Origin of the sequence: Sphingomonas sp. GM_Shp_2, from assembly GCF_026540875.1 — a bacterium.
GTDB lineage: Bacteria > Pseudomonadota > Alphaproteobacteria > Sphingomonadales > Sphingomonadaceae > Sphingomonas > Sphingomonas carotinifaciens.
In genome coordinates this window covers 1-41,343 of sequence record NZ_JALNUQ010000037.1, presented here as the reverse complement: position 1 = coordinate 41,343, position 41,343 = coordinate 1, and the positions used below count along the sequence as shown (strand labels likewise).

34 protein-coding genes and 4 pseudogenes are annotated in these 41,343 nt (G+C 65.1%); 26 read left to right on the top strand and 12 right to left on the bottom strand.

Features of this window, described 5'->3' with window-relative positions; all coding sequences use genetic code 11:
- The 3 genes from OXR08_RS12955 to OXR08_RS12945 all read right to left on the bottom strand — a co-directional run.
- Positions 1 to 827: replication initiator protein A (locus OXR08_RS12955; protein ID WP_267350410.1), on the bottom strand; the 827-nt coding region annotated here is incomplete at its 3' end.
- Between the two features lie 22 nt (positions 828 to 849).
- Positions 850 to 1,896, bottom strand: a complete 1,047-nt coding sequence (locus OXR08_RS12950; RefSeq protein WP_112382949.1) for a ParB/RepB/Spo0J family partition protein — start codon at positions 1,894 to 1,896, stop codon at positions 850 to 852.
- 50 nt (positions 1,897 to 1,946) lie between these two features.
- Complete coding sequence (locus OXR08_RS12945) at positions 1,947 to 3,146, bottom strand: AAA family ATPase (RefSeq protein WP_112382948.1); 1,200 nt, start codon at positions 3,144 to 3,146, stop codon at positions 1,947 to 1,949.
- Positions 3,147 to 3,295: 149 nt separating this feature from the next.
- On the opposite strand from OXR08_RS12945, the gene OXR08_RS12940 reads away from it, so the two are divergent.
- Together OXR08_RS12940 and OXR08_RS12935 are read left to right on the top strand one after the other, a co-directional pair.
- Positions 3,296 to 3,766, top strand: coding sequence for a cupin domain-containing protein (locus OXR08_RS12940; RefSeq protein ID WP_205411628.1), 471 nt, complete (start codon positions 3,296 to 3,298; stop codon positions 3,764 to 3,766).
- Between the two features lie 292 nt (positions 3,767 to 4,058).
- A pseudogene (locus tag OXR08_RS12935) lies at positions 4,059 to 4,431 on the top strand (transposase); the annotation flags it as partial.
- 492 nt (positions 4,432 to 4,923) lie between these two features.
- Here the strand turns inward: OXR08_RS12935 and OXR08_RS12930 are convergent.
- Positions 4,924 to 5,025, bottom strand: a pseudogene (locus OXR08_RS12930) (IS5/IS1182 family transposase); the annotation flags it as partial.
- 59 nt (positions 5,026 to 5,084) lie between these two features.
- Between OXR08_RS12930 and OXR08_RS12925 the strand changes: the two are divergent.
- Positions 5,085 to 5,801 (top strand): annotated as a pseudogene (locus OXR08_RS12925) (IS6 family transposase).
- Between the two features lie 529 nt (positions 5,802 to 6,330).
- Here OXR08_RS12925 and OXR08_RS12920 read toward each other — a convergent pair.
- The gene (locus OXR08_RS12920; RefSeq protein WP_267350407.1) at positions 6,331 to 7,026 is read right to left on the bottom strand and encodes an OmpW family outer membrane protein; all 696 of its coding nucleotides are present in this window, start codon (positions 7,024 to 7,026) and stop codon (positions 6,331 to 6,333) included.
- A 128-nt stretch (positions 7,027 to 7,154) separates the two neighbouring features.
- On the opposite strand from OXR08_RS12920, the gene OXR08_RS12915 reads away from it, so the two are divergent.
- The gene (locus tag OXR08_RS12915) at positions 7,155 to 8,477 is read left to right on the top strand and encodes a radical SAM protein (RefSeq protein WP_267350404.1); all 1,323 of its coding nucleotides are present in this window, start codon (positions 7,155 to 7,157) and stop codon (positions 8,475 to 8,477) included.
- A complete protein-coding gene (locus tag OXR08_RS12910) occupies positions 8,467 to 9,156 on the top strand; it encodes a Crp/Fnr family transcriptional regulator (RefSeq protein ID WP_267350402.1) in 690 nt (229 codons plus the stop codon). The genes OXR08_RS12915 and OXR08_RS12910 overlap by 11 nt, the downstream gene beginning before the upstream one ends.
- A 5-nt stretch (positions 9,157 to 9,161) precedes the next feature.
- On the opposite strand, the gene OXR08_RS12905 is transcribed toward OXR08_RS12910, so the two are convergent.
- From OXR08_RS12905 to cydD, 3 genes are read right to left on the bottom strand one after another with little or no spacing between them, the layout of a single operon-like run.
- Positions 9,162 to 10,112, bottom strand: a complete 951-nt coding sequence (locus tag OXR08_RS12905; protein ID WP_267350400.1) for a L,D-transpeptidase — start codon at positions 10,110 to 10,112, stop codon at positions 9,162 to 9,164.
- 16 nt (positions 10,113 to 10,128) lie between these two features.
- Positions 10,129 to 11,730 (bottom strand): ATP-binding cassette domain-containing protein, encoded by a 1,602-nt coding sequence (locus OXR08_RS12900; RefSeq protein WP_267350398.1) that lies wholly within the window; start codon positions 11,728 to 11,730, stop codon positions 10,129 to 10,131.
- Entirely contained in the window at positions 11,727 to 13,358 is a 1,632-nt protein-coding gene (gene cydD / locus OXR08_RS12895) for a thiol reductant ABC exporter subunit CydD (protein ID WP_267350396.1), read from the bottom strand. The genes OXR08_RS12900 and cydD overlap by 4 nt, the downstream gene beginning before the upstream one ends.
- A 119-nt stretch (positions 13,359 to 13,477) precedes the next feature.
- Between cydD and OXR08_RS12890 the strand changes: the two genes are divergently transcribed.
- Genes OXR08_RS12890 through OXR08_RS12875 form a run of 4 tightly spaced genes read left to right on the top strand, consistent with a single transcriptional unit; the run spans position 13,478 to position 17,083 of the window.
- The gene (locus tag OXR08_RS12890) at positions 13,478 to 15,046 is read left to right on the top strand and encodes a cytochrome ubiquinol oxidase subunit I (protein WP_267350394.1); all 1,569 of its coding nucleotides are present in this window, start codon (positions 13,478 to 13,480) and stop codon (positions 15,044 to 15,046) included.
- A gap of 15 nt (positions 15,047 to 15,061) precedes the next feature.
- Positions 15,062 to 16,201, top strand: a complete 1,140-nt coding sequence (gene cydB, locus OXR08_RS12885) for a cytochrome d ubiquinol oxidase subunit II (protein ID WP_267350392.1) — start codon at positions 15,062 to 15,064, stop codon at positions 16,199 to 16,201.
- 14 nt (positions 16,202 to 16,215) lie between these two features.
- The gene (gene cydX / locus OXR08_RS12880) at positions 16,216 to 16,320 is read left to right on the top strand and encodes a cytochrome bd-I oxidase subunit CydX (RefSeq protein ID WP_267350390.1); all 105 of its coding nucleotides are present in this window, start codon (positions 16,216 to 16,218) and stop codon (positions 16,318 to 16,320) included.
- Positions 16,313 to 17,083, top strand: coding sequence for a Crp/Fnr family transcriptional regulator (locus OXR08_RS12875; RefSeq protein ID WP_346731907.1), 771 nt, complete (start codon positions 16,313 to 16,315; stop codon positions 17,081 to 17,083). Before cydX ends, OXR08_RS12875 begins: the two co-directional genes overlap by 8 nt.
- Positions 17,084 to 17,097: 14 nt before the next feature.
- On the opposite strand, the gene OXR08_RS12870 is transcribed toward OXR08_RS12875, so the two are convergent.
- Positions 17,098 to 17,736, bottom strand: a complete 639-nt coding sequence (locus OXR08_RS12870; RefSeq protein WP_267350388.1) for a hypothetical protein — start codon at positions 17,734 to 17,736, stop codon at positions 17,098 to 17,100.
- Here OXR08_RS12870 and ubiM point away from each other — a divergent pair.
- The 5 genes from ubiM to OXR08_RS12845 all read left to right on the top strand — a co-directional run bounded on the left by ubiM (position 17,735) and on the right by OXR08_RS12845 (position 23,057).
- Positions 17,735 to 18,904, top strand: coding sequence for a 5-demethoxyubiquinol-8 5-hydroxylase UbiM (ubiM, locus tag OXR08_RS12865; RefSeq protein WP_267350386.1), 1,170 nt, complete (start codon positions 17,735 to 17,737; stop codon positions 18,902 to 18,904). The two genes, OXR08_RS12870 and ubiM, sit on opposite strands and share 2 nt — an antisense overlap.
- A gap of 143 nt (positions 18,905 to 19,047) precedes the next feature.
- A complete protein-coding gene (locus tag OXR08_RS12860) occupies positions 19,048 to 19,866 on the top strand; it encodes a sterol desaturase family protein (protein ID WP_267350384.1) in 819 nt (272 codons plus the stop codon).
- Between the two features lie 12 nt (positions 19,867 to 19,878).
- Positions 19,879 to 20,910, top strand: coding sequence for an alcohol dehydrogenase AdhP (gene adhP, locus OXR08_RS12855; RefSeq protein WP_267350382.1), 1,032 nt, complete (start codon positions 19,879 to 19,881; stop codon positions 20,908 to 20,910).
- A 47-nt stretch (positions 20,911 to 20,957) separates the two neighbouring features.
- Complete coding sequence (locus OXR08_RS12850) at positions 20,958 to 22,469, top strand: acetyl-CoA hydrolase/transferase family protein (RefSeq protein WP_267350380.1); 1,512 nt, start codon at positions 20,958 to 20,960, stop codon at positions 22,467 to 22,469.
- Positions 22,470 to 22,526: 57 nt separating this feature from the next.
- Positions 22,527 to 23,057 (top strand): GNAT family N-acetyltransferase, encoded by a 531-nt coding sequence (locus OXR08_RS12845; RefSeq protein WP_267350378.1) that lies wholly within the window; start codon positions 22,527 to 22,529, stop codon positions 23,055 to 23,057.
- Positions 23,058 to 23,651: 594 nt separating this feature from the next.
- Here OXR08_RS12845 and OXR08_RS12840 read toward each other — a convergent pair.
- Positions 23,652 to 23,933, bottom strand: coding sequence for a DUF427 domain-containing protein (locus OXR08_RS12840; protein ID WP_267350414.1), 282 nt, complete (start codon positions 23,931 to 23,933; stop codon positions 23,652 to 23,654).
- Between the two features lie 202 nt (positions 23,934 to 24,135).
- On the opposite strand from OXR08_RS12840, the gene OXR08_RS12835 reads away from it, so the two are divergent.
- The 9 genes from OXR08_RS12835 to OXR08_RS12795 all read left to right on the top strand — a co-directional run bounded on the left by OXR08_RS12835 (position 24,136) and on the right by OXR08_RS12795 (position 35,422).
- Positions 24,136 to 24,741 carry a sigma-70 family RNA polymerase sigma factor gene (locus tag OXR08_RS12835; RefSeq protein WP_267350376.1) on the top strand — a complete coding sequence of 202 codons (606 nt, stop codon included), beginning with the start codon at positions 24,136 to 24,138 and terminating at the stop codon, positions 24,739 to 24,741.
- Positions 24,710 to 25,693 (top strand): FecR domain-containing protein, encoded by a 984-nt coding sequence (locus OXR08_RS12830; RefSeq protein ID WP_267350374.1) that lies wholly within the window; start codon positions 24,710 to 24,712, stop codon positions 25,691 to 25,693. Before OXR08_RS12835 ends, OXR08_RS12830 begins: the two co-directional genes overlap by 32 nt.
- Positions 25,694 to 25,794: 101 nt before the next feature.
- Positions 25,795 to 28,725 (top strand): TonB-dependent receptor, encoded by a 2,931-nt coding sequence (locus OXR08_RS12825; RefSeq protein WP_267350371.1) that lies wholly within the window; start codon positions 25,795 to 25,797, stop codon positions 28,723 to 28,725.
- 8 nt (positions 28,726 to 28,733) lie between these two features.
- The gene (locus tag OXR08_RS12820) at positions 28,734 to 29,933 is read left to right on the top strand and encodes an SGNH/GDSL hydrolase family protein (RefSeq protein WP_267350369.1); all 1,200 of its coding nucleotides are present in this window, start codon (positions 28,734 to 28,736) and stop codon (positions 29,931 to 29,933) included.
- A gap of 46 nt (positions 29,934 to 29,979) precedes the next feature.
- Positions 29,980 to 30,786, top strand: coding sequence for a S1/P1 nuclease (locus tag OXR08_RS12815; protein WP_267350368.1), 807 nt, complete (start codon positions 29,980 to 29,982; stop codon positions 30,784 to 30,786).
- A gap of 248 nt (positions 30,787 to 31,034) precedes the next feature.
- Entirely contained in the window at positions 31,035 to 31,370 is a 336-nt protein-coding gene (locus tag OXR08_RS12810; protein WP_267350366.1) for a hypothetical protein, read from the top strand.
- 65 nt (positions 31,371 to 31,435) lie between these two features.
- Positions 31,436 to 33,379, top strand: a complete 1,944-nt coding sequence (locus OXR08_RS12805) for a glycoside hydrolase domain-containing protein (RefSeq protein ID WP_267350364.1) — start codon at positions 31,436 to 31,438, stop codon at positions 33,377 to 33,379.
- Between the two features lie 240 nt (positions 33,380 to 33,619).
- The gene (locus OXR08_RS12800; RefSeq protein ID WP_112382946.1) at positions 33,620 to 34,336 is read left to right on the top strand and encodes an IS6 family transposase; all 717 of its coding nucleotides are present in this window, start codon (positions 33,620 to 33,622) and stop codon (positions 34,334 to 34,336) included.
- 186 nt (positions 34,337 to 34,522) lie between these two features.
- Positions 34,523 to 35,422 carry an AraC family transcriptional regulator gene (locus tag OXR08_RS12795; protein ID WP_267350362.1) on the top strand — a complete coding sequence of 300 codons (900 nt, stop codon included), beginning with the start codon at positions 34,523 to 34,525 and terminating at the stop codon, positions 35,420 to 35,422.
- Between the two features lie 217 nt (positions 35,423 to 35,639).
- Here OXR08_RS12795 and OXR08_RS12790 read toward each other — a convergent pair whose 3' ends face one another.
- Positions 35,640 to 36,824: an ATP-binding protein gene (locus OXR08_RS12790; protein ID WP_267350360.1), complete on the bottom strand. Its 1,185-nt coding sequence runs from the start codon at positions 36,822 to 36,824 to the stop codon at positions 35,640 to 35,642.
- 414 nt (positions 36,825 to 37,238) lie between these two features.
- On the opposite strand from OXR08_RS12790, the gene OXR08_RS12785 reads away from it, so the two are divergent.
- Positions 37,239 to 37,505 (top strand): hypothetical protein, encoded by a 267-nt coding sequence (locus OXR08_RS12785; RefSeq protein WP_267350358.1) that lies wholly within the window; start codon positions 37,239 to 37,241, stop codon positions 37,503 to 37,505.
- An 844-nt stretch (positions 37,506 to 38,349) separates the two neighbouring features.
- Here OXR08_RS12785 and OXR08_RS12780 read toward each other — a convergent pair.
- A protein-coding gene (locus OXR08_RS12780; RefSeq protein WP_267350356.1) for an IS5 family transposase occupies positions 38,350 to 39,107 on the bottom strand; the annotation gives its coding sequence in 2 pieces (ribosomal slippage) (positions 38,350 to 38,774 and positions 38,774 to 39,107; 759 coding nt in all).
- Between the two features lie 59 nt (positions 39,108 to 39,166).
- Between OXR08_RS12780 and OXR08_RS12775 the strand changes: the two are divergent.
- Positions 39,167 to 39,922: pseudogene (locus OXR08_RS12775) on the top strand (chromate transporter); the annotation flags it as partial.
- A 146-nt stretch (positions 39,923 to 40,068) separates the two neighbouring features.
- Positions 40,069 to 41,247 (top strand): alginate export family protein, encoded by a 1,179-nt coding sequence (locus OXR08_RS12770; RefSeq protein ID WP_346731908.1) that lies wholly within the window; start codon positions 40,069 to 40,071, stop codon positions 41,245 to 41,247.
- The last annotated feature ends 96 nt before the right edge of the window (positions 41,248 to 41,343 follow it).

Genomic DNA, 41,343 nt, shown 5'->3' with positions numbered 1-41,343 from the left:
CGCATGCGCAGATTCGGTTCGCGCTTGCCCTCCACCTGTTCGATCGTCAGCGCGTAGCCGGGCAGCTCGTTGCGGTCGGCAATTCGCGCGATCTCGAACTTGAAGCGACGATATTGCCCCTCTGCGCCCGATTTCTCGAACAAGGTCGGCATGGAGATGGCGAATCCCGCCTCGCCTGCTCCTCCGGCATGCTTGCGGGCAACCTTGTAGAGCCATCGCTCACGACCGCCGGAAATGTCGAAATAAGCGCGGTCGATAGACAGGACGCCGCCCGTCATCATCACGCCCTCCCAGAACCAGTTGGAGAGCTCGATGGTCATGCCGCGCGACCGCTCGGTTTTTTCATCGACCAACTGCGTCCAGCCATCGAGCCAACTGAACGTGGCCTCACGGCGATTTTCGGCGCGGATATTGGTCTTGACCGTCGTGGCGACCAGCCGGTCCAGGGCCTGTCCAAGCAGTTCATAGGCGCGTCCGGTCGGCTGCCGGCCAATGGCGCGCAACAGGTCATAGGGCATCAGATGCAGCTTGCGCGGGACGTCGTTGATGCCGCGCCTCGCCATGTCTGCGAGCATACTGGCGCAATAGATCAGGATGTCGGCATCCCAGATCGTCGCCATGCCATAATCGGGATTGGCGGAGACATGAACCCACAATTTGCCGTCCGGCGAGCGGTAATCGATCGGCTTCACGCGTTTGGACTTGGCGAGGCTGAAGAACGGCCGCTCCATCATCTCGCGCTGATCGCGCAGCGGCATGTCGGCCAGATAGGGGAGGAACATGTCGAATTGCTCCGACGATCCTTCCCTGCGTTGCCCCCGCGTCATGGCGTGTTTCCCCGGGGAAACATCATTGATGTATCCCGCGACCGCTGCGCTCGAGATGGTCGAGAAGATTGCGCACCGCGTCGACGACCGTCTCAGTATCGGCACCGGAGCCGGCATGCAGGCGGATCGTGACCCCCTGACGGTTCTCAGACTGGAGCGACAAGATCGTCCTGCCATATGCATTGGTGTAGCGATATCGCTCGACCGGTTCCGTCACGGTGCCGAATGACGGCGCTTCCATCAGGCGCCGCATCACCTCTGCCGCGGCATATGGGATCAGCCCGCGCCGGTGACGATCGGCCTGCTCCTCGACCAGCCGCTTCGCGACACCAGTTACCTGCAAGCGGTGCGTATCGAGCAACTGGGCCAAAGCATAGGCGGGCTTCAATTGAATATCGGCGGGAGAGGCAAAGGCGGCAACGACACCATCGGGGATCGTGGCGACTTTCAACATCTTGGAAAGCCAGCCCTTCGACAGTTTCAGCCGTTCCGCCATGCGGGTCTGATGATTGCCATAATGCGTTCGCAGCGCCTCCGCATAGTTGCGCGCGCGTTCGAGATCCGACACGTCCTTGCGCGCACGGTTCTCGATATCGGCAAGCCGAAATGCGGCCTCGTCGTCCAGGTTAGCGACCTGAGCGACAAACTGCATATCCGGGTAGCTGTTCGCGCGTAGCCAACGAACCGACCAGTGGCGACGGGTGCCGGCGATCACCTCATAGTCATGCTCCGGGTCTCCGTCGATCCGGCGCACCACCGCGGGTACTTTCTGACCACCCTCCGCGATCAATGAGTCGATCAGTTCGCGGCAGTTTTCTTCTGACAGATGCGCGTAACTGCGGGCATTACCTGGCCAAATGCGTACGCGGGCGGGGTCTAGTAGCAACTGCGTTACCTGGCGAACCTCACCACTTGCCACTCGGGCGAGCGCCGACTCCCGGCCAAGCAACGTAGTACCGCGCGCGCGTTCAACAGTACGTTCCGGAGGGGCAGGGGGCGGTTCGACATTGGCGACCGCCTCATCCTCGGCCAGCAACGCTGCGAGGTAATCGGATTGCTTACGCGCCATGGAACACCCTCAAATCAGAACATATCACGAACATGTGCAACATAGACCGGTCAGGCCGCGGCATGGATGACGGCCTCCTCGCTCGCCGCCTCGACGCGGCCCCAGCTTTGGCGGACGAGTTGCTCGACCTGCCGCATCGCCTCATCCAGATTGGCGCGGCACCGCTTGTGGGTTTTGGGCGTGCCGATCGGCTTGTCGAGTTCATAGACCGTCATCATGCGCATCGCCGCATGACTGATCTCTGCGGATTCAAGGATCGGAACCGGGAGCAGCGCCGGCCCGAAGCTCTGTTCCATGATCGCGCGTACCATCGCATGGCTGGGGTCATTCGCGTCATATTTGGAGCAGATCAGCCGGACGAACTGGTAATCCACCTCAATCCCGGCATCGGTGAGCTGATGGAGGACCTGATCCATCATCGACAGGAATTGCACCGTCGAACAGAAATCGGGAGTGGTCGCTGCCAAGGGGACGAGCAAGGCATTGGCCGCCTGCATGACAGCCAGGCTGATGGTGCCGAGCGCGGGCGGTGGGTCGAGCAGGACCACATCGTAATTGCGGGCCAGTTCCGACAAGCCGCGCTTCAACTTACGGAAGCGCGCCGCCAACACCGAGCCGCCATCGCTGCCCGCCGCCGCAAGTTCATACTCGACGTCGAAAAGTTCGAGATTGGAGGGGATCAGGTCTACATTGGGCCAGGGTGTCGGCCGGATCGCATAGGCGAGGTCAGTTTGCGTCGGATCGATCGACAGATAAGGATAAAGCGTTTCGTCCCGCTTGATATTGAAGTGCGGATTGAAGCCGAACAGGGTCGTGGTCGTCGCCTGGCTGTCGCAATCGACCACCAGCACGCGGTATCCTTGCACCGCGAAATAATGCGCAAGATGCGTGGTGACCGTCGACTTGCCCACGCCACCCTTGAAATTCTGTACCGCGATGATGGCGGGAATATCGAGCGGAGCGCGTACCGGGGAAGCGCCCAGCACGTCACGCATGTGGAGGAGCTCCTGCACGCTATAGCCGATCCGCCGCCCGTTTTCAGAGGCAGGTGCCGGGGGCAGGCGGCCATCTTCCTCCGCCATGCGAATGCGGTTGGTCGAACAACCGAGCAGATGCGCGGCCTCCGCTATGCCGAAGCGGACGTTGAGTCCTTTGCGGCTCTCGGGCAGGAACGCCTTACGCCGCAGGCGCTCGATCATTCGCTCGCCGGCACCGGCCAGATCGCCGATCTGGTTCACCACTGATTGCATGATAGCTGCCCAAGCCTGTTTTGAATATTATCTGGCAAACTGATGACGGAAAACATTCAAACGCACAAGCGCCGCATGGCAGGCCTTGTCGTGAAACGCGGTGAGAGGCACAGGTTGCTGCGATAACAAGAAGATGGTGGACATTGCCGATGCTCTCCCTGTTGCTGATCGCCGCTGCCGCGCAAGGCGCCAGCCCTCCCGCCGCCATGGCGGACAGTGCGGAGATCCGCACGGCGATAGCCCAGATGGCCGCCGAAATGCGGGAAGGGCAGGGGTTTCACTATCGACCACTGCTGCGTGACGGCCGGACGGTGGCTGCGCTCGAATATTGGAAGGCGCCCGGGCGGCCGGCGGTGCATCCAACCGAGGCCGAATATGCCGTGGTGATCGAAGGCGCCGGTACGCTGGTCTCGGGAGGGACGATGGTCGACGCCCGCGAGACAAGACCGGGGTTGGTGGAAGGCGGGCGGATCGAAGGGGGTGCGACGCGTGACCTGCGCCCTGGTGATGTTATCCTGATGCCGGCGGGTGTTCCGCATTGGTTTGGCGTCACCGGCGGCAAGCTGGTGTTGCTGGGTATGAAGCTGCCCCCTTCTGAAAATGGCGTCGACGGTCGGTAGATATCGGAATGTCGCAGGGGATGCGGCGTTTGGCTAGGGAAGCGCAATCAGGGTATTGTCGTAAAAACGCCGGTTTCGGATTTATACTATGGCCGGTCCGGCGTCCGGATTTGTCGAACTCCGATGGCGTGGATGGAGCGCTCGTGGATCAGTCACGCAGGCTCTCTGCCGGCCTCTCTTTGCAGCGCCACTTTCGATCAGATCGCACCAGGCCGGATAACGCTTGATCCCCAGGCGACCTGAAGGCTGGATTCAGACGCATCCGTGTTGAGGTACGAAGTGCGTGAGGGGGATGAAGTCCGTGAGGGGGCCGAAGCGGTACGCGTTGAACGGGGCGCAATGGTCGCGGATTGCGTCGCTGGTACCGGGTAAGGTGGCTGATCCCGGCCGGACGGGTGCGGGTAACCGCCTGCCATAATTGGATGGCTGTCGGTGTTGCGCTCCGACGTATCCTAGCGCGATCTGCCGGAGGGATACGGCGAACGGAAGACGGTGCACCGGCGCTTCAGCCGCTGGTGGCATGCCGGCATGTGGGAACGGATGTTCGAGGCGCTGACAAAGGACCGCGACAACCAGTATGTGATGATCGACAGCCGCATTGTTCGCGATCGTGGGCAGGCGGCGACCGGAAAGGCGGGGGCGAGGATCAGGTGCTGAGGCGTTCCTGAGGTGGACTGAAGACCAAGATCCACATGCCCGCTGACACATCCGGTAGACCACTATGGGTCTTATCACGCGGAGGCATGTCAGTCCGCCAGAACCGGTCTCTCCGATAAAGCGCTACGCCAGCACCGAGTTGCGCGGCCGGATCGCTGAGGGGAGCCATTCAAACACAATTGAAAGGTTATGATCCCACCCACCATCGACAAGCATCGCGACCGGATCGAACGACGCTGCGGCCGCGCACAGCGTCACCGCCCCTTGGCACGTCGCAGGGATAGATGTTCCACTTCAATGGTCTCGTCCATCTTGTCGTGCCTCGTTCTACCAGAGTAGCGCGGGTCCGAGCAAAAGGTCACGGCCTTAGTCTCCTACCAGAGTCACGATTATCGGGAGCGACAGGGCGATCAGTTGCCTATCACCATTAGCTGCGATACGCAGTATGAATAATTATATCTTATGGTAATTATATGGGTGTTAGGGTCAGGACCCGTTGATTATAGCCAGAAGATGACGGTGGCTGCGAGGGTGATGGCCGAGAAGAAGGCGGTTGGGCAGCGATCGTAGCGGGTAGCGATGCGCTGCCAGTCCTTGAGGCGGCTCCGTCAAACCAAATGCACCGGCTGTTCGGGAGAGCCGGGTAGGGTAGGGCAGAGGTATGCCTCGCCCGCGCAAACCAGCCTCGCCGTTCCGCTACTTCAACTCTTCGCCTGAGGTGATCCGGCTGGTGGTGCTGATGTATGTGCGCTTTCCGCTCAGCCTGCGGAACGTGGAAGACCTGCTGTTCGAGCGCGGCATCGACATCTGCCACGAGACGGTGCGGCTGTGGTGGAACAGGTTTGGCCCGCTATTTGCCAGCGACATCCGCCGCCAGCGGGTGAACCGGATGCGCGGTTATCGACACTGGCGCTGGCACCTGGATGAGATGTACGTGAAGCTGAATGGCGAGATGGTCTACCTGTGGCGGGCTGTCGATCACGAGGGTGAGGTGCTGGAGAGCTACGTCACCAGGACCCGTGACAAGACAGCAGCGCTCGCCTTCATGAAGAAGGCGCTCAGGCGCCACGGCTCGCCTCATGCGATTACCACCGATGGCCTGCGTAGCTACGGCGCTGCAATGGACGAACTGGGCTGCCGCGACCGGCAGGAGGTGGGCCGCTGGGCAAACAACCGGGTGGAGAACAGCCACCTGCCGTTCCGACGACGAGAGCGGGCGATGCTGCGGTTCCGGTAGATGAAGACGCTCCAGAAGTTCGCCACTGTCCATGCCAACGTCCACAACCACTTCAACCTGGAACGCCACCTCACCGACCGGCAAACCTACCGGGAGCGACGCTCCGCCGCGCTGGCGGAGTGGCAGGTGCTTGTCAGCTAGGCTGCAGCCTTCAAAGACTGACGTGCATCATGTGGAGAGCAGTTCGCTTTAGACTGACAGCACCCGCCGATCTCATACCGGTCGGGCGGCCTGGACGAGGAGGATATTCGCAAGACCGGCTCGCCATTTCGAAGCCAGCCGTCCGGGGCAACTTGAATAAGGCCCGGTTCGTCATGCCCAATGATTCGTTCAGGGCGACGGAATCGGGAACAGGTTTCGGGAATGCGGATCAGCTGGCGCATTGGGAAGACTGGCCGGCAGCGGCAGGCCATGTGTTGCTGACCGGTTCACCAGCGATATCGGTGGCTTGTTGCCGATGGCGCTATCCGGCCGCACCTCCGTTGTAGTCTCTACGTCGCCCTGCTGCGGCCGGTACGCACTCACCTTCTTATCCGGCATCGCCTCACAGCCATCATCATCTTCTGTGCCCCATGAGCCCTAACCCGAGATCCAGGCGGATGGAGAAGCCGGGGATCCTCACGGCGGCACAAGTTCGCACCCCTTGGATCATGTGGCTCTTGCAAAGAACCTACAGGCGCACCCCCAACCCGATTCCGAACACCAGGGGGTCCAGGCTCACCTTCACCCGCTGCGTGCCGGCCGCCGTGGTGGAGAGACGGGCGGTGGTGTCGATGTCGATGTACTTGACGTCGAGGTTCAGGAACACGCGGCTGGTCAGGTCCACGTCGATGCCGGCCTGCGCGGCCCAGCCGACGCTGTCCTTCATGTGGACGCGCGTCCGTCCGACGGCGTTCTCCAGACCGTTCGAGGCCTTCTCGTTCCAGAAGACCGTGTAGTTGATCCCGGCACCCACGTAGGGCCGCACCTTCGCGGTCGGCGCGAAATGGTACTGCGCGGTCAGCGTCGGCGGCAGCACCCAGGTGGAGGCGAGCTTGCCGATGCCGCCGGTGGTGCCGGACCTGCCGCTGGCGCTGTGCTTGGTGGTGGAGGCGATCAGCTCGAAGCCGATCGTGTCGGTCGCCATGTAGGTCACGTCCACTTCGGGCATGACGCTGTTGTTCACCTTGACCTTCTCGCCGGGGAAGGCGGGCAGGATGCTGCCGGACCGCTCGTTCGGCGCGACCAGGATCGCGCGGGCGCGCAGCAGGACGTCGCCGGCACGAATGCCGGTGCGCCCCTCCGCCGAGTCCGCCGTCTGGGCCAGCGCGGGGACGGCGGTTACCAGCGCGAGCGTCGCGAGGGCGGCTTTGACGGGGACGTTCATGCAGGTGCTCCTTGTTCGAGGTCTATCCCCGCTTAGGAGCCGGCCAGCGCCACGGCCTTGACCGCGAACAAACCGTAATTTGACCGGAGTCAAAGGCACGCCGTCAGGCCTCGCGCATCACCGTTCGCATGTGGACCTTTCACCCGCACCTGCTCGCGCGCGCCGTGCCGCGCTACACCAGCTATCCCACCGCGGCGGAGTTCACCGACGCGGTCGATTCTGTCGACATGGCGAGGGCGCTCGACCCGGTGGCGCCCGGCACCGCCGTGTCGCTCTACGTGCACATCCCGTTCTGTCGCTCGATCTGCTGGTATTGCGGGTGCAACACCGCCGCAGCCGGTCGTGCCTCGCGGCTCGACGCCTATCTCGCGCGGCTGCAAGACGAGCTGGACCTGATCGCGGCGCGGCTGGGTGGGCGCGGCCGGATCGAGCGGGTCGCGTTCGGCGGCGGCAGTCCCAACGCGATCCCGCCGCAGGCGTTCACGGCATTGATGCGCCACATCGACGACGCCTTCGCCGCCGGCACCGCCGTCCGCTCGGTGGAGCTAGACCCGCGCGGGCTGGCGGAGGATTGGGCCGAGGCGCTTGCTGCCGCGCGCGTGACGCATGCCAGCTTGGGCGTGCAGACCTTCGATCCGGTGCTGCAGGCCGCGATCGGGCGGGTGCAGCCGGGGGAGGGCATCGCGCGCGCCACCGCTCTGCTGCGGCAGGCGGGGGTGTCATCGCTCAACTTCGACCTGATGTATGGCTTGCCCGGACAGAACGAGGCGATGCTTTCGGCAACGCTCGACTCCGCCCTTGCGCTGGCGCCCGAGCGGATGTCGATCTTCGGCTATGCTCATGTGCCGGGCCTGATCCCACGCCAGCGGCAAATCGATGCCCACGCGCTGCCGGATGTGTGCGCCCGCTTCGACCAGGCGCGACGCGCGCACCGGCGGCTGACCGACGCGGGATACCGCCCGATCGGCTTCGATCACTTCGCGCTGCCGGGCGACCCGCTGGCACAGGCGGCCGAGACGGAACGGCTGCGCCGCAACTTCCAGGGCTTCACCGAGGATCAGGCGCAGGTGCTGATCGGAGTTGGCGCCAGTGCGATCAGCCAGTTCCCGAACCGCCTGCTGCAGAACGAGAAGAACGCCGGCCGCTGGCATGCCGCGATCGCCGGCGGACGGTTCGCCACCGCGCGGGGTGTCCGGCGGACCGTTCAGGACCAGGTGCGCGGGCGCGCGATCGAGGCGATCCTGTGCGCGGGCGCCGCCGACCTCGCCGACGTGCCGGAGCGCGGCCGGATCGCCGAGCGGCTGGCGCCGTTCGAGGCGCTGGACCTGGTCACCTGGCACGGCAGTCGCATCGTGCTGTCAGGCGACGCCTTGCCCTATGCGCGCTCGATCGCCGCCGCGCTCGACAGCTATCGCGGCGAGGACATGGCGCGGTTCAGCAATGCCGTCTGAGGCGCCAGCGCGCTGTGCCGCCTGCGCGGCGCGCAACCGTGCGCTTTGCGCTGGGCTTGCCGACCGCGAGCTCGCCGCGCTGCACGCGATCGGTCGGCGGCGGGTGTTGTCGGCGGGGCAGGTGCTGACCTGGGCGGGCGATCCTGCGATCGTCTGCGGCAATCTTGTGTCGGGCCTGCTGAAGGTCGCTCGGCAAGAAGCCGACGGGCGCACGCAGATCGTCGGCCTGCTGTTCCCCGGCGATTTCGCGGGCGACCCGTTCGACACACGCGCGACGGACACCATCGCCGCGCTGACCGAGGCGGACCTGTGCATCTATCCGCGTGAGGCACTGGCGCGGACGCTGGAACAACATCCCGCCGCCGAGCGCCTCCTGCTGCGCCGCACGCTGGCGACGCTGACCGCGGCGCGGCGTGCCTTGCCGATGCTGGCCCATGCGCGGGCCGAGGCGCGCGTCGCCGCCTTTCTGCTCGACATGGCATATCGCGCGGAAGTCTCCGGCGACCGGCCGTTCGTCCTGCCGCTGTCGCGCGGCGCGATGGCGGAGGCACTCGGCCTGGCGATCGAGACGGTCAGCCGCCACATCACCGGCTTCCGGGACGACGGCCTGATCGCGCTGTCGGGGTTGCGCGGCATCCGCCTGCTCGATCGGGTCGCGCTGGCGCGCCGCTCGGGCTGAGCGGGTCAGCGCGGCGGCTGCACCTCGATCAGCCGCAGCCGGGTGCCGGTGCCGCTGCTCGCCAGCGACTGCCGCGTGACCAGCAGCGTGGCGCCGGGGCGCAAGACGCCGCGCACCGCCCGTTCGAACGCCTCGGGAACCCGCCCGCGCGTCCGCTCGCTGTCGCCGATTTCCTCGCCGACGGCCGTGTCGAGGCCCGGCAGCGGCAGCCGCGTCCAGTGCAGCCCCTCCGCGTCGATCGCGCGCAGCGTATAGGCCGCGGTGGTCGTCACCGGCGCGTCCAGCGCGACGGGCGTGGCGCCGATCTCGACGCCGTTTCGCAGCACCACAAGCCGCTGCTCCTGCCCGCTGACCACGATCGACACCGGCCCCGAAGGCGCTCGTTCCGGACGCCAGCTATAGGCCTGAGCCTGCGCATCTCCGGCCAGCTCGGGGGCGGACCGCGTTGCGCCCGGCGCGACTTCCGGCGCCAGCGCGTCGTCGGTGATAACCACCGTCAGGCCGGGTCGGGTCACCCCGTACAGCAGCTTCGCGAAGGCGAGCGGCAGGCGGACGCAGCCGTGGCTCGCCGGATAGCCGGGCAGCTTGCCGGCGTGCAGCGCGATCCCGTCCCAGGTCAGCCGCTGCATGAACGGCATGGGCGCGTTGGCGTAGAGGTTGGAGTGGTGGTCCACCTCCTTCTGCAGGATCGTGAAGACGCCGGTGGGCGTTTCATGGCCCTTGCTGCCGGTCGACACCGTCGACACGCCGATCGGCACGCCGTTGCGATAGACGTAGGTGCGCTGGGTCGCGAGGCTGACGATCATCGTCACCGGGCCGTCCGGCGCGATCTGCGGCGCCCAAAGATATTTGCCGGGCTTCAGCCGCTCGATCGGCCCCGCTTCGAGTGGGATGCGCTGGGCAAGCGCCGCGGCCGGGGCGGCAAGGAGCAGGGTCAGGACGAGGCGGCGATCCACGGTGAGAAATTCCCCTTCAGGCGGCGATCGGAAGATACGCCGCCGTGCCATCGAGCGCGAGCCGCCGATCGCATATCGCAAGCAGGGCGGGGCGGTGGCTGACCAGGACGACGCCCTGCCCGGTGCGGGCGAGCCGCGCCGACAGCCGCGCCGCGACCAGCGCCTCGCTGGCCGCGTCCAGCCCTTCGCCGGGCTCGTCGAGCAGCAGCCACGGCGCATCGGCCAGATAGGCGCGGGCGAGCGCGAGCCGCCGCCGCTCGCCGCCCGACAGGCGCACGCCATCTTCCCCCAGCCAGGTGTCCAGGCCCTGCGACAGCGCCCGCACGACATCGTCGAGCGCCGCATCGGACAGCGCGCGCCACAACGCCGCCTCGTCCGCCTGTGGGGCGGCCAGGTGCAAGTTGTCCCGCACCGTGCCCGCAAGCAGGGCGGCGTCCTGCGGCGCCCAGGCAAAGGCGACGCGGAACGCCGGCCCGGACGCGGCAAGATCCCGTCCTCCCAGGATCGCCCGTCCGGCCGCGATCGGGCGCAGGCCGAGCATGCCCTCGAGCAGCGTCGTCTTGCCGGCGCCCGAGGCGCCGGTCAGCGCCACCCGCGCGCCGGGCCGGAAGCGCCGCCCTTCAAGGACCAGCGTCGCGTCGGCGGCGCTGCCCTGCCCGGTCCTGGGCGCGGCGAGCCCGAACAGCCCCTCCAGCCGCCGCTCCGCCTCGCCCAGCCGCCCGCGCTCGGCGAGCGCGCGCAGCACCGGGCCGATCGCATCGACGGTCATCGCAGCGGCGAGCGCCGCCAGCGCCGCGACGGGGGCGCCCGCGGGCGTCGAGAGCAGCAGTGCCATCGCCGCCGCGGTGGCGACGCTGGCGGCATGCAGTAGATCGAACCGCGCGGTCGCCGCGGCGTGCGCGCGCTGTGCTGCGGCGAGGTCGTCACCCGCCGCCGTCACGCGCGCCGCCGCCCAGTCCTCCAGCGCGAAGCACCGCAGTTCCGCGGCCGCCGAGCCGATCGCGGTGACGTGCTCGCGCAGCGCGCCCGCCGCCCGCTGCACCGCCACGCCCGGCGCCACCAACCGGCGCGCCAGCCATGCGCCCGCGAGCAGCGCGGCGATGGCGCAAGCGACGGTCGCGAGCATCGGCGCCCAGCCGCCCAATGCAGTCAGCGCACCGCCCGCCGCCAGCGCCGCAACGACGCCCCAGCGCCCGGAGCGGCGCACGAACCGCAGTTCGACCGCGTCGATGTCGCCGATCAGCCGCGCGGTCGCCTCGCCGCGGCCCAGCGCGAGGGCGTCGGTCGGTGGCGAGGCGGCGATCGCGCGGAACAGCGCCGGCCGCAGCCGCGCCAGCGCGCCCAGCGCCGCGGCGTGGCCGGCCAGCCGCTCGCCGTAGCGCGCCCCAGTGCGGACGATCGCCAACAGCCGGATTCCGGCCGAGGGCAGCATGTAGTTGAACGCCTGCGCCGCGGCGAGCCCGGTGGCACCGGCGATCCCGGCGGCGGTGATGAACCAGCCTGACAGGCCGAGCAGCAGCACCGAGGCCACCGCGACCAGCCCCGCGCACAGCGCCGCCTGGCGAAGCCGGCGCCGCTCGGCATGACGTTCGGTGGCGAGCAGATCGGCAAGCGTCATGCCGCGTCTCCCAGATGGATGATCTGAGTCGCGATTGCGGCCAGCGCCGCGCTGTGCGTCGAGATCAGCGTCGTGCGCCCGCGCGCGGCCCGCGCGATGGTGGCGATCAGCCCGGCCTCCGCGTCCGCATCGAGATGCGCGGTCGGCTCGTCGAGCAGCAGGAAAGGTGCCGACCGGAGTAGCGCGCGGGCGAGCGAAAGGCGCCGCCGCTCGCCGCCCGAAAGGCCACTGCCGCGTGCGTCGATCACGGTGTCCAGCCCACGACCCCGCCGCGCGAGCAGCGGGCCGAGGCCGGCCGCGGTCACCGCCGCGCGCACCGCCGCGCCATCGGCGGCCGGGTTGGCGAGCAGGAGGTTCTCGCGCAGCGTGCCCGCGATCAGCAGCGGGTGCTGCCCGGCCCAGCCTGAGTGCCCCGCCAGCGATACCAGCGGCGCGCCGCCCACCTCGACCGACCCGCCCGACAGCGGCGCCAGGCCCAGCAGCAGGTGCAGCACGCTGGTCTTGCCGCTGCCCGACGGGCCGAGCAGTGCCACCGTCTCGCCGGGCGCGACCGCGAAGCTCAGCCCCGACACGGCTGCGCGGTCGCAATCGGGGTAGCGGATGGTGACGTCGTGGAAAGCCAGCGACGGCGTGACCACGGGGGCCGGCGTGACGACCGCCGGTGCCGGGATCGCCATCAGCACGTCGGCGGCGGTTCCCGCCGCCTGCTTGTCGTGATAGGCCGCCGCGAGCCGGCGCATCGGCACGTAAAATTCGGGCGCCAGCGCCAGCACGAAGAACGCCTCGCCCAGCGTCAGGGTCCCGGGCACGCGCACCGGCAGCAGCCCCAGCAGCGAAAAGCCGCAATAGACCGCCACTAATGCCACCGACAGCGCGGCGAAGAACTCCAGCGCGGCGGACGAGAGGAACGCAACGCGCAGGACACGCATGGTTCGCGCGGCCAGTTCCTCCGCCGCCGCGCCGATCGCCGCCGCCTCGCGCTCCTCGGCGCGGAAGGCGAGCACCGCCGGCAGCGTCCGAACCCGGTCCGCGAACCGCCCGGACAGCTGCGCGAGCGCGAGGAACTGGCGGCGCGATTCGTCGGCCGCGGCACCGCCCGCCAGGATCATCGCGAATACGAACGGCAGCAGCGTGCCCAGCAGGATCAGCGCCGCGAACCAGCTGGCGCACGCGGTGGCGGCGAGCACGATCAGCGGCGCCACCGTTGCCGCCTGCCGCGCGGGCAGGAAGCGCGCGACCCAGCCGTCCAGCGCTTCCACGGCATCCACCGCCTGGCTGGCCAGCCCGCCGCTGTCGAGCGGCCGCCCCGCCTCGCGCCCGAGCGCCGACCGCACCACGCCGTCACGGCGGTGGCTTTTCACGGCTGCGGCGGCGTTCGCCCCCAGCCGCGTCGCCGCCATCACCAGCACGCCGCGCGCCGCGCCCGCGCCGGCCGCCAGCAGCGCCCAGGGAAGCACCGCCGCAGCGCCCTCCGGCACCGCCGTCACCCCGCCGGCGAGCGCCGCCGCGAAGGCGATCGCCGCTCCCGTGTCCAGCAGCAGCAGCAGCCCCGGCGCACGCCGCCGCCCGCCCGCCTTTTGCAGCCAGGATGTTCGCGCCCTCGCGGCGTCGAGCGTCATCGTCGTCATGGGACGGTTCGTCGTCCGGCGTGGCCTGCGCGTCTTTGACCGCCGTCAATGTTGTGCCCCCCGCCCGAGCCTAGCCGGCTGTGGAGGGACCGGGTGGCCCCTGTTCAAGGAGACTCGCAATGGATCCGGGGGTCGTCGACCTGTCGCGGCTGCAATTCGCGCTGACCGCACTCTACCATTTCCTGTTCGTGCCGCTGACGCTCGGCCTGTCGTTCATGCTCGTCATCATGGAATCGGTGTACGTCATGACGAACCGCCCGGCGTGGCGGGTGACGACGCGCTTCTGGGGCAAGATCTTCGGAATCAACTTCGTGCTCGGTGTCGCTACCGGGCTGACGATGGAATTTCAGTTTGGCACCAACTGGTCCTACTTCTCGCACTATGTCGGCGACATCTTCGGCGCGCCGCTCGCGATCGAGGGGCTGATGGCCTTCTTCCTGGAGGCGACGTTCGTGGGGCTGATGTTCTTCGGCTGGGATCGCCTGTCGAAGCTGGGGCACCTGATCGTCACCTTTATGGTGGCGCTGGGCACCAACCTGTCGGCGCTGTGGATCCTGATCGCCAACGGCTGGATGCAGAACCCGGTGGGCGCGACCTTCAATCCGGACACGATGCGGATGGAGGTGAGCGACTTCGGTGCCGTGCTGTTCAATCCGATCGCGCAGGCGAAATTCGTCCACACCGTCAGCGCGGGCTATGTCTGCGCCAGCGTGCTGGTGCTGGGCGTGTCCGCCTTCTGGCTGCTGAAAGGGCGCTTCGTGCCGATCGCCCGCCGCTCGATGACGGTCGCCGCCGCATTCGGCCTGGCATCCTCGCTGTCGGTGGTCGTGCTCGGCGACGAAAGCGGCTATGCGCTCACCGACAACCAGAAGATGAAGCTCGCCGCGATCGAGGCGGCCTGGCATACCGAGGCCGCGCCCGCCGGCCTTACCCTGTTCGGCATGCCGGACACGGTGGCGCGCACGACCCGATACGAGGTGCAGATCCCCTGGGCACTCGGCCTGATCGCCACCCGCAGCCTGGACGGCACGGTGACGGGCATGTCCGAACTGGTGCTGAAGGCGCAGGAGCGCATCGCCTCGGGCGTCGTCGCCTATGACGCGGTCGAGAAGCTGAAGGTCAATCCAGCCGACACCGGTGCCCGTGCGCAGTTCGAGGCGCACAAGCGCGACCTCGGCTATGCGCTGCTACTCAAGCGGCGGATGGCGGACCCGCGCACGGCCACGCCGCAGCAGATCAGTGCCGCCGCATGGGACACGGTGCCCAGCGTGCCGCTGATGTTCTGGGGCTTCCGGGTGATGGCGGCGATCGGCTTTGCCATGATCGCACTGTTCGCGGTCGCGTTCGCACTGTGCTCACTGCGGATGCACATGGACGCGCGCTGGTTCCTGAAGCTGGCGGTGGCGGCGATCCCGCTGCCGTGGATCGCGATCGAACTCGGCTGGATCGTCGCCGAGCTGGGGCGCCAGCCCTGGGCGATCGAAGGCGTGCTGCCGACGTTCCTTGCCGCCAGCTCGCTCAGCCGCGAGGCGATCTGGATAACCATCGCGGGCTTCACCGCGCTGTACGGCGCGCTGGCGGTGATCGAGGTGCGCCTGATCCTCGCCGCCATCGCCCACGGCCCGGAGGAACGGAACGACCAGCCCGCGCCGGGCCCGATCCCCGCCGCCATTCCCGTCACCGCCTGACAGAAGGGACAGGACATGTTCGATTATGAGATGTTGCGCCTGATCTGGTGGGCGCTGATGGGCGTGCTGTTGATCGGCTTCGCGCTCACCGACGGGTTCGATCTGGGTGTGGCGGCGCTGCTGCCGTTCGTCGCGCGCGACGACGCCGAGCGCCGCATGGTCATCAACTCGATCGGGCCGACGTGGGAGGGGAACCAAGTGTGGTTCATCCTCGGCGGAGGCGCGATCTTCGCGGCCTGGCCGTTCGTCTACGCGGTCAGCTTCTCGGGCTTTTACCTGGCGATGTTCCTGGTGCTCAGCGCACTGATCCTGCGCCCGGTGGGGTTCAAATACCGCTCCAAGCGGCCCGACGCGGCGTGGCGGACGCGGTGGGACTGGGCGCTGTTCGTCGGCGGGTTCGTGCCGGCGCTGGTGTTCGGCGTGGCGGTCGGCAACGTGCTGGCGGGCGCGCCCTTCCGGCTCGATGGCGACCTGCGCGCCTTCTACGAGGGCGGGCTGCTGGGGCTGTTCACGCCCTTCACGCTGCTGTGCGGGCTGCTGTCAGTCGCGATGCTGGTGCTGCACGGTGCGGCCTGGCTGGCGATCAAGGTGGAGCGCGGCGCGGTGCACGACCGGGCACGGGCGTTCGGCACCGTCGCCGGGATCGCCTCCATCGTGCTGTTCGCCGCCGGCTTCGCCTTCGTGGCATGGGGCGACATCGGCTATCGCATCGTCGGCACGGTGGACGCCGCGGGGCCGTCCAATCCGCTGCGCACCACCACCGAGCAAGTGGCGGGCGCATGGCTGGCGAACTTCGCGGCATCTCCATGGATGATGCTGGCGCCGGCGCTGGGCTTCGCCGGGGCGGCGCTGGCGCTGATCGGCATCCGCCGCGGCACCGAATGGGCGGCCTTCGCCGGGTCGTCGCTTTCGGCGACCGGGATCATCGCCACGGTCGGCTGCTCGATGTTCCCCTTCATCCTGCCCAGCAGCATCGACGCGCATTCCAGCCTCACGGTGTGGAACGCCTCGTCGACGCACAAGACACTGGGAGTCATGCTGTTCGTCACGGTCGTCTTCCTGCCGATCGTGCTCGCCTATACCGCCTGGGCGTACAAGGTGATGTTCGGCAGGGTGACCAGCGACGCCGTGCGCACCAACCCTGACTTCTACTGACGGGAGCACCAATCATGTGGTATTTCGCCTGGGTTCTCGGGCTCGGCCTGGCGGTCGGCTTCGGCATCCTCAACGGCATCTGGCACGAGTTCCATCTGCCGATCGAGGAGGATGGCTGATCCATCTTACGACGGGGGCGACATTCGCCCCCGTTTCGATTATTGGCGCGGCATGGCCCTGACCGACATCTGCGCCGATTGCGCAGTGCGCGACCGCGCGCTGTGCGGCAGCCTCGACGATCGCGAACTGAAGGCGCTGAACGCGATCGGCCAGCGCCGGCTCGTCCAGCGCGGCCAGACGGTGGCATGGGCCGGCGACGAGGCGGTGATCTGCGGCAACCTGCTCTCGGGCGTGCTGAAGCTCGTCGCGGCCACCGTGGACGGGCGCGAACAGATCGTCGGGCTGCTCTATCCGGCCGACTTCTTCGGCACGCCGTACGCCGGCCAGACCGACTTCACCATCGTCGCGCTGACCGACGCCGAGCTGTGCGTTTTCCCCCGCGCCGCGTTCGAGCGGGTGCTGGAGGACCATCAGCGAATGGAGCGGCTGCTGCTCCAGCGCACCTTCGAGTCGCTCAACGAGGCGCGCGGGCGCATGCTTGTGCTGGCGCGCAAGTCGGCAGGCGAGAAGATCGCCGGCTTCCTGCTCGACATGGCGGCGCGTGCGGGCGATGCCGGCTGCCGCGCCGCGCCCGGCGGACCGATCACCTTCGACCTGCCGCTCACCCGCGGTCAGATCGCCGACGTGCTGGGCATGACGATCGAGACAGTCAGCCGCCAACTCACCAGGATGAAGACCACCGGCGTCATCCGCCTGCCCGGCGGGAGGGCGGTGACGATCAGCGACCGCGATGCGCTTGCGGCGCAGGCGGAGGCGGCCTGAGTGCCGCCCGTGGCTCAGGCGACGGCGCGGCTCGCGATGGCCTTCACCAACAGCATCCGGGCTGAGGCGGTCAATCTGTCACCGGCGAGCGCCATGATCGCCAGCTGCTCGTAATCGATCGCGCGGCGACATCCGCTGAACAGACCCCGCAGCAGATAAGCGAGCGCGTCGGCTGCCGGCCGGTGTTCCTCCGCCTCCGGACGCAGTGCGGCGATCAGCTCCTGCGCCATCGCCGCATCAGACGACTGGCGCAGACGGAGGTGGTCGAGCAGCGCATCGGCCAATGCGTCGGGTCCCCGAAGCAACATCTTCTCTAGATACGGCAACTCGTCGCACTCGTCGCGCATGACCGTATCGACCAGTTCCTCGCACAGCGCCGCCGCCTCCTCGGGCGTGGGAAGCGTGGGCAGCGCATCGGCCACAGCCTCCAGCCGGTCGCACAGCGCCGCGCGTCGATGGTGAGCGCCGATCAGGCGAACAAGGTCGATCTCCTGGATCACATGCCAGCGGCGCGAGAACGGCACCACGCTGCCTTCGAACCGATCGTGCTCCATCGCGGTCTCCTTCGACCGCTTCCGTGAAACGTTGTGCCCGGTACTGCATTGACCGCCGTCAAAGCGGGGAGCGCCCGCCTGCTTCAGGATGGCCGCCATGACCTATGACGTGATTGTGGCGGGCGGCGGCCCGGCCGGACTGGCCTTCGTGAGGGGGCTGGCTGGCAGCGGGCTTCGCGTCGCCGTGGTCGAGCGCCAGACCCGCGCGAGCCTGGCCGATCCGACGGACGACGGACGCGAGATCGCGCTGACGCATCGCTCGGCGGAGACGCTGCGCATGCTGGGCGCCTGGCAGCGCATCGATCCGTCGGCGGTCGCCCCGCTTCGCGCGGCGCGCGTGGTGGATGGCGGATCGTCGTTCGCGCTCAGCTTCGATGCGCAGGGCGCCGCGGTGGACCGGCTGGGCCATCTCGTATCGAACCACCGTCTGCGGCGCGCCCTGCATGCCGCGATCGGGCACGACGATGATCTCACCATGCTTACCGGGCAGGGTGTCTCCGGCGTCGCCACCGACGAGGGCGGTGTCCGCGTGCGGCTTTCGGGCGGAGATACGATCCGGGGAGCCTTGCTGGTCGCCGCAGATTCGCGCTTTTCGGCGGTGCGCGAACGGCTCGGCATCGCGGCGCGGATCCGCCGGCTCGGCCGGTCGATGCTGGTCGCCCGCGTATCACACCCGCTCGATCACGAGGGAGTCGCACTGGAATGGTTCGGTCATGGCCAAACGGTCGCGCTGCTGCCGCTGAACGGGCGCCGAACCTCGGCCGTGCTGACCCTGCCGGAGGACGCGATCGCGCGCATTGCGGCGCTGGACGCCGACGCGCTGGCACGCGAGTTGACCCGCCGGACGGCGCACCGGCTCGGCCCGCTGCGCCTGCTCGACACGCCGCACGTCTATCCGCTCGCGACCGTGTGGAGCACGCATTTCGCCGCCACGCGCGCGGCGCTGATCGGTGACGCGGCCGTCGGCATGCACCCGGTGACGGCGCACGGCTTCAACCTGGGCCTGCGCAGCGCCGCATCGCTGGCGATCCTAGTCCGCCAGGCGGCAGCGCGGCGCCGGAACATCGCCGCGCCGCTGCTCTTGCGCCGCTACGAGGCCGGGCACCGGCTCGCCGCGGGCCCGCTGTTCGCCGCAACCGACGCGATCGTTCGGCTCTACACCGACGACCGCGTCGCCGCCCAAATGGCGCGCCCGGCGCTGCTGCACGCCGCAGCGCGACTGGCCCCGGTACGTGCCACCGTCTCCCACTTCCTCATGCAGCACTGAGGCGCCGGCGCGCAGTTTGACGGCGGTCAAATTGAGCCGTGCCGCATCGTGCCAGAGGAGCGGCACCGGCGACATTGGGGTAGCTTTGCATGAACACACCTGCCGCAAACCGCTACTGGCAGCGGACGCACCATCTCGGCCGGATGGGCCTGCGCGATCTCGTGCGCGCCTATTTCACCCATTACGCGGTGATCGCCTATCTGGCGCTCGCCATGCTCTGCGCGGCCGGCTTCGTCAGCAATCCAGCGCCGCCCGTGCCGACGCTCGCGATCGTGCTGATCGTCGCGCTCGCCTGTCCGCTGGTGTGGTACGTGTTGCATCGCTGGGTGCTGCACAGCCGCTGGATGTTCAAGGTGCCGATGCTGGCTGCGCTGTGGAAGCGCATCCATTACGATCATCACATGGACCCGGACCGGCTGGAGTTGCTGTTCGGCGCGCTGCACACAACCTTGCCGATGCTGCTGGTCGTGGCGGCGCTGCCCGGCTGGCTGATCGGTGGCACCGGCGGCGCACTTGCGGGGTTCGCGACAGGGCTGCTCTGCACCTGCTTCTACGAATTCGCCCACTGCGTCCAGCACCTCGGCTGGAAGCCGCGCCAGCCGTGGCTCGCAGCGATGAAGAAGCGCCACATGGAGCACCATTTCCACGACGAGCGCGGCAACTTCGGCATCACCAATTCCTTGTGGGATCACCTGTTCGGCACGTTCTACACCCGCGCGGAGCGGCCGGCGAAGAGCGCCACCGTGTTCAACCTGGGCTATGACAAGGCGACCGCGCGCGCCTATCCGTGGGTGGCGGCGCGATCGCTTGCGCCCGCGCGTCCGCCGAGCAGAGGACGTTCCTTCCCTGCCGCGCGAGGACTCTCGCATGATGCCGGATCACCATCAGCAGACCGAGAATTCTCCGACAGCCACTCGCCCAGAAGCTCGCCTTCTGACGTCCCGCCTTCCCAGACCCGCTGAAAGGAACATCCCATGGCCAAGACCATGAAAGCCGCCGTCGTGCGCGAGTTCGGCAAGCCGCTGACCATCGACGAGGTGCCGGTGCCGGAGGTGACCGACGGCATGATCCAGGTGGCGATCCAGGCATCGGGCGTGTGTCACACCGATCTTCACGCCGCAGAGGGCGACTGGCCGGTGAAACCCAATCCGCCGTTCATTCCGGGGCACGAGGGCGTCGGCTTCGTCTCTGCAGTCGGCAGGGGCGTAAAGCACGTCAGGGAGGGCGACCGCGTCGGCGTGCCCTGGCTCTACACCGCCTGCGGCCACTGCACTCACTGCATGGGCGGGTGGGAAACGCTGTGCGAGGGCCAACTCAACACCGGCTATTCGGTCAACGGCGGTTTCGCCGAATACGTGCTCGCCGACCCGAACTATGTCGGCCACCTGCCCGACAGCGTGTCGTTCATCGACATCGCGCCGGTGCTGTGCGCGGGGGTCACGGTTTACAAGGGCCTGAAGGTGACCGACACCAAGCCCGGCGACACCGTGGCCATTTCCGGCATCGGCGGGCTCGGGCACATGGCGGTGCAATATGCCGTCGCAATGGGGCTGAACGTGGCAGCGGTCGACGTCGACGATGCCAAGCTCGATCTCGCCCGCCGGCTCGGCGCCACCATCACCGTCAATGCGAGCCATGACGATCCGGCCGAGGTCATCAAGCGCGAGACAGGCGGCGGCGTGCAGGGCGCGCTGGTCACCGCGGTCAGCGAGAAGGCGTTCGAGCAGGCGGTCGGCATGATGGCGCGCGGCGGCACGCTGGCGCTCAACGGGCTGCCGCCGGGCGATTTCCCGCTCAACATCTTCGGGCTGGTGCTGAACGGCATCACCGTGCGCGGATCGATCGTCGGCACCCGACTCGATCTGCAGGAATCTCTTGACTTCGCCGCTCACGGCAAGGTGAAGGCGACCGTCTCCACGGCACGCCTGGAGGAGGTGAACGACGTGTTCGAACGGATGCGCATGGGGCAGATCGAGGGTCGGGTCGTCATGGATCTGGTTGCGTGACGTCTCAAGGACGGGGGCCGGTGGCTCCGGCCGTCCCCAGACCGCGAATGAGCCGCATCGCCAATGCGGCCCTGCGCGCCCGCATCACCGATGCCGATACCGCCGCGGCACTGATCCGTCCCGGCGAGACGCTGGCCACCAGCGGTTTCACCGGGGCGGGCTATCCCAAGGCGGTACCCCAGGCGCTGGCGCGGCGCATGACGGCCGAGCGCGCCGCCGGGCGCCCGTTCCGCGTCAACCTGTGGACCGGCGCTTCGACCGGGCCGGAACTCGACGGCGCGCTCGCGGCGGTGAACGGCATCGCGCAGCGGCTTCCCTATTCGTCCGACCCGGTCGCGCGGGAGAAGATCAATCGCGGCGAGATCGACTATCTGGACATGCACCTGAGCCAGGTTGCGCCGATGGCGTGGGAAGGGGTGATCGGCACGCTCGGCACCGCTCTGGTCGAGGTCACCGGCATCCGCGCGGACGGATCGCTGATCCCGTCCTCGTCCGTCGGCAACAACAAGACATGGCTCGACCGGGCCGAACGCGTGATCCTGGAGGTCAATCGCTGGCAGAACCCGGCGCTGGAGGGCATGCACGACATCTACTACGGCACCCGCCTGCCGCCCGATCGCGTGCCGATTCCGCTGGTGAGGCCCGACGACCGGATCGGCAGCCCCTATCTCGCCTGCGATCCGGACAAGATCGTCGCGATCATCGAAACGGACGCGCCCGATCGCAACCTGCCGTTCGCCGCACCCGACGCGACCGCGCTGGCAATCGCCGGCCACATCATCGAATTCCTCAGCCACGAGGTGCAGCGCGGCCGGCTGCCCGCCTCGCTGCTGCCGATCCAGTCGGGGGTGGGCAACATCGCCAATGCGGTGCTGTCCGGGCTGGTCGATGCACCGTTCGAGCCGATGACCGCGTACACCGAGGTGATCCAGGACGGGATGCTCGATCTGCTCGATGCCGGCAAGCTCCGCATGGCGTCGGCCACCGCCTTCTCGCTCAGCCCTGCGGCGGCGGAGCGACTGAACGCCGACATGACGCGCTACGCCAACCGCATGATCCTGCGCCCGCAGGAGATCAGCAATCATCCCGAGCTGGTGCGCCGGCTCGGCTGCATCGCGATGAACGGCCTGATCGAGGCCGACATCTACGGCAACGTCAACTCCACGCTGGTAATGGGCTCGCGCATCCAGAACGGCATCGGCGGGTCGGGCGATTTCGCGCGCAACGCCTATGTGTCGATCTTCATGACGCCCTCGACCGCCAAGGGCGGCAGGATTTCCGCGATCGTGCCGCAGGCGAGCCACGTCGATCACATCATGCAGGACGTGCAGGTGATCGTCACCGAGCAGGGGCTCGCCGACCTTCGCGGCCTCAGTCCGCGGCAGCGCGCCGCGCTGGTGATCGAACGCTGCGCGCATCCGGACTATCGTCCGCTGCTCGCCGACTATGCCGCCCGCGCCGGCGGCGGCGCGTACGGCCTGCACTCGCCTTCGCTGCCGGGCGAGGCCCTGTCGTGGCACCGGCGCTTCATGGAGACGGGGACGATGCTGCCGGCTTGATCGCGGTCAATGCCGAGGCACGTCGGCGGGCCGAGGGTTCCGGCAAGGGAGACCGCCATGACCATCACCGACCCCGCCGACCTTCTCGTGACCCGCTCCGGTGTGCGCCTTCATGTGCGCGCCGCGACTGGCGCGGACGAGCCCGCACTCGCCCAGTTTTTCGCCAACGTCACGCCCGAGGATCTGCGCTTCCGGTTCCTGTCGACCGTGCCCGCCGTCAGCCACGACCGGCTGGTCGAGATGACGCGGGGCGACGATCCGCGCGCGGAGAACCTCGTCGTCGCGGATGATGCCGGGGTGCTGCTCGCCACTGCGATGCTGGCGGGCGATGCTGCCGGGGAGCGCGCGGAAGCGGCGATAGCGATCCGCCGCGATCGCAAGGGCCTCGGTATCGGTTGGACGCTGCTCGACTATCTGGTCGGCCGGGCCCGCGGCCAGGGTTACCGCACCATCGAGGCGCTGGAGGACCGCGCCAACAGCGGTGCGCTCGCGGTCGAGCGCGATCTCGCTTTCGAGCGGGTCGCCGTGGAAGGAGACAGCACGGTGGTGCTGGTTCGCAAAACGCTGCACGACGTTGCGTCCGAATGACGATGCGAACCGGGGCATGATGCCTCCTTTGTGTTCAGCGGAGCCAAGGCATTAGAATTGCGCTCGCCCTTCAACTTCGGAGGTGGTGCAGACCGATCGCACCGCCTTGGTCGAGCAGAGGCTAACGTTTGACACCGCCGTTGCGCAATGCTGCGATGCTACGGACTGGCAGAAGTCACGTATCCGAAATCTGGCGTGAAACGTCCCAATTGATACTGAGAATGTGAAAAATTGAAACGGGATGGTTCTCGCGGGACCAAGTCCGTAACGAACGGCAGCCATCCGCGTTCAGGCGCCCGATAGCTGCCGGACGGCTAAGTCCCCAAACCTCGCCCTTGCGCCGGACCCATGGGCAACGCAACGTGATGACGTAACGCGGATTAGGGCACCGCCGATGCGTTTGGTTCGCCGCTTCGCATTATGCGCGAGGTCGGATTGGACAGCCTCACCGCTTTTCAAGACCTTCTGCGTCAAACTTGGGTGCCGTGACCATCAGACCAATGTGAACAAATGGCGGAACTTGGGGAGGCGCCAAAGCGCTGCGAATGACCGGAACTGGGTCTCAGCAGGCGCAGTCGCCGGTAGTCGTTGCAGCTAGCTTACCACCACGCCCTTCCAAAACGCGATGCGACCGCGGATCTCTTCGGCTGCTGCTTTGGGGTCGGGATAGTACCACGCAGCGTCGGGGTTCTCGGCACCGCCCACGTGCAAGCTGTAGTAGTGGGCCGTCCCCTTCCAAGGGCAGATGGTTGTCGTGCTACTTGGATGGAGGACTGCAGCGTCAACGCTGTCGGCAGGAAAGTAGTGGTTGCCTTCCACGATCACGGTATCGTCGCTCTGTGCGATCACTGAGTCGTTCCATCGGGCTTCGACCACGTCCATTCTCCTAGCGTTGGCCCAATAGCTCGGCCTGCGCCCATCTTCCGTCAAGCGGCAACAACCCGGTGGACGGACATCTAGTTCTGGGAAGCGCTACCGATGCCGCGAACGGCCGGTTGTGGGTCGCTATCGACGCTCACCATTTCCCCACAGCACCATGTATCCAAAATGTCATTTTATCCGCATAACAGGCGTTGCGATGACCATGTCCCGCGAACGAGCGGCCTGGCTAGGCTCTTATATCTTCCCGCACGAAGCCTCGTTGCGGCAATGGCTGGCGCGCCGGCCAAGCGCGGCCAGCATGGAGGTCGAGGATGTCGTGCAGGAGAGCTATGCTATCTTGGCAGGCCTCGAACGCGTCGATCACATCCAACGCCCGCGCAACTATTTTTTCGAGGTCGCCAAGTCAGTTGTGCTGCAGTCGCTGCGGCGGTCCCGTGTTGTCACGATCGACGCGCATTCGGGCGCTGACATGCTTGAAGTACCAGAGGATGCGCCTTCTCCCGAGCGGGTGGCTGCCGATCGTCAGGAACTGGCACACGTCGCCTCACTGATTGCGGCCCTGCCAGAGCGCTGTCGCGAGGTCTTCAGCCTTCGCAAGCTGGATGGCCTGTCACAGCGCGAGACGGCGGCCAAGCTCGGAATTGCCGAAAGTACGGTGGAAAAACATATGGTGAAAGCGCTCGCCTTGCTCACCAATGCAATCGGGCGTGGCGGAAACAAGCGGCTCACGTCATCTATGGGACGTGATCCTTCGAAGCAGACGACACCAGATGAAGCAGAGCAACGAACCGACTGCGCTTGACGAGCAGGCGGCATCGTGGGCGCTCCGCCTCGATGCGGGCACGTTGACAGCGGCGGAAGAAAAGGAACTCGATGATTGGACGCAGGCGGACGCGCGTCATGCCGGAGCCCTTGCACGGGCAATGGCCGCGAACGCCTATCTCGACCGGATCGCGGCACTGCGCCCGCAGAGTATAGGCGAAGAGGACACAGCTTCGATCATTGCGCCTTCGATGGGCTTTCGCCCGTCACTAATCAATCGCCGCGCGTGGATAGGCGGTGGCATAGGTGCCGTGGCTGCCACGGTGATGGCGGCGATCGGCATTTCGCGCTGGTCTGCAGGTGAGCGCATCTCCACCCCCAAGGGGAGCTTACGCCGCGAGGCGCTGGCGGATGGCTCGGCTGTTACCCTGAACTCGAATGCCGAGATCAGCGTTGTGCTGGAGCAATCCGTTCGCCGAGTTCACCTGATCGCAGGAGAGGTGAATTTCGATGTTGCGAAAGATCGAGCCCGTCCCTTTCTGATCGATGCAGGAGACGTGCGGGTCCGCGTAGTCGGCACCAGCTTCCTTGTACGACGCGATGAGAACGACGTCGCAGTCACGGTGCGGGAGGGAGTAGTGGAAGTGCGTCGCAGCGGCGGTGCGCCTGTGCGCCTTGGTGCGGGCGACCGCCTCTTGATCGGCGCGGGCGCGGGCTCGCGTCGTGAAGCTTTGTCGATGGCGGATGTTGACCGGCTGGGACTATGGCAGCGCGGAGAGGTTGATCTGACCGGCATGACGCTGCGCGATGCGGCGACAGAATTCTCGCGCTATTCCGATCAGCGCATCATAATCAACGATGACGAAGTCGCTCGATTGAAGGTTGCCGGCATCTTTTCCACGAGTGATCCGGTAGGGTTCGCACGGTCAGCGGCGCTCGCCCAGGGATTGAAGGCGCAAGCGACACCCGGAGGCATCCTGCTTACACGATAAAATCTTCGTGAAAAAAGTAGCGGGGATGGTGGAGGAAACGCAGCCCACAAGCATCTAGCTTTTGGAACCGGCAAAAGCCGGTTGTTGGGGAATATGACGACATGCAGTTCCGGTATATGACCGGCTGCGGCCTGGCCGCGGTCGCGATGGTGCTCGCCTTACCCGCAGCCGCACAATTGCGTGCGCTTGATGTTCCTGGACAATCGCTGCCGGCTGCAATCGCCGCGCTTGGCAAGCAAGCCCGTTTGCAGATCGTCGCCCCCGCAGACGGCATGGATGCAATACGCAGTAACCCCGTCAAAGGGACCATGGACCCGCGGATGGCGCTGCGACAGCTGGTTGCCGGTTCCGGTCTGGAAATCGCCTCCGATGACGGCGCACACATCGTGCTGCGCAGATCGGTAAGACAGGGGGGAAACGACGCTCAGTCGGTCCCGGCCGCTGGTGAGCCAGCCTCTGGCGCCGAGATTGTGGTTACTGGCTATCGTGCCAGCCTGCAGACGGCGCGTGAGATCAAGCGCAAGTCGGACGCGATCGTGGACACCGTTGCTGCTGAGGACATCGGCCAGTTGCCCGACAACAGCGCCACTGAGGCACTCGCCCGTCTTCCTGGCGTACAGGTGTTCCGCAACCGTGGTGAAGGTCAGTCGATCACTATCCGCGGCATCTCGAACGTCGTGACGATGGTCAACGGCCAGGAAGCCTATACCGGCTCGTCGCGCCGTACTTTACTTAATAGCTACCCGGCGGGCCTCATCCGCTCGCTATCGGTCTACAAGGCACTCACCCCTGACCTGATCGAGGGCGGGATCGGGGGCGCAGTGGACGTACAGCTTCGTCAGCCTCTCGATTTCAAGAAGGGCGTCACTGTCGCTGGCACCCTGCGTGGTACCTATGACGATCAGGCAGAAAAGGCATTCGGCAACGCTGACGTGCTGGTCTCTGGTAATTGGGACACGGGCATCGGCCAGGTTGGGGTCATGGTCAACGCCTCCTACCTGAAGCGTGACTATTACGAGATTTATCGCGAAAGCCTGCAACCGCAAACCAATGCCGTCGGCCAGGTTCTACCCACTGGCATTTTGCTGAAGAACCCGAAAGGCAGCTACGAGCGACCTGTGATCACGGGCGAACTGCAGTGGCGCCCTAGCCGCAACCTGGGTTTCTACCTGCGGGCCACCAACGTCACCGACGACAATGAGTACACCGATACCGACCTCCAGACGAACATCGCCGTCACCACACCGTTGAGCAACGTCGTGCTGCTGCCCGGTACAAAAATTGTGAAGAGTGCCACCTTCACGGCACCGGCAACTTCGGGTCCGCGCTCCAACCATACCCGTCAGTTGCTCGACACAACGCAGGTCGAGTTGGGTGCCGATTTTTCCTCAGGGATTGCGACGCTGACGACCAGCGCGGTCTACACGACGTCGCGCATCAACACCGACCAGCAGCTATTCCTCCTCGGCTTCAATCGTGCACCCGTGATCGATGCGGCTTTCCAGAGCGACAGCAAGTTCGGTGGCTTGTCATATACCTACCGCGATGTGGACCTTTCCGATATCAACGAGTTCCACGTTCGCGCCTATTCGGACACGCGGACCCGTCAACGGGGCCGCGGTGTCCAGTGGCGTACCGACCTGACGCTCGATGCAGGAGGCGGTTTCTTCCGTTCGCTCAAGACGGGCTTTCGCTACGCGACGCGAAGCGCCGATTATCAAACAGGCACCGGCCTAGCTGACCTCAACCGTCTCAACCTGCCGATGTCGAGCTTCCCAGGAGGTGCCGCGCCTGTCAATCTGACGCAGAAGGCGTCGAGTGACGATGCCGTGCTGCCGACTGGCTGGGTTGGTTATGACGCACGCCAGCTTGCCGACATGTCAGCCGTCAAAACGTTGAATGCGTTTGTCGACACGCTGTCGGCGACCAAATTGTTTACTGATAACGGTCGCCCTGCCGATACGCCGCAATCTGCCTTCGACGGAAAAGAGACGAGCTACGCGGTCTATGGGCAGTTCAAATACGGGTTGAGCCTGGGCGACGTCATGATCGACGGCGTTGCCGGTGCCCGGATCATCAACACCAAGCTGGACATCGATGGCACGCAATATGCCGCTACACGTCGGCCAGGTTCTACCACGATCGTGTACACGTACACCCCGGTCAACGCCCGGCAGAACTACCTTGATATCGATCCGAGCGTCAGCGCAGTGGTGCATTTCACGCGCGCTCTGCAACTGCGGCTCGCCTGGACCAAGACGTTCAGTCGACCCGATTTCACGCAGCTCAATCCAAGCCAGGCTTTTACACAGGTACTTGCCGGGTCGGGCACCTACACCGGACAAGTGACGACTGGAAATCCGAACCTGCTGCCCATCCGTTCCACCAATTGGGACGCATCGCTGGAAGCATATTTCGGTCGCGCAGGGCTCGCCAGCGCCGCAGTGTTCAGCCGTGAAGTCAGCAACTATATCGTCAATGCGACGGTACAGGACGCGACGATCCCCGGTGCCTTGGGCATTGTCAACGTCACTCAGCCTATCAACGCGGGTGATGGGGTCATCAAGGGCGCCGAGGTCAACTTGAGTACCTTTTTAGATTTTGCGTCAGGGTTTGTTCGCAACTTCGGTGTATCAGGCAATTATACCTATATCGACTCCAGCCAGGACTTGCCAGCGACCAACGCAACGGCAGCGTTCACTGGTCAAACCGCAGGCATCTCCAAGCATAGCTACAACGCCGCACTGTTCTACGATGACGGACGTCTCCGGGCGACTATTGGCTATTCGTGGCGCGGACGATTCACGCTTGCCTATAATCTAGCCGATCCATCGAAAAACCTGAATTGGTATCCTATCGAACGCCTAGCTGCGTCAGCGACCTACAAGGTAGCGCGCAATCTGTCGCTGACGGTTGATGCCACCAATCTGACCAACCAGCCGCAGCGTGCCTATTGGGGATCGAAAGCGTTCCAGGACCGCGTCTATTTCGAAGGTCGCACCTTCTCGACTGCCTTGCGCTTCAAGTTCTGAGGCGCGCAATGGTCATCAGACATTTTGTAGCGCTGCTCGCCGCCTCGGCGATCGGCTCGTCTACAGGCATCCTCGCAGCCAGGCAGGTAAGCTGGGGCGGAGCATGGGGGTATGCCACCTCGCCAGCGGCAAACGCCACCCGCGACGTGCTGCCCGCAGGCACATACCGGTACCGCCTACGCTCGAGTCAGACCGGCAATGGCGTCCGGCTTACTATTACCAACGCCGCGGGCGCCGTACCGCTCGAAATCGACCGGGTGCAGGTAGCACAAGCCAGCGCGCGTGACGGCTTCGGGTTGGTTCCGGCAACGCAGCGCAACGCCGTCTTCGCTGGTGGTCCTGCCATTCGGCTGCTCGGAGGCGAGACGCGAGAGGCTTTGGCCATGAGCATGCGCGTCGCTGATGGTCACGATCTGATCGTGACGATCCGGACCCGTGCGCCATCGACGACGGTTGGCGGTAACGCCGGCTTCCCCGTCGCTTTCAGCGAAGCCGCTATGCCCGATGACGGCACCGGCTTGGAACCTCGCCGGCTGCGTCCCTTCATCACGCAGATGGCGGTTCGAAGCCCGCAAGCATCCTGCACGATTGTGACGCTGGGCGATTCAATCACGGAAGGCGCACGTGGCACGCGCACCGGCTGGCGCGGCTGGCCGGGCGTATTGGCCCGTCGATTGAGCGAGCAGAAGCGTGCGCACTGCGGCGTCGTCAACATGGGGATCAGCGGCAACCGGCTGCTGCGTGAAGATCGCGGCACCGCAGCGGTCGAGCGTTTCGACCGCGACATCGCATCGGTGCCGGGTGTCACACACTTGATCGTGCTGGAAGGTATCAACGACATCTGGCGCGCGGGGCGGCCGGGCGAACCGAAGGTGGCTGCGGCCGACCTGATCGCGGGCTATCGCCGGATCATCGCTGCAGCCCATGAGCGTGGCATCCGGGTGATCGGCGGCACGATGACGCCGGGCTGGGGATCGAAATACCTGACACGCGAGATGGAGCAGGTCCGTAGCGAGACCAACAACTGGATACGCACGAATAATAGCTTCGACGCGGTGATCGACTTCGAGGCGGCGCTTAGCAACGGCGAAATGCCGCCAAAGATCCAGCCACCATTCGACTCAGGGGATCACCTGCATCCCGGCGATGCAGGTTACGAAGCGATGGGGAAGGCCGTGCCCCTCTCGCTGTTCGCTCCCCGCCGATAGGTTGAGAAACCTGAATAATCCCTTGTTTGATCAGAGGATCTGTATCGTGACCAAGCATACGAAAGCCTTGTCGCTGGCCCTCACTTTGATCCTTGCTGCAGCGCCAGAGCCTGTACTCGCTTGGGGACAAACCGGCCATGCTGCGATTGCCAACGTGGCCGAACTGAACCTGAAAGCCAGCGTCTGGAACGAGATCAAAACCCTACTCGCAACCGATGGCGCGACGCACATGTCCAAGGTTGCCTCCTGGGCTGATAGCCAGCGTTCAGCTACCGACCCGACCCACACCACCCGTATGCCAATGGACGGTAGCAATCCGCCTGCGCATGCCTGCACGGGAACGGCAATGTGCGCGGACGAGGCGATTGCATACTATGCGCGCATTCTGGCCGATCGCAGTCAGCCGGCCGCTACGCGCGAGATTGCCCTCAAATACATCATCCATCTGATCGGCGACCTGCACCAGCCGCTCCATGGGTCGGATCCAATTGGCTATAATCTCGTCACGGTGAACGGCAGCACGTCGATGATCCATGCCGTATGGGACGACGCGATCATTGATGGCCATGGTGTCGCCTCTGCGCTGCTTGCCCAAGAGCTCATGAACAACGGCGTGACGGTCACGCTCGGCGGTACGCCGCGCGACTGGGCAATCGAAAGCAGCAATATGGCTCGCGACCAGATCTACGACGTTCTACCTGTGTGCTGGAATTACAAGGCACCAGCCTGCCCGGACGCTCCAGTCGCCCTTCCGGCCAACTACACGGCAGCCAAGTATCCGCTTGCCGCTCAGCGTCTTAAGCAGGCGGGATATCGCCTGGCGGGCTTTCTCAACGCGCTACTCGGATCGTGAGCCGATCCGGGTCTCCGATGCCAGCATCGCGTGGTATGGAAGATGAGGGGAGCCGCCAGATAGCCCCGTCCAAGGCTACAAGCCTGCGTCGTCTCGGTGCCGCTGCTGTCGTGTCTGCATCGCTTCTTGGTTGGTTGTTTTGGGGCGGCTCGGAGCCTCGCATTCCCTCGGCGCAGTCCGTCCCCATCGTGGAGGGGCCAAGAGAGCAAGTCTTACGGCCCGTACTCGTCCACGAGGATGCCACATACGTGCTTCCCACACTTACCTGGTTGCTCGGCACATGGAGCCAGCGCGACAACCACGGCAGCCTGATGGCTCCTTGTGATCTGCAAAGCGCCATATCGTTTCGATCAGGTGGTGAGTACTCCTCTGCGACCAGCATCGGGCGCTATACGCTGACAGCCGGCCGCCTGCTTCTCTGGGGAAGAATCGATATCGACGTGGATGCCGGCGAGGATCGCTCGCACATCGCCGAGCGAGCTACCAACACCCTGCACTGGCTGAGCGACACGGCGATGCTGCGTGAGGGAATGGCACTGTTCCGCTGTGACAAGGCCGCCAATAACTGGAAACGGGTTCGATGATGCACCGTCTGCTGGCTCTCTCAGCCCTCATCGCGTCGCCTGCTGCAGGCGCGCTTCGTGGTGCCGTGGACCTGGTTGATCCCTTCATGGGTACAGCGGGCGACCGCGGGCAACTCTCGCCGTCGGCGGCAGCTCCATTTGGCATGATCCAGCTCGGACCCGATACCGACCCCGCCAACCACCAGGGCTATGAGCGTGGGGCCTCGTCACTGAGAGGATTCTCACAGACGCGGGCGCAAGGCGTGGGGTGCCATGGTGGCGGCGGTGACCTGCTGACCAGCATGACTTATGCCGGAGATCCCGACGTATCGCCCCTCGATCGCAGGAGCGAACGGGCCGGAGCAGGTTGGTATCACGTGCGCTACGGTCGAACCCCGATTTCAGCCGACCTCGCTGCGGGGCAGTCGGTGTCGATCAGCCGTTTCACTGCGTCGCGTGCCGGTGTCATGATGGTTCGTATCGATCCGCGGCACAGCTATGCCAAGCATATCGAGCACGAGTGGGAGTCTTCTGATCCGGCAGATCTGCGTCTCCGCCTTGCGAATGCGACCGTCTGCGGCAAGGGCGTGTACCGACTGGCTATAGCGGCGCGGCTGAGCCTTAAGGGGCACCCCGTGCAGCAGGCAGGCACGTTGGACCGCGACGGCGTTCTCCAGGTCGAACTCCGAGTCCAGAAGGGTGACCGGATCGAGTTGCGCGTCGCCGTCTCCACCGTCGATCCCGCATCCGCCAAGGCGACGATGCAACGCGAGCTCGGCGCTTTGACGCTTGAACAGCTGCGCACCCGGACAAGGCGGGATTGGCAAGCCAGATTGTCGCGAGTTGAGTTCAAGGCGGCGCCTGACCGCCGCGCCCTTTTCTACACCTGTCTGTTTCGTGCCTTGCAATGGCCCGCCCGGATCGACGACGCTGTGGGTGCGTACCGCGGCAGTGACGGCAAGGTGCGGCAGGTACAAGCCGGGCACCATCGTTACTCGGGCTGGTCGTTATGGGACAATTACCGCACTCAGATGCCGCTGGTTGCCTTGGTCGCGCCCGACATCGGCAGTGATGTAGCGGATTCGCTGGTCGAACTATTTCTTGCCGGCAAACCACAATGGGCAGGGCCAACCGAGCCATTCTTGAGTGTGCGGACCGAGCATGCGGGGATCGCTTTGCTCGACCTGTACCGCAAAGGCCTCGGACAGATCGATCCTGTTGCGGCCTTGCCAGCAATGGTCGAGGAGACCGCTCGCCTTCCACAAGCCACACCAGACGAGCGCCTAGAACTGGCCTATGATCAATGGGCCGTAGCCGAACTGGCGTCCGATCGCGGTCAGGCTCAGCTAGCCCGCACATTTGCGGCACGTTCGCTGGAATATCGGACCCTTTGGAACGATGTGTTTCGCGACTTAGGACCGGATGCGGATACAGTTAAGGCGCGCGGGCTTTATCAGGGTACGTTGTGGCAATACCGTTGGGCGCCGGTCTTTGATCTTGATTGGATTCGAAACAAAGCGCTTGGCCACGCCCGCTTCGCTGTCGAACTTAGCCAGTTTTTTGATCGTGACCTTTTCAACATGACCAATGAGCCGGACATCCACGTGCCATTCCTGTTCGCCTTGGCTGGAGACCATATGCGGATGGATCAATTGATTGCCCACCTCCGCGACGAACCGATCGACCATTGGTATGAGAACCAGGGTAAGTACGATCGACCGTTTCATCAACGGAGCTTCTCACGGTTGGGTTTTGCCGAGGGAATGGACGATGACGGTGGAGCCATGTCAGCCTGGTACGTCTGGGCCTCACTTGGTCTATACCCGCTTGTCCCTGGGAAACCATTCTACCTGCTGAGCAGACCGGCACAGGCTTTCATCCGCCTGCATCTCGCATCCGGTCGCAACATGACCATCACGCAAGACGTACATCGTGAAGCGATGGAAGCACCGTCACTAAATGGCAAGGCGTTGCTCCAGCGATCTCTGCGTCATGGACAGCTGCTAGATGGCGGGCGGATTGCATGGTGACATGTCCTACCTGTTTCCTGCTGCCTCATTGTGCGGAAAAGCTCCTGATCAGTTAGCTGAACGAGCGTCTGGTTTCGGGAGGCAGGAAAGGACGCGTAAATGTCCACAACTGGGTCTTCGCTTGCTCTTGTCGAGCGGACGGGCAACTCAGGCTGCGCGATGACCCATCATTTCACCCAGAGGCTCCGTCAAACCAAATGCACCAGCTGTTTGAGAAGCCGAGTAGGGTAGGGCAGGGGCATGCCTCGCCCGCGCAAACCAGCCTCGCCGTTCCGCTACTTCAACTCGTCGCCCGAGGTGATCCGGCTGGTGGTGTTGATGTATGTACGCTTTCCGCTCAGCCTGCGGAATGTGGAAGACCTGCTGTTCGAGCGCGGGATCGACATCTGCCACGAAACGGTGCGGCTGTGGTGGAACAGATTCGGCCCGCTGTTCGCCAGCGACATCCGCCGCCAGCGGGTGAGCCACATGCGGGGCTATCGCCACTGGCGCTGGCATCTGGACGAGATGTACGTGAAGCTGAACGGCGAGATGGTCTACCTGTGGCGGGCTGTCGATCACGAGGGTGAGGTGCTGGAGAGCTTCGTCACCAGGACGCGTGACAAGACAGCCGCACTTGCCTTCATGAAGAAGGCGCTGAAGCGTCACGGCTCGCCTCACGCTATCACCACCGATGGCCTGCGCAGCTATGGCGCTGCCCTGGATGAACTGGGTTGCCGCGACCGGCAGGAGGTCGGCCGCTGGGCAAACAACCGGGTGGAAAACAGCCACCTGCCGTTCCGACGACGAGAGCGGGCGATGCTGCGGTTCCGGCAGATGAAGACGCTGCAGAAGTTCGCCTCCGTCCACGCCAACGTGCACAACCACTTCAATCTGGAACGCCACCTCACCGACCGCCAGACCTACCGGGAGCGACGCTCCGCTGCACTGGCGGAGTGGCAGGTGCTTGGCAGCTAGGCTGCCGCTTTCAAAGACCGCCGTGCATCATGTGGAGAGCGGTTCGCTTTAGACTGACAGCACCGTCGTCTCCGATGCCAGCGAGATAAGCCGCGCCTCAGGTCGCCGCGCCTCCGATGCTCTCAAATCCTTGCCCGATCGTCTCAAGCTCTCGGCAGGCGGGACGCGCGCAGGCATATCCTCGGCATGACCGGGCAGCTTCAGCCTCACATCGACATCGCCCTCCGTCACGGCCGCGAGGGCTCTCACCCGACCACCATTCCCCGACTAGAGATCGGCGTCGGCCAAGCGACCGAAGGTACGTCACCCTGCCTCTACCGCTCGATGATCTGCTTCATCCTGCAGGGGGCCAAGCACGTGGCCATCCACGACAACCTTCTCCGCTACGACCCGGCACAGTATCTCGTCAGCGCGCTCGACCTGCCACTGAACGGGCAGATTCACGATGACGAGGACGGCCGCCCCTATGTTGCGGTGTCGCTGACCCTCGACCCTGCGCTGCTTGCAGAGATCGCCGCGACAATGCCCGCGATCCGCGATACCGACACGCCCGGCAGCGGGATCACGCTCAACCCAATGACTCAGACGCTGTGCGACACGCTGCTACGCCTGCTGACTTTGCTCGACGCACCCGACGACATTCCGGCTCTGGCTCCGATGGCCGAGCGCGAATTACTTTATCGTCTCCTGCAAGGGCCGCAGGGTCGGCTGCTGCGCCACATCGCCCGACCCGAGGGCGCGCTCGGCCGCATCCGCCGCGCGGTGGAGTGGATCCGCGATCACCGCGACACCCGCCTCAGGATCGACGCACTGTGCGACGTCGCCGGTATGAGCCGGGCGAGCCTCCACCGCCACTTCGTAGCGCTGACAGGTCTCAGTCCGATCCAGTATCAGAAGCAGTTACGACTTCAGGAGGCGCGCCAGTTGCTGCTCGCCGGCGATCGCACTGCCTCCGATGTCGCCTTTGCTGTTGGTTATGAAAGTTCATCCCAGTTCAGCCGTGAGTATCTTCGCCAGTTCGGGGCGCCCCCGGTGCGAGATATGCGACAGCTCCGGCACTCGATCGGCAGTTTGGCGGTCAACTAGGCTGATCGCTTCTTAGATTTCGATCCCCTCTCAATTTTATAGACCATCATCGTTTATGGAACAGCCGACGACCGTCCGACGCGCGCTGATGCTGGCTGTACGACTCCTTCGTAGAACATGAATGTACGTCTGGAATCGGGAAGGGACGAAGATAGCGCGAATGACCGCTTGTGGGTCTTGGCCGGCAATGTGGTTGACTTGGCGTTGTCCGTCGCCGTCAATTTTTCTGCGTGTCGGGCATCACTCGTTGCATGAATTGATCGAATAACGGAACCGTGAAGGCGGTGTCGCCATGCGCAGGGCTGAAGAGCATGCCCTTGGCGATCAGGCTGTTTCGGGTCGGCGCCACCGAGGAGACCTTGACCTTAAGCTGATCGGCGACGTCACCGGAACGATGCGGTCCAGGGCCGAGCGCTGCCATAGCACGCAGATACCGTTTCTCGGCGGGTGTCAGCCGATCGAAGCGCACGCGAAAGAAGCTGGCGTCCAGCTCAGCAAGCGCGGCCGCGCGGGCCATATCGACATCAGCCGCCGTGATCGGCGATGCGTCGGCAACCTCCCAGCTATGCTTACCCCATTCCTGCAGGAAATAGGGATAACCCTGCGTATCTCCCACAATGGCCGTCACTGCTTCGGGTGTAATTGCCTCTTCTTCCCGCTCGACGGGAACACGGATAGCGGCTGCCGCTGCGGCTTCGTCGAGGGGGCCGAGGCTGACGAACTCAAAGAGACGTTCGGCATAGGATTTTGCGCGGCCCATCTGACCCAACAGCTGCGGCAAGCCGGCGCCGACCAGGGTTACCGGCAACCGGAGTTGGTTTGCCCGGTGCAAGGCGCTGATAAGGGCTGCAAGCTGCTCCTCGGCAACATATTGCAGTTCGTCGATCATCAGGACAACTGCAGTTTCCCGTTCGCGCGCAGCTTCGCCAACGGCGACCATCAGGTCTGCTAGGTCTAGATCAAGATCGCCCGAATCTGCCAAACCGGGTTCCGGCTCGAGATCAAGGGCAATCTCAAAATCATCATATTTGAGCTTGAGCTTGGCAAAGCCGGCCAGTGCGCGCAACGCGTGCTTCACGCCTGCACCGGCACGCGCGGTTCGATCGAGCCGCAGCAGCCCCGCGCGCAGCGATGGGGCAATCAGCGCTGGCAGCGAACGGTTCTCCGGTGCCTCGATCGTCACGGCAAGCATCCGCTCAGCTTCTACCGCTTCACGCACTGCTCCCAGCAGCACCGTCTTGCCCACTCCACGAAGGCCGTAGAAGATGGTAGAGCGTGCTGGACGACCAGCACGGATGCGATCCAGTGCGATAAGGGTGCGCTCAAGGAGCGGCTCACGCCCGGCGAGTTCGGGTGGCGGTGTGCCAGCACCAGGGGCGAATGGGTTGCGGCGCGGGTCCATAGCGAGGTTATGGTATGTTATCGATTTTCTGTAAACCTCTATAAGATCACTTTATCCGTGTGCAGTTACATCAACTGTGCCTTCGGCTGTCAGCACTAAATTCCTCCACTGCAGCCACGTTTCGCCATTCATGAACTCCCAACGGGTATCAAGTGTGGGCGCAGCGCGGAGGTGAATGTCGATATTACGGGAGGCCGCGCGTGGCGTATTAACACGATCCACATACAATTCGGGAACGGGGGCGGGATGCAAACGATGCTCATCATGATCGCCAGCCTATTCATACCGCTCCCGGCGATCCTGGCGTTGGCATACAGCTTAACCCTTCTGAATGTCCGCAGTGGCGGCGGGGTCGACTGACGGCACAGAGAATGCAGTAACTAGCAGAGCTACCCCCCTATATTTCCCGGATAGTTGACGCTCGACCTGCGCAATAAGGGCGCGGACGGGAAAGTGAGGGGAAGCGACGTGATGCAGATGGCCATGATCGTGGCCGCGTTTATATGCGTGCCTCTCCCCTTTATGATCGTTCTCAGCCGCACGATGTCCCTGCTCGATGGCGGCCCCAGCCTTCATGCTTTCGCGGCCTACCATGACACCATCCACGCGGCGAGCGCGCCCACAGGGATGGCACTCGCCATGCGCAGCGCCAGTCACGATAAACTCAAACCCACGAATTAGCGCCGGATCAATTATCCGCGGTCAATGGGGACAACTCCACACAGCCATCGCATACACAGGCGGCTTGGCGGTGACATGAATTGGATCGGCACTCATGCTGAGACCTCGGCCCATATCGCCGGCAGTCGCTCCCGAAGCGTTGACGCGATCCGGTTCGATCGACTGACAGAAGATCACGGCTGCTCAATCGCGATCGGCCGAGCCGCTTTGCTGCTGGGCCATCCCTCGATGCACTGACTACAGCCCCACTCGATCATACTGAGCGTCACAAGCTGTTAGCGCGGTATCATTTACGACGATAACCGTCTTAGTAGATGAGAATGCGGGGTAGGTATGAGGATCGTTGCGGAAATAGTTGCTTGCTGGATTCTGGCGTCGGTCCCGATGGGAGTCGTGTTTGGTCGTGCCATGGCCGCAGGGCGGGTTTTCCACTGGCGTTGACAACTACCGTGTCCCTCCGCCCGAGAACAAGCAGACGATCGGATCAAGACGATGGCATCTAAATCCTGGAGCGAGGACGCAGTACTCTGTGTCATCGTGGGCACCAGCGATGATCGCCGACGCGAGGTCCCGAATCTGTCCGGCACGCTGGGCCAACTCGTCGACGCGGCATGCGCATTCTACGCGGAGGAAAGTGTCCTCATCCGCATCTCGACCGGCGAAACGTACGAGGGAGATGCGATCGGCGCACTGTCCAAGCGTCGATCACAAGAGGCGAACACCACGACCCCAGTCTTGCCGATGCGATAGAGAACCGGCCAAAATCACGCGAACACCCAAGCAACCTCGGACCAGCGCCAGGGCCTCGCGTTGCCAGGACGTGACTAGGGTCAGGACTCGTTGATCACAGCCAGAAGATAACGGTCGCAGCAAGCGCGACGGCGGAGAAGAATGCGGTTGGACAGCGGTCGTAACGGGTTGCGACGCGGCGCCAGTCTTTGAGGCGTCCGAACATGATCTCGATGCGGCTGCGTCGCCGATAGCGCCGCTTGTCGTATCTGACCGGCTCATTGCGGGATCGTCTGCCCGGGATGCAGGGCTGGATGCCTTTGGCTTGTAGAGCGTCCCTAAACCAGTCGGCGTCGTAGCCGCGATCACCCAGTAACCACTGCGCTTTTGGCATGTCATCGAGCAGCGCTGCCGCGCCGGTATAATCGCTGACCTGGCCGGCCGTCATGAAGAAGCTCAAGGGTCGGCCGTTCGCATCGGCAATGGCATGGAGTTTGGTGTTCATGCCGCCTTTGGTGCGGCCGATCAAACGGCCGAGATCCCCCTTTTTACCCGCAGGCTCGAGGCCGTGCGGTGTGCCTTCAAGTAGGTGGCGTCGATCATCACCGTCTTCGGCTCGGCTCCCGCTGACGCAAGCCCCTCCATCATCCGCGTGAACACGCCCGCCGCGCCCCAGCGCTTCCACCGGTTGTAGAGCGTCTTGTGCGGCCCGTAAGCGCTGGGCGCATCGCGCCACCGCAGCCCATTGCGGTTCACGAACACAATGCCGCTCAACACTCGCCGATCGTCAACGCGTGGTTTGCCGTGGCTCTTGGGGAAGAACGGCCGCAGCCGCTCCATCTGGTCGTCCGTCAGCCAAAACAGGTCGCTCATACCGGTCTCCTTGCGGAGCCTGAATCAGATCGCGACGCTCCCATCAATGGGTCCTGACCCTAGGCGAGGAACTGCCCGACCATGCGCGCCCGACTTGGTGCGAGACGGTGCGCACGGCGCTTGTCTGGCTCGCACTGTGGCTGGTGCCCGTCGCCGCACTGCTGATCGCGCTCGGTCCGGACGACGTGTTCAGCCGCATTGCGACTTTCTTCTCGACGATGGCGATGGTGACGTTCGGGGGTGCCTATGCCGTCCTCGCCTATGTCGCGCAGCAGGCCGTTGATACCTACGGATGGCTGGGGCCGAAGGAGATGCTCGACGGGCTCGGCATGGCGGAGACGACGCCGGGACCACTCATCATGGTCTTGCAATTCGTGGGCTTCCTCGGTGCGTATCGCGACTCCGGCACGCTGTCGCCGCTGCTCGCTGGCACGCTGGGTGGCGTGCTGGCCACGTGGGTCACGTTCGTGCCGTGCTTCCTGTGGATCTTCCTCGGCGCGCCATTCATCGAGCGGTTGCGCGGCCATGCCGCGGTCGCGGGCGCGCTGTCCGCGATCACCGCCGCGGTCGTCGGGGTGGTGCTCAACCTCGCCATCTGGTTCGCGCTGCACACGCTCTTTCGGCAGACGATCGCGGTCACGGCAGGCCCGTTGCGCTTCGACGCGCCGGTGCTGGCCAGCATCGATCCGGCTGCGCTCGTGCTGTCGCTGGGAGCCGCCTATGCGATCTTCATGACGCGTGCCGGGGTCATCACGACGCTGCTGGCAACCGCAGCGACCGGCCTGGCTCTGCATTTCCTCGGTGTGATCGCCTGATGCGCGTCCCCAAGGTGTGCGTCGCCCTCGCGGCAATGGGGTGGTGTACGCCCGTTGCAGCGCAAGTGACGGTGTCGGGTACGTCGCGGATTCGCGCGGAAACGATCGACGGACAGGCGCGCGCCGGTTTCAACTAGAGCGATACGCTGCTGAACCTGCGCACGACCGTTGCGGCGCAGTACGAGGACGGCCCGGTCAAGGTCGTGGGCGAGCTGTGGGACAGCCGTGTCTACGACGACAACCGCGGCACACCTCTGTCGACAGGCGATGTGAACGCCCTCGAATTGGTGCAGGCCTATGTCGAGTGGCGGCCTCGCGCGCCGTTCGGCGACGGCACCGGCGGCATGATCCAGGCAGGACGCTTCCTGCTCAATATCGGTTCGCGCCGGTTGGTGGCAGCCGACGATTATCGGAACACCACCAACGGCTATACGGGCATCCGTGCCGACCTGGGTTGGCGAGGCGGTTGGAAGTCCACCTTTCTCTATGTCCTGCCGCAACAACGTAGGCCGTACGATCTGTCGTCGCTGCGAAGAAACGCCGTTGCGCCGGATTATGAAGGCTTCGATCTCGTCCTTTGGGGCGGGCTGCTCAGTCGCGCGAACACCATCGGTCGCGCGATGGTCGAAACCTCGTTCGTCCATCTCGGCGAACGCGATCGGGCCGGGCGTCCGACCCGTGATCGTTCGCTCAACACCGCGTCTGCTCGCATCATCGCCGATCCCGTCGCCGGCGGAATCGACTATGAGGTCGAGCGCATTGTTCAACGCGGGGAGATTTCGAGCAGCCTGGCCGCGAACGCCGCGCGACAGAAGGTCGCCGCCTGGTTCCTCCACGGAGACGTCGGCTATACCTTTCGGGGAGGATGGAAGCCGCGGATCGCGTTGGAATATGACCATGCCAGCGGCGATCGTGCGGGCGGAGACTATGGACGCTTCGACACGCTGTTCGGTATGCGCCGCGCCGATCTCGCGCCCGCCGGCCTGTACAACGCCATTATCCGCAGCAATCTTGTCAGCCCAGGGGTCCGCATCGAAGCGACACCCGGCAAGCGGACCGATCTCATGGGATCGCTCCGCCCGTTCTGGCTGGCGGCCCGGCAGGACGCCTTCTCATTCACCGCGGTGCGCGACGCGACCGGGTGGGCGGGATCGTTCGCGGGAACGCAAGTTGACGGCCGCGTCCGTCATCAGGTGTCGAAGTCGCTTCGGTTCGAGGTCGATGCCGTCCTGCTCGCGAAGGGGCGCTTCCTGCGCACGGCACCAAACGCACCGCCCGGTCGATGGACAAAATATGTGTCGCTGAATGCGATGGCGAGTTTCTGAAAGGGGGTGCCGGATGGTCGAAGGTCCACATGATCCGTCATGTCTCCGGCATCCTTCCTAAAGGAGGGATTTAGAGGGCTATGGCGTAGACATAGT

What these genes read in the sequence shown, in the direction of transcription:
- OXR08_RS12950 (WP_112382949.1), bottom strand. Translation starts at nt 1,896, where the DNA reads ATGGCGCGTAAGCAATCCGATTACCTCGCAGCGTTGCTGGCCGAGGAT.
- OXR08_RS12945 (WP_112382948.1), bottom strand. Translation starts at nt 3,146, where the DNA reads ATGCAATCAGTGGTGAACCAGATCGGCGATCTGGCCGGTGCCGGCGAG.
- OXR08_RS12940 (WP_205411628.1), top strand. Translation starts at nt 3,296, where the DNA reads ATGCTCTCCCTGTTGCTGATCGCCGCTGCCGCGCAAGGCGCCAGCCCT.
- OXR08_RS12920 (WP_267350407.1), bottom strand. Translation starts at nt 7,026, where the DNA reads ATGAACGTCCCCGTCAAAGCCGCCCTCGCGACGCTCGCGCTGGTAACC.
- OXR08_RS12915 (WP_267350404.1), top strand. Translation starts at nt 7,155, where the DNA reads ATGTGGACCTTTCACCCGCACCTGCTCGCGCGCGCCGTGCCGCGCTAC.
- OXR08_RS12910 (WP_267350402.1), top strand. Translation starts at nt 8,467, where the DNA reads ATGCCGTCTGAGGCGCCAGCGCGCTGTGCCGCCTGCGCGGCGCGCAAC.
- OXR08_RS12900 (WP_267350398.1), bottom strand. Translation starts at nt 11,730, where the DNA reads ATGACGCTTGCCGATCTGCTCGCCACCGAACGTCATGCCGAGCGGCGC.
- cydD (WP_267350396.1), bottom strand. Translation starts at nt 13,358, where the DNA reads ATGACGACGATGACGCTCGACGCCGCGAGGGCGCGAACATCCTGGCTG.
- OXR08_RS12890 (WP_267350394.1), top strand. Translation starts at nt 13,478, where the DNA reads ATGGATCCGGGGGTCGTCGACCTGTCGCGGCTGCAATTCGCGCTGACC.
- cydB (WP_267350392.1), top strand. Translation starts at nt 15,062, where the DNA reads ATGTTCGATTATGAGATGTTGCGCCTGATCTGGTGGGCGCTGATGGGC.
- cydX (WP_267350390.1), top strand. Translation starts at nt 16,216, where the DNA reads ATGTGGTATTTCGCCTGGGTTCTCGGGCTCGGCCTGGCGGTCGGCTTC.
- OXR08_RS12875 (WP_346731907.1), top strand. Translation starts at nt 16,313, where the DNA reads ATGGCTGATCCATCTTACGACGGGGGCGACATTCGCCCCCGTTTCGAT.
- ubiM (WP_267350386.1), top strand. Translation starts at nt 17,735, where the DNA reads ATGACCTATGACGTGATTGTGGCGGGCGGCGGCCCGGCCGGACTGGCC.
- OXR08_RS12870 (WP_267350388.1), bottom strand. Translation starts at nt 17,736, where the DNA reads ATGGCGGCCATCCTGAAGCAGGCGGGCGCTCCCCGCTTTGACGGCGGT.
- OXR08_RS12860 (WP_267350384.1), top strand. Translation starts at nt 19,048, where the DNA reads ATGGGCCTGCGCGATCTCGTGCGCGCCTATTTCACCCATTACGCGGTG.
- adhP (WP_267350382.1), top strand. Translation starts at nt 19,879, where the DNA reads ATGGCCAAGACCATGAAAGCCGCCGTCGTGCGCGAGTTCGGCAAGCCG.
- OXR08_RS12850 (WP_267350380.1), top strand. Translation starts at nt 20,958, where the DNA reads ATGAGCCGCATCGCCAATGCGGCCCTGCGCGCCCGCATCACCGATGCC.
- OXR08_RS12845 (WP_267350378.1), top strand. Translation starts at nt 22,527, where the DNA reads ATGACCATCACCGACCCCGCCGACCTTCTCGTGACCCGCTCCGGTGTG.
- OXR08_RS12835 (WP_267350376.1), top strand. Translation starts at nt 24,136, where the DNA reads ATGACCATGTCCCGCGAACGAGCGGCCTGGCTAGGCTCTTATATCTTC.
- OXR08_RS12830 (WP_267350374.1), top strand. Translation starts at nt 24,710, where the DNA reads ATGAAGCAGAGCAACGAACCGACTGCGCTTGACGAGCAGGCGGCATCG.
- OXR08_RS12825 (WP_267350371.1), top strand. Translation starts at nt 25,795, where the DNA reads ATGCAGTTCCGGTATATGACCGGCTGCGGCCTGGCCGCGGTCGCGATG.
- OXR08_RS12820 (WP_267350369.1), top strand. Translation starts at nt 28,734, where the DNA reads ATGGTCATCAGACATTTTGTAGCGCTGCTCGCCGCCTCGGCGATCGGC.
- OXR08_RS12800 (WP_112382946.1), top strand. Translation starts at nt 33,620, where the DNA reads ATGCCTCGCCCGCGCAAACCAGCCTCGCCGTTCCGCTACTTCAACTCG.
- OXR08_RS12795 (WP_267350362.1), top strand. Translation starts at nt 34,523, where the DNA reads ATGACCGGGCAGCTTCAGCCTCACATCGACATCGCCCTCCGTCACGGC.
- OXR08_RS12790 (WP_267350360.1), bottom strand. Translation starts at nt 36,824, where the DNA reads ATGGACCCGCGCCGCAACCCATTCGCCCCTGGTGCTGGCACACCGCCA.